The sequence below is a fragment of the Fusibacter bizertensis genome, assembly GCF_029914245.1.
GTDB lineage: Bacteria > Bacillota > Clostridia > Peptostreptococcales > Acidaminobacteraceae > Fusibacter_C > Fusibacter_C bizertensis.
The window spans coordinates 1-57,671 of sequence record NZ_JARYZI010000008.1 but is presented as its reverse complement, the minus strand read 5'-3'; the positions used below and the strand labels follow the sequence as shown (position 1 = coordinate 57,671).

Annotated in this window: 56 protein-coding genes (1 of these 56 running past the window's edge); 49 read left to right on the top strand and 7 right to left on the bottom strand. The window is 34.4% G+C overall.

Annotated elements, in window-relative coordinates:
* Positions 1-2,321, top strand: the 3' portion of a protein-coding gene (gene lon, locus QE109_RS12230) for an endopeptidase La (protein WP_281094819.1). Its footprint begins 7 nt before the window's first position; the window shows 2,321 of its 2,328 coding nt (coding positions 8-2,328); its start codon lies off the left edge, out of view; it ends in the stop codon at positions 2,319-2,321.
* Positions 2,322-2,975, top strand: a complete 654-nt coding sequence (gene yihA / locus QE109_RS12225) for a ribosome biogenesis GTP-binding protein YihA/YsxC (RefSeq protein ID WP_281094818.1) — start codon at positions 2,322-2,324, stop codon at positions 2,973-2,975. It abuts the gene before it with no gap.
* A gap of 92 nt (positions 2,976-3,067) precedes the next feature.
* Here yihA and QE109_RS12220 read toward each other — a convergent pair whose 3' ends face one another.
* The 4 genes from QE109_RS12220 to QE109_RS12205 all read right to left on the bottom strand — a co-directional run bounded on the left by QE109_RS12220 (position 3,068) and on the right by QE109_RS12205 (position 6,493).
* Positions 3,068-3,583, bottom strand: a complete 516-nt coding sequence (locus QE109_RS12220; protein ID WP_281094817.1) for a peptidylprolyl isomerase — start codon at positions 3,581-3,583, stop codon at positions 3,068-3,070.
* Positions 3,584-3,744: 161 nt separating this feature from the next.
* Positions 3,745-4,047, bottom strand: a complete 303-nt coding sequence (locus QE109_RS12215) for a hypothetical protein (protein WP_281094816.1) — start codon at positions 4,045-4,047, stop codon at positions 3,745-3,747.
* Positions 4,048-4,191: 144 nt separating this feature from the next.
* A complete protein-coding gene (gene lysA, locus QE109_RS12210) occupies positions 4,192-5,469 on the bottom strand; it encodes a diaminopimelate decarboxylase (protein WP_281094815.1) in 1,278 nt (425 codons plus the stop codon).
* 58 nt (positions 5,470-5,527) lie between these two features.
* On the bottom strand, positions 5,528-6,493 hold the full coding sequence (locus QE109_RS12205; protein WP_281094814.1) for a S66 peptidase family protein: 966 nt from the start codon (positions 6,491-6,493) through the stop codon (positions 5,528-5,530).
* A 138-nt stretch (positions 6,494-6,631) separates the two neighbouring features.
* Here QE109_RS12205 and QE109_RS12200 point away from each other — a divergent pair, with 138 nt between their 5' ends.
* The 4 genes from QE109_RS12200 to QE109_RS12185 all read left to right on the top strand — a co-directional run bounded on the left by QE109_RS12200 (position 6,632) and on the right by QE109_RS12185 (position 12,300).
* The gene (locus QE109_RS12200; RefSeq protein WP_281094813.1) at positions 6,632-8,536 is read left to right on the top strand and encodes a sigma 54-interacting transcriptional regulator; all 1,905 of its coding nucleotides are present in this window, start codon (positions 6,632-6,634) and stop codon (positions 8,534-8,536) included.
* A 212-nt stretch (positions 8,537-8,748) separates the two neighbouring features.
* A complete protein-coding gene (locus QE109_RS12195) occupies positions 8,749-9,669 on the top strand; it encodes a PstS family phosphate ABC transporter substrate-binding protein (RefSeq protein WP_281094812.1) in 921 nt (306 codons plus the stop codon).
* Positions 9,650-11,134, top strand: coding sequence for a hypothetical protein (locus QE109_RS12190; protein WP_281094811.1), 1,485 nt, complete (start codon positions 9,650-9,652; stop codon positions 11,132-11,134). The genes QE109_RS12195 and QE109_RS12190 overlap by 20 nt, the downstream gene beginning before the upstream one ends.
* Before the next feature lie 26 nt (positions 11,135-11,160).
* Positions 11,161-12,300 carry a hypothetical protein gene (locus tag QE109_RS12185; RefSeq protein WP_281094810.1) on the top strand — a complete coding sequence of 380 codons (1,140 nt, stop codon included), beginning with the start codon at positions 11,161-11,163 and terminating at the stop codon, positions 12,298-12,300.
* Between the two features lie 309 nt (positions 12,301-12,609).
* Here QE109_RS12185 and fba read toward each other — a convergent pair whose 3' ends face one another.
* A complete protein-coding gene (gene fba, locus QE109_RS12180; protein ID WP_281094809.1) occupies positions 12,610-13,545 on the bottom strand; it encodes a class II fructose-1,6-bisphosphate aldolase in 936 nt (311 codons plus the stop codon).
* A 160-nt stretch (positions 13,546-13,705) separates the two neighbouring features.
* On the opposite strand from fba, the gene QE109_RS12175 reads away from it, so the two are divergent.
* Together QE109_RS12175 and QE109_RS12170 are read left to right on the top strand one after the other, a co-directional pair.
* Positions 13,706-15,034 (top strand): RsmF rRNA methyltransferase first C-terminal domain-containing protein, encoded by a 1,329-nt coding sequence (locus tag QE109_RS12175; protein ID WP_281094808.1) that lies wholly within the window; start codon positions 13,706-13,708, stop codon positions 15,032-15,034.
* Positions 15,035-15,059: 25 nt separating this feature from the next.
* Complete coding sequence (locus tag QE109_RS12170) at positions 15,060-15,800, top strand: pseudouridine synthase (protein ID WP_281094807.1); 741 nt, start codon at positions 15,060-15,062, stop codon at positions 15,798-15,800.
* A gap of 65 nt (positions 15,801-15,865) precedes the next feature.
* Here the strand turns inward: QE109_RS12170 and QE109_RS12165 are convergent, their stop codons facing one another.
* The gene (locus tag QE109_RS12165; protein ID WP_281094806.1) at positions 15,866-16,387 is read right to left on the bottom strand and encodes a hypothetical protein; all 522 of its coding nucleotides are present in this window, start codon (positions 16,385-16,387) and stop codon (positions 15,866-15,868) included.
* A gap of 121 nt (positions 16,388-16,508) precedes the next feature.
* On the opposite strand from QE109_RS12165, the gene QE109_RS12160 reads away from it, so the two are divergent.
* The 20 genes from QE109_RS12160 to QE109_RS12065 all read left to right on the top strand — a co-directional run bounded on the left by QE109_RS12160 (position 16,509) and on the right by QE109_RS12065 (position 37,201).
* On the top strand, positions 16,509-17,339 hold the full coding sequence (locus QE109_RS12160; RefSeq protein WP_281094805.1) for a GNAT family N-acetyltransferase: 831 nt from the start codon (positions 16,509-16,511) through the stop codon (positions 17,337-17,339).
* 75 nt (positions 17,340-17,414) lie between these two features.
* Positions 17,415-18,326, top strand: a complete 912-nt coding sequence (locus QE109_RS12155) for an RluA family pseudouridine synthase (protein ID WP_281094804.1) — start codon at positions 17,415-17,417, stop codon at positions 18,324-18,326.
* A gap of 8 nt (positions 18,327-18,334) precedes the next feature.
* Positions 18,335-19,159, top strand: a complete 825-nt coding sequence (locus QE109_RS12150; protein ID WP_281094803.1) for a hypothetical protein — start codon at positions 18,335-18,337, stop codon at positions 19,157-19,159.
* A 9-nt stretch (positions 19,160-19,168) separates the two neighbouring features.
* A complete protein-coding gene (locus QE109_RS12145; RefSeq protein ID WP_281094802.1) occupies positions 19,169-20,815 on the top strand; it encodes a nucleoside kinase in 1,647 nt (548 codons plus the stop codon).
* A gap of 25 nt (positions 20,816-20,840) precedes the next feature.
* Positions 20,841-22,433 (top strand): PP2C family protein-serine/threonine phosphatase, encoded by a 1,593-nt coding sequence (locus tag QE109_RS12140; protein WP_281094801.1) that lies wholly within the window; start codon positions 20,841-20,843, stop codon positions 22,431-22,433.
* 72 nt (positions 22,434-22,505) lie between these two features.
* Positions 22,506-23,066 (top strand): ArsR/SmtB family transcription factor, encoded by a 561-nt coding sequence (locus QE109_RS12135; RefSeq protein WP_281094800.1) that lies wholly within the window; start codon positions 22,506-22,508, stop codon positions 23,064-23,066.
* An 11-nt stretch (positions 23,067-23,077) separates the two neighbouring features.
* The gene (locus QE109_RS12130) at positions 23,078-24,733 is read left to right on the top strand and encodes an ABC transporter substrate-binding protein (protein ID WP_281094799.1); all 1,656 of its coding nucleotides are present in this window, start codon (positions 23,078-23,080) and stop codon (positions 24,731-24,733) included.
* A 25-nt stretch (positions 24,734-24,758) separates the two neighbouring features.
* Positions 24,759-25,796: an epoxyqueuosine reductase gene (locus tag QE109_RS12125; protein WP_281094798.1), complete on the top strand. Its 1,038-nt coding sequence runs from the start codon at positions 24,759-24,761 to the stop codon at positions 25,794-25,796.
* 44 nt (positions 25,797-25,840) lie between these two features.
* Positions 25,841-27,028 carry a glycine C-acetyltransferase gene (locus tag QE109_RS12120; RefSeq protein ID WP_281094797.1) on the top strand — a complete coding sequence of 396 codons (1,188 nt, stop codon included), beginning with the start codon at positions 25,841-25,843 and terminating at the stop codon, positions 27,026-27,028.
* Between the two features lie 210 nt (positions 27,029-27,238).
* Positions 27,239-28,165, top strand: a complete 927-nt coding sequence (locus tag QE109_RS12115) for a chemotaxis protein (RefSeq protein ID WP_281094796.1) — start codon at positions 27,239-27,241, stop codon at positions 28,163-28,165.
* Positions 28,166-28,339: 174 nt separating this feature from the next.
* Complete coding sequence (locus QE109_RS12110) at positions 28,340-28,879, top strand: helix-turn-helix domain-containing protein (RefSeq protein ID WP_281094795.1); 540 nt, start codon at positions 28,340-28,342, stop codon at positions 28,877-28,879.
* Between the two features lie 15 nt (positions 28,880-28,894).
* Complete coding sequence (gene potA, locus QE109_RS12105; protein ID WP_281094794.1) at positions 28,895-29,935, top strand: spermidine/putrescine ABC transporter ATP-binding protein; 1,041 nt, start codon at positions 28,895-28,897, stop codon at positions 29,933-29,935.
* A 1-nt stretch (position 29,936) separates the two neighbouring features.
* Entirely contained in the window at positions 29,937-30,773 is an 837-nt protein-coding gene (locus QE109_RS12100; protein WP_281094793.1) for an ABC transporter permease, read from the top strand.
* Positions 30,767-31,540 carry an ABC transporter permease gene (locus QE109_RS12095; protein WP_281094792.1) on the top strand — a complete coding sequence of 258 codons (774 nt, stop codon included), beginning with the start codon at positions 30,767-30,769 and terminating at the stop codon, positions 31,538-31,540. Before QE109_RS12100 ends, QE109_RS12095 begins: the two co-directional genes overlap by 7 nt.
* Positions 31,541-31,566: 26 nt before the next feature.
* Positions 31,567-32,604: an ABC transporter substrate-binding protein gene (locus tag QE109_RS12090; RefSeq protein WP_281094791.1), complete on the top strand. Its 1,038-nt coding sequence runs from the start codon at positions 31,567-31,569 to the stop codon at positions 32,602-32,604.
* 106 nt (positions 32,605-32,710) lie between these two features.
* Positions 32,711-33,541: a bifunctional 5,10-methylenetetrahydrofolate dehydrogenase/5,10-methenyltetrahydrofolate cyclohydrolase gene (locus QE109_RS12085; RefSeq protein WP_281094790.1), complete on the top strand. Its 831-nt coding sequence runs from the start codon at positions 32,711-32,713 to the stop codon at positions 33,539-33,541.
* Positions 33,538-35,187: an RCC1 domain-containing protein gene (locus tag QE109_RS12080; RefSeq protein ID WP_281094789.1), complete on the top strand. Its 1,650-nt coding sequence runs from the start codon at positions 33,538-33,540 to the stop codon at positions 35,185-35,187. Before QE109_RS12085 ends, QE109_RS12080 begins: the two co-directional genes overlap by 4 nt.
* Positions 35,188-35,238: 51 nt before the next feature.
* A complete protein-coding gene (locus QE109_RS12075) occupies positions 35,239-35,583 on the top strand; it encodes a PilZ domain-containing protein (RefSeq protein ID WP_281094788.1) in 345 nt (114 codons plus the stop codon).
* 82 nt (positions 35,584-35,665) lie between these two features.
* Positions 35,666-36,715, top strand: a complete 1,050-nt coding sequence (rlmN, locus tag QE109_RS12070; RefSeq protein ID WP_281094787.1) for a dual-specificity RNA methyltransferase RlmN — start codon at positions 35,666-35,668, stop codon at positions 36,713-36,715.
* Positions 36,716-36,793: 78 nt separating this feature from the next.
* The gene (locus QE109_RS12065; protein ID WP_281094786.1) at positions 36,794-37,201 is read left to right on the top strand and encodes a hypothetical protein; all 408 of its coding nucleotides are present in this window, start codon (positions 36,794-36,796) and stop codon (positions 37,199-37,201) included.
* 111 nt (positions 37,202-37,312) lie between these two features.
* Here QE109_RS12065 and QE109_RS12060 read toward each other — a convergent pair whose 3' ends face one another.
* Complete coding sequence (locus tag QE109_RS12060; protein ID WP_281094785.1) at positions 37,313-37,552, bottom strand: hypothetical protein; 240 nt, start codon at positions 37,550-37,552, stop codon at positions 37,313-37,315.
* Between the two features lie 185 nt (positions 37,553-37,737).
* On the opposite strand from QE109_RS12060, the gene QE109_RS12055 reads away from it, so the two are divergent.
* The 21 genes from QE109_RS12055 (at position 37,738) to QE109_RS11955 (ending at position 57,285) form a co-directional block, all read left to right on the top strand.
* Positions 37,738-38,157, top strand: coding sequence for a universal stress protein (locus QE109_RS12055; RefSeq protein WP_281094784.1), 420 nt, complete (start codon positions 37,738-37,740; stop codon positions 38,155-38,157).
* A 173-nt stretch (positions 38,158-38,330) separates the two neighbouring features.
* Positions 38,331-40,049, top strand: a complete 1,719-nt coding sequence (locus QE109_RS12050) for a 5'-nucleotidase C-terminal domain-containing protein (protein WP_281094783.1) — start codon at positions 38,331-38,333, stop codon at positions 40,047-40,049.
* A gap of 170 nt (positions 40,050-40,219) precedes the next feature.
* Positions 40,220-41,158 (top strand): TIGR01212 family radical SAM protein, encoded by a 939-nt coding sequence (locus QE109_RS12045; RefSeq protein ID WP_281094782.1) that lies wholly within the window; start codon positions 40,220-40,222, stop codon positions 41,156-41,158.
* Positions 41,155-41,976 carry a GTP pyrophosphokinase gene (locus QE109_RS12040; RefSeq protein WP_281094781.1) on the top strand — a complete coding sequence of 274 codons (822 nt, stop codon included), beginning with the start codon at positions 41,155-41,157 and terminating at the stop codon, positions 41,974-41,976. The genes QE109_RS12045 and QE109_RS12040 overlap by 4 nt, the downstream gene beginning before the upstream one ends.
* Complete coding sequence (locus QE109_RS12035) at positions 41,973-42,686, top strand: tRNA 2-thiocytidine biosynthesis TtcA family protein (protein ID WP_281094780.1); 714 nt, start codon at positions 41,973-41,975, stop codon at positions 42,684-42,686. Before QE109_RS12040 ends, QE109_RS12035 begins: the two co-directional genes overlap by 4 nt.
* 54 nt (positions 42,687-42,740) lie before the next feature.
* Positions 42,741-43,430 (top strand): metallophosphoesterase, encoded by a 690-nt coding sequence (locus QE109_RS12030; protein WP_281094779.1) that lies wholly within the window; start codon positions 42,741-42,743, stop codon positions 43,428-43,430.
* 23 nt (positions 43,431-43,453) lie between these two features.
* Positions 43,454-43,996: a DUF6648 family protein gene (locus tag QE109_RS12025; RefSeq protein ID WP_281094778.1), complete on the top strand. Its 543-nt coding sequence runs from the start codon at positions 43,454-43,456 to the stop codon at positions 43,994-43,996.
* Between the two features lie 14 nt (positions 43,997-44,010).
* Positions 44,011-44,433, top strand: a complete 423-nt coding sequence (locus QE109_RS12020; RefSeq protein WP_281094777.1) for a thioesterase family protein — start codon at positions 44,011-44,013, stop codon at positions 44,431-44,433.
* Between the two features lies 1 nt (position 44,434).
* A complete protein-coding gene (locus QE109_RS12015) occupies positions 44,435-45,094 on the top strand; it encodes an HAD family hydrolase (protein WP_281094776.1) in 660 nt (219 codons plus the stop codon).
* Between the two features lie 109 nt (positions 45,095-45,203).
* Positions 45,204-46,586 carry a 23S rRNA (uracil(1939)-C(5))-methyltransferase RlmD gene (gene rlmD / locus QE109_RS12010; RefSeq protein WP_281094775.1) on the top strand — a complete coding sequence of 461 codons (1,383 nt, stop codon included), beginning with the start codon at positions 45,204-45,206 and terminating at the stop codon, positions 46,584-46,586.
* A 707-nt stretch (positions 46,587-47,293) separates the two neighbouring features.
* The gene (locus QE109_RS12005) at positions 47,294-47,908 is read left to right on the top strand and encodes a glycosyltransferase (RefSeq protein ID WP_281094774.1); all 615 of its coding nucleotides are present in this window, start codon (positions 47,294-47,296) and stop codon (positions 47,906-47,908) included.
* 519 nt (positions 47,909-48,427) lie between these two features.
* Positions 48,428-49,384: a hypothetical protein gene (locus QE109_RS12000; RefSeq protein WP_281094773.1), complete on the top strand. Its 957-nt coding sequence runs from the start codon at positions 48,428-48,430 to the stop codon at positions 49,382-49,384.
* Position 49,385: 1 nt separating this feature from the next.
* Positions 49,386-49,577 (top strand): hypothetical protein, encoded by a 192-nt coding sequence (locus QE109_RS11995; protein WP_281094772.1) that lies wholly within the window; start codon positions 49,386-49,388, stop codon positions 49,575-49,577.
* A 234-nt stretch (positions 49,578-49,811) separates the two neighbouring features.
* Positions 49,812-50,021, top strand: coding sequence for a hypothetical protein (locus QE109_RS11990; RefSeq protein ID WP_281094771.1), 210 nt, complete (start codon positions 49,812-49,814; stop codon positions 50,019-50,021).
* Between the two features lie 40 nt (positions 50,022-50,061).
* Positions 50,062-50,727: an ATP-binding protein gene (locus QE109_RS11985; protein ID WP_281094770.1), complete on the top strand. Its 666-nt coding sequence runs from the start codon at positions 50,062-50,064 to the stop codon at positions 50,725-50,727.
* 178 nt (positions 50,728-50,905) lie between these two features.
* Positions 50,906-51,364 carry an ATP-binding protein gene (locus tag QE109_RS11980; protein ID WP_281094769.1) on the top strand — a complete coding sequence of 153 codons (459 nt, stop codon included), beginning with the start codon at positions 50,906-50,908 and terminating at the stop codon, positions 51,362-51,364.
* A 95-nt stretch (positions 51,365-51,459) separates the two neighbouring features.
* The gene (locus QE109_RS11975) at positions 51,460-53,151 is read left to right on the top strand and encodes a hypothetical protein (protein WP_281094768.1); all 1,692 of its coding nucleotides are present in this window, start codon (positions 51,460-51,462) and stop codon (positions 53,149-53,151) included.
* Positions 53,148-54,236 (top strand): hypothetical protein, encoded by a 1,089-nt coding sequence (locus QE109_RS11970; protein ID WP_281094767.1) that lies wholly within the window; start codon positions 53,148-53,150, stop codon positions 54,234-54,236. Before QE109_RS11975 ends, QE109_RS11970 begins: the two co-directional genes overlap by 4 nt.
* A 342-nt stretch (positions 54,237-54,578) precedes the next feature.
* Positions 54,579-55,889, top strand: a complete 1,311-nt coding sequence (locus QE109_RS11965; protein WP_281094766.1) for a S1 domain-containing protein — start codon at positions 54,579-54,581, stop codon at positions 55,887-55,889.
* Between the two features lie 2 nt (positions 55,890-55,891).
* Positions 55,892-56,929: a type II toxin-antitoxin system RnlA family toxin gene (locus tag QE109_RS11960; RefSeq protein ID WP_281094765.1), complete on the top strand. Its 1,038-nt coding sequence runs from the start codon at positions 55,892-55,894 to the stop codon at positions 56,927-56,929.
* 2 nt (positions 56,930-56,931) lie between these two features.
* On the top strand, positions 56,932-57,285 hold the full coding sequence (locus tag QE109_RS11955) for a type II toxin-antitoxin system RnlB family antitoxin (RefSeq protein WP_281094764.1): 354 nt from the start codon (positions 56,932-56,934) through the stop codon (positions 57,283-57,285).
* Positions 57,286-57,671: the final 386 nt, after the last annotated feature.

The following is a 57,671-nucleotide window of genomic DNA, read 5'->3' as shown; positions in this document are numbered from 1 at the left end:
ATAACGGTCATGTAATTAACATACCATTGATACCACTCAGGGGCTTATCAATATTTCCATATATGGTATTGCATTTTGATGTTGGTAGAAAAAAATCAATTAAAGCACTTGAAGCAGCAATGGCAAAAGATCAACGTATCTTTTTGACAACTCAGTTTGACATAGACAATGATTCGCCAGAATCGACTGATTTCTACAAAGTGGGAACAATATGCAAAATTAAACAGATGCTTAAACTGCCGGGGGATGCCATCAGAGTTTTAGTTGAAGGGATTCAAAGAGCAGAAGTGTTAACCATATCAGAAGAAACGCCATATTTTAGAGTTGATGTCACAACTTATGTAGATACTGTAGAAATTGATAAAGAGACTAAGGCGTTGATGAGAAGTTGTACCGCAGCTTTTGAAAAATACATCGCAACAACAAATAGGGTGAGTGCTGATGTGATCTTATCGGTTACTTCTATTGATGAACCAGGTCGTTTGGCAGATACAATTGCAGCTCAACTTACGCTTAAAACTGAACAAAAACAAGAGCTTATCAATGCTGTTGATGTCAAAGTAAGACTTGAAAATCTTTATAAAATTTTACTAACAGAAGTAGAAATTTTAGAAGTGGAAAAGAACATTAACGATAAAGTGAAAAGTCAAATCAATAAATCTCAAAAAGAGTATTACTTAAGAGAGCAAATCAAAGCGATCAGAGATGAACTTGGTGAAGAAGATGCACAAGAAGATGAAATTGAAGAAATGAGACACAAGCTCAAAAAGCTTAAATTGTCTAAAAAAATAGATAAGAAAATTGTAGCTGAAATTGATCGTTATTCTAGGCTGTCACCTTCTTCTGCAGAAAGTGGCGTGATTAGAAGCTATGTTAACTGGATTCTTGATTTACCATGGAAAAAAGAAACTAAAGATCAAATCGATCTAGTTAAAGCGCAAACGATACTTGATGAAGACCATTTTGGACTTGAGACAGTTAAAGAACGTGTGGTTGAATACCTTGCTGTAAGAGATTTAACTCAGAGTATGAAAGGCCCTATCATATGTCTAGTTGGTCCTCCGGGAGTAGGTAAAACTTCTATTGCCAAATCAATTGCAAGGTCGCTTAACCGTGAATTTGTCAGGATGTCACTCGGTGGTGTAAGAGATGAAGCAGAGATTAGAGGTCATAGAAGAACTTATATTGGCGCTATTCCTGGACGCATCATCAATGGCATCAAAGAAGCTGGAACAAAAAATCCTGTATTCTTGTTTGATGAAATTGATAAACTTTCTAGTGACTTTAGAGGTGATCCAGCATCAGCTTTATTGGAAGTGCTTGATCCTGAACAAAATAAAGAGTTTACAGATCATTATTTAGAAGTGCCATTTGACCTTTCTAAAGTAATGTTTGTGACAACAGCCAATTCTCTTAATACGATTCCAAGACCACTTCTCGATCGTATGGAAGTGATTCAAGTTTCGGGTTATACAGAATACGAGAAGTTAAATATTGCTAAAAAATATCTTGTGCCTAAAAAGATGGAGGAGCATGGTCTTCAAAAGAGTGGTTTATCAGTTTCAGATGAAGGTCTTTTGGAGATTATCAGAAAATATACTCGTGAATCAGGCGTGCGTGAACTTGAACGTAAAATTGCTGATCTGTGTAGAAAAGCTGCAGTTCGCATCGTTAAAGGTGAAGTGAAATCTGTAAGAATAACAGAAAAAAATATCGATAAATACCTTGGAAAATCAAGATATCATTATGATTTGATTTCAGATGAGAATCAAATTGGTATCGTCACTGGTTTGGCATGGACGGCTGTAGGCGGGGAAACGCTTTCTATAGAAGTTAATACCATGAAAGGTAAAGGCAAGCTTCAACTCACAGGACAACTTGGCGATGTGATGAAAGAATCAGCTCAAGCAGCTCTTTCGTATATTAGAACCATAGCGAAAGACTATGGTATTGCAGATGATTTTTATGAGACGATAGATTTACATGTGCATATCCCAGAAGGTGCAATACCTAAAGATGGTCCATCGGCTGGTATTACCATGGCGACTACGATGATTTCTGCTTTGTCTCAGATTCCTGTAAACCGCTATGTTGCAATGACTGGAGAAATTACGCTTCGTGGTCGTGTGTTAGCAATAGGTGGGTTTAAAGAAAAAGCCTTGGCTGCAAAAAGAGCTGGTATCAAAAAAATCTTATTTCCTTTTGACAATGTCAAAGATTTAGAAGATATTCCTGAGTCAGTGAAAAAAGAAATTGAATTTGTACCGGTTAAGTCGATGGATGACGTTCTTGAACATGCCCTCGCGAGAGAGGAAAAATAGATGAAGATAAAAAACAGCACTTTTGTAATAAGTGCAGTTGCAAAGTCGCAATATCCAGAGAATCATTTACCAGAGTTTGCTTTTGCAGGTCGATCAAATGTTGGAAAATCATCCCTAATCAATATGTTGCTTGGTAGACGTGGTCTCGCTAAAACGAGTTCAACGCCTGGTAAAACACAACTTGTAAACTTTTATGATATGGATGGATTGTTTCGCTTTGTTGATTTACCTGGGTATGGGTTTGCCAAAGTCTCAAAAGTAAAAAAAGAAGGTTGGGGAAAAATTATCGACACGTACCTAAATGAACGTGAAGATTTAATAGAAGTTTTCCAATTGGTAGATATAAGACATAAACCATCAGGCGAAGATAAAAACATGTATGAATGGATCCGTAATTGTGGCTTTAATGGTATCGTGCTTGCAACTAAGTCTGATAAGTTGAGTAAGAACCAAGTTGCTCAACAAATTGCAATGATTAGAAAAGAACTGAAAATGGAAAAGGATGCTGTAATTTTACCGGTTTCTTCCACATCTAGAGATGGCAAATATGAAGTTTGGGATGTTATAAATGCGCTTTTCGAAGCAAATGAAATTGATGTACATCTAGAACGTCAAGATGGTAGCGATAAAAAACAAGTAGCATCTGTAGAATAGTCAAAAAAATAGAGCTGATAAAGCAACTATGATAGTTGTATTTATCAGCTCTTTTTATTTATTATGTTTGAAAAAAAGACAAATCTATAAAACTAGTATTTTTGAAACTCACCAATTTCATAGCCATTAAGCTCAACTTCGATAGATTCTATAACAACATCTTTCAATGGTTTATCGCCATGTGAAGTTTTTACGTTTGCTATTTGATCTATGATTTCTAAGCCTTCAATTACTTTTCCAAAACCAGCATAGCTACCATCAAGATGTGGCGACGTTTTATGCATCACAAAGATTTGGCTACCAGCGCTGTTTGGCATTTGAGATCTAGCCATAGATAGTACACCTTCAGTATGCTTCAAATTGTTGTTAACGCCATTGTTGATGAATTCGCCTTTGATGCCGTATCCTGGACCACCCATGCCGTTACCGTCTGGACAACCGCCTTGGATCATAAAGCCTTTGATAACTCTATGAAAAATTAGACCATTGTAAAAGCCATCACTTGCTAAAGTAAGGAAGTTATTTACGCTATTTGGTGCTATTTCAGGGTATAATTCAGCCGTCATCGTGCCATAATCTTTTACTGTTATTTTAACTTGTGGATTCATTTGGTTCCTCCTAAAAAATAATATACTAGAATTATACCAGTTTGTGTGGCAAGTATAAATCATAATGTGTTAAAATTTCTATTTATTAATTTCTTTGCAAATAAAAACCTGATTCTAATTACGAAATAAGTTACATTCGCAATGAAAAATCAGGTATTTCTTTATACATATGTGTCTAAATTGATTCCCTTTCCCATAAATTGCTTGAGGTCGGAGAGATTAGATTGAAAAGCCTTTGACTGTTGGTTCTTAGCAGCTTCTAGTTTTTGAATATTTCCGCCAGTAATTTTTTTGGCATTAATTGCTTTGCTGTTAGTGGCTTGTTTTATGGCGTCATCAATATAAGCCTTTTCAGCGCCTTTCTCTATTTCAACAATTCGATCTAGAGCGGTTGTCTTGCTAGGCATGTTGTTATATGTTTTCCATAAATTTGAAGTTGCAGAAACTTGGCTGATTTTATCCATATAAGCCTCCGAGCACTAATCAAATGATTACATATCTACTTAATATTTATTCCCAATATTTAGTTTTTTAATCAACAAACTTGTACACATATCCACTGTTTTTGTAATGGGTACAAGTTTACTTAATGTTATCTACAGCAGGAACTAAACTTCTCTTTCAATCATCTCATCATAAGACTGACGTCTAACGATGAGTTCATGCTCATCTGCTTTGACAACTACTACTGCAGGAATCTGTAGCTTGTTGTAATTGTTAGCCATGGAATAACCATAAGCCCCTGTAGAAAAGACGGTTAAGATATCGCCACGCTCGGGGCTTGGAACTGATAAGCCTTTTATTAAGATATCTGTCGATTCACAGCACTTACCGCTTATGTCCAATAGTGTATCTTTTTCAAGATCAGCTTTATTTGCAATCAGTGCATGGTATTTAGCACCGTATAGACCTGGGCGGACATTATCAGTCATGCCCCCATCGATAGAGGCGTATGTCTTCACTTCTGGAATCACTTTGATATTGCCTATAGTATAGAGTTGTATACCTGCTTCACCAACGATATATCTACCTGGTTCCATGGACACGTGGGGTCTTTTAATCTCATGTGAAGCGCAAAAAGTATCGAGTCTATGCATTAGAGGCTTGATAAATTCCGTGAGAGCAATTGGATGATCTGCATCGGTATATTTGATACCGAAACCGCCACCGAGGTTAAAATCAGAGATAGTATAGTTAAAGCGCTCTTTTGTATTTAAAATCAATTTTAAAATAACTTCAAGTGCACTTAGATGTGTGTTTGATTCGTGAAGCTGTGAGCCTACGTGAAAATGGAAGCCTAAGAAATGGACAACATCCGATTTAATGGCAGCTTCTATAAGCGGATAAAGAATAGCGTCATCAAGTGGTATGCCAAATTTAGAGTCTTTTTTACCAGTTGAGATAAAATCATGCGTATTGGCAGAAACTTCAGGTGTAATCCTAAAAAGTACATTTGCTTTTACGGATTTATCGATACAAAGCTTTTCAAGGTGGTAAAGTTCAGAGGCATTATCTACGACAAATCTATTAATCCCATAATCAAGTGCCATGATGAGTTCTTCATCGCTTTTGTTGTTGCCGTTAAATTCAATTCTATCAGCTGGGAAATCACTTTTAATAGCAGTATATAGTTCTCCACCACTGACAACATCAAGCCAGAAACCTTCTTTTTCAAGGAGTCTGCACATGTACTTGGTACAAAAGGCTTTGCAAGCAAAGGCAGCATGTGTATCTGGATATTTGTCTAAAAATGCGCTCTTGATGGTGTCAAGTTGCTCTATGATTTTGTTTTCAGAGTAGACATAAAGGGGTGTTCCATATTTTTTTGCAAGTGATGTGACAGCTACTTGGTCGATATATAATTCGTGATTTTTAATGTTAAACATAAGGGCTCCTTTTATTGATACTTCATAATCAAGATAATTATAATTGTGTATTTTATAGTTAATTTGTATCGAAGTGTGACTCATTATAATAAAGTGTGCCATTTTTGGCATCAAGTGTAACATTTACCCCAAGTGGCAGAGAAATCTGCGGGAAATTGTGACCTGCGTAGAGTCCATTGATCATGGGCTTACCGTATGGGGTGATGACTTCATCGATGATCATATCAAGTGATAAGTCTTTTCCCTTGTAACTCTTCTTTTCTTCAGCGCGACAGCCAGTCCAAGTGCCTAGCACGATCCCATTACAGTCTTTAAACTTTCCAGCAAGTGCAAGCGCTGTCAAAAGTCGATCTATGACATAGAAAGGTTCATGTGTTTCTTCAAGAAATAATATTTTACCACGTGTATCAATTTCGTATGGCGTGCCTAAAGTTGCAGCAATTAGCGATAAATTTCCTCCGATGATTGGTCCGGAAGTCGTTCCGCCAACGAGTGACTGGACTTCAAAGCCTTCAGGATTTTCAATTTTTCCCATCGGTGCACTTTCGAATATTGCCTTTTGAAACGATGCTAAGGTGAACTGATCAAGTTTCACTTCGCCATCCTCATACTGAAACATCTCAGATAGTGCCATAGGTCCGTGAACCGTTGTTAGGTTACACTTTGCAGCAAAGGCTAGATGTAAGGCAGTGACATCACTAAAACCTACAAACAGTTTTGGATGATTTCTCACAAGATCATAATTGATTTTATCTAGCAGCCGCATTGCGCCAGCACCGCCTTTTAAACAGATAATCCCTTTATGGTCGGTGTTTTGAAAGGCATCATGTAGATCTTTTAGCCTGATCTCATCAGTTCCCGATAGATGACCGTGACTTGCATAACATGATGGATAAAATACTGGATTTAATCCAAGTGCTTTTAGCCCTTTTTCCGCCATTGATACCCGCTTGGGATCAGCGGGCGATGATGTTGCGATCACTGCAACGGTGTCACCAATTTTAAGTTTTTTAGGTTTAATCATATGCGTACCTCAATTTAGTATATTTTATCATAGATGAAGGGTTTGTATGTACTATACCTTATGATATTATTTGCAATAACCGTGCCAATGCGTTTTTTTCTATGTTATAATCTACACAAATCATACAAGGAGCTTAAGATGAATTCAACCCAATTTATAAAAATTATAGATGCTGTTGACGAAGGTGTGTTAATTATCGATGAAAACGGTATCATAAAAATGTTTAACGAAAAAGCGCGACTATTGACGGGTGTGGATATAAAGCCTGTAGTCCCTCATGAGAGCGGAAAACTTAGAAGTGGAGATCTAGTCGTCATCGTAGACAATAGGCTTGGGTACGACGACGGCGGACTTGATGTGGCACACTTAGAAAGAATAGGGATCAATACAGATGAACTTGCGTACGATGATGCTTTTGTAGCAGTGGGGATCTATGACGATCCAAAGTCAAAAGGTGAACTTAAAGTTTGGAAAAACAAAACGCATAGTGATCACTTAATCTTTGAAACGATGGTGAAAAAGCACAAGATCTCTACCTCAATTAACCTAAAGGAAAAAGAAGTACTTATTAAAATAGATGAAACGTCTTATCTGATGAATTATGCAATCGCAATAGGGCATATGGTTATTTTTGATCTCCATCTAGACCGTTTAAAGTTTTATCAAGATAGGGGCTATAGTGTAAGAAATGAGACCGTCTCGGAGCTATTAAGGGGTATGCCATTTAGAGCGAAAGGTATAATTTCAGATGTAACCAAGCACGATATGCACCAAGGGCCAGTGTCAAGTGATGTAAAGGCTCAAGATTGCAGTGTAATTGATAAGCCAATGGCGCATGTGCTCAAAAGTGAATTGCTTTTTAAGATGGTAGAGCAGTGTCAATTAGATGAAGTAGACAAAATCGATTACACATATGTAGAAATTAATCAAAGACCGACCCTTTGTGGGGCCGAGAAGTTAGAGGACTCGAAACTTATAATGGTTAAAATGATAGACTTATCTGATGCCAATGAATTGATAAGACAGAGAAATCAACTGATTGCAATGCTTGAAAAAACAACGCAGCAACTTTTTGTTTCCAAAATTCACAAAAATTCTGTGGGTGCTACTGGAATTACAGGTAATTCAAATGCAATTCAACGCATCAATTTTCTTATAGAAAAAGCAGCTAAAACTAAAAGTACTGTTTTAATTACAGGGGAAAGTGGCACAGGGAAAACTTTAATTGCCTATAAAATCCATAAATTAGGACAAAAATCCGAAAAAACACCATTTGTAAGTGTGAATTGTACCGCCATCCCTCACCAGCTCTTTGAAAGTGAACTCTTTGGTTATGTCAAAGGCGCTTTTACAGGTGCAGAAAAAAGTGGAAAAATAGGACTCTTTGAAATGGCAGATGGTGGCACACTCTTTTTAGATGAAATTGGAGAGTTGCCACAAAACATGCAAGTGAAGCTACTTCAAGTCTTACAAAGTAAATCCTTTTATAAAGTTGGTGCAACGAAGCCGACTAAGGTTGACGTCAGAATCATAGCAGCAACCAACAAAGATTTGCACTCGGAAATTGAAAATAGAATTTTTAGAGAAGACCTATATTATAGAATCAGTGCTTTTCCTATACATGTAGCACCTCTAAGAGAGCGAAAAGCTGATCTTTATTCACTGATTGATTCCATATCCATGAAGATTACAGAATCAATGGAGATGACATCAAAGGATATCAGCGGCGAAGCGATGGCGATGTTACTAGGTTATCATTGGCCTGGAAATGTCAGAGAGCTTGAGAATGTACTTGAACTTGCATATAATCTGTCTGAAAGTAAGATGATAGAGGCAGAAGATATCATTTTATCTTCGCCTGTAAGGATCAATACACAGCATCAAACTTTAAAAAGTACTATTGAAGAGGCGGAGCGCAAGCAAATCACAAAGATCCTTGATGAAACGGGCTATGATATCAAAAAAACCATCGAAACCCTTGAAATTTCAAGATCTGTTTTCTATGAAAAAGCAAAGAAATATGAGATTGGACTTAAGAAATAAGAGAAATAAGTTAAAGTGATGATATTCTTCGTAGATTCGAAATGTATTATCACTTTTTACTTTAAGGATTCTCTAATCAAATTTCAATCTTCTTGTGATATTTTAAGTATATAAGTCGAGTATTTTAAAGGGATAATAAGATGGCTATTTTGATTAAATCAGACAAGAGTAAAAAGAGGTTTGTATAGAATTACTTAAAGGGGAGGTAACAGATGATTTTTAGTAATCAAAAGAATGAAGAACGGCTATGGAAATGGAGCAGTCAGAAAGTATTAATGTTTTTAATGTTTATTTTCATTTTGTTTCAAGCGACGGGTTGCGGGAAAAGTACGCCAGTCTTCGAGATTGAGTCGTATCCCAAAGTAGATGGTTCAACTGTAACCATACCACTATCTGAAGCAGTCGCTGCAACACTTACTAACCAAACATTAGAGAACATAAGGCCCTATATTTTACATAACAAAACGCACCAAGCCTATGTAAATCTCATCGAGGGAAAAGCAGATTTGATTTTTGTAACTGCTCCATCAGAAGAAGAGCTTCGACTAGCTGAGGAAAAGGGTGTAGTTCTAGAAATAGTCCCTATAGTTAGTGAAGCATTTGTATTTTTAACACATAAAGAGAATACTGTCAGTGGCTTAACTCAAGATCAGATTCAAAAAATCTATGCTGGAGAGATCACTAACTGGTCAGAAGTGGGGGGAGATAATATAGAAATCATACCTTATCAAAGACCAGTTAATTCAGGGAGTCAGACGGGATTCCTAAATATGGTAATGAAAGATGTTGAGCCGATGTCACCCCCTATGGAACAAGTAGTCGCTGAGATGGGGATGCTCATTGATGCTGTAGCGAGTTATGAAAACGGTCAGGGTGCACTGGGGTATTCTTATTATTATTTCGTTACGGATATGTGGGGAAATGATGCAGTTAAGCTATTAGAAGTAGATGGTGTTTATCCGGAAGCATCAAGTATAAGTAGTGGTGATTATCCTTACACCACAGCTTACTATGCAGTGATACGGAATGATTCTCCTAAAGACAGCGACGTAAGGAAAATCATCGACTGGATTTTGTCGGAAGATGGTCAAAAGTTGATGGAGGAGAGTGGCTATGTCAAAGTTCAAAAGTAAGAAACTTAGGTATAGCATCCTAATCGTATTTCTTTGTGCTGTAATTGTTGGGTTAGGACTTAGCGGATGTGCCAAGCCAAAAATTGATCAGATCGACATAAACATGGAAACGCCAGAAACTAGCTTTCAATATTCTGATTATGGAAAGTCAGTGACATCTTCAGATAATTTTTTCTATTATGTTCCCAATAACTTAACGATAGAAAATATAGAACAAAACGAAGATGGTTTTACGAAACACTTAGCATCGCTTTCAGGATTGAAGGACAAAGTGATAGAAAATAAAGTGAAAAGTATAATTGAAGATAGCATTTTAGAAGTTCAGTCATTACTTAAGCCGGAAACGATAGCCCCTTACAGAGGAATTCGTACACTGCTTGAAGATTCTACTTCAATCTGGAATAAAGAAATCTCTACGTATGTTGCTTTTAATAACAACAATATTTTAAGCGTTAGTATCAGGGGCTCTGGAAACTTCAACTATTCGGAAATGTCGTGGATGAGTGTTCTAAGAACTGTAAACATAGATTTAAATACTGGTAAGCATATACCACTAAGTGCATTGTTTGTTGATGGGTTTGACTATAAAAAGGCAATTAATGATGCCATATTAGACGAATTGGGAAAACAAAATGCGATAGATGAAGTGCATGAAGATTATTTTTATAATCCACTAACCCTAGTTAAACCCTTTGATACAATTTCTGAAAACCAACCTTTTTTACTAAATGATTATACGCTTACCATTTTATTTGACGAAAGAGATGATCACTTTGCATCTAATTTTAGCCCGGTAGAAATCAGCATCAACCTATCAGAATTTGAGGGTCAATTAGCAATTGGGGACCGATACATGGATAAAAATTCGTCTCTTTACCTTGACGAGAAAGAAAAAAGAATGTTAGTAAGCTGGAGCCGTCAAGGCGAGGTTGATCACGGGGTCATAAATGGAACGATAACCAATGGCGATTACACGATTACGACTTATTTTGGTACAAGTAAAATGAAGGTGAGGGCACAAGCTCTAGCCGATGATTTGCTGGGTTGGGTCAAAAGTGAAAGTTTAGCAAGTGAGGGGAGTTTTATCGAAATCTATATTTCAACTAGAGAAATTGGTCCTTACACCCAGTTATCTAGTCAAATCTACAAAGAAAGCACAGGTGAGTATGAAATCGTTCAATCTAATGAACTCTATAATGATATGGGTGAACTTATAAATTTAGAGGATCTATTTGTAGATGCTTCAATGGTGAATGATATTATACGTGATAATATCAAAGAACAGTGTGACTTATACGATCAATACGAATTTTCTGAAGTTAATAAAAATTATGAGGAGATGACTTTTTTTCTTTATAACTCAGCTCTAGAGGTTGTCATTCCAACGAAAGATAACAATGATTTTTACTTAATGATACCCTATGACGCCTTTGATGTTTATAACTGGGTGATGTTTCAAGAATAATTAATTCAAATTTGAGGAGGTCAAAAATGAAACGCAATAGATATACTTTATTAGCAGTACTGGCTATACTACTTATGGTTTTGACAGCGTGTGATGGTGAATCTCAGGCTAATTTGGATAAGACACTACCTGATGCGCAAACAAATCAATCTACTCAAGCAACGACTGAAGATGCAGAAAATATCGACGATTTAGAGTCGTTTAAATTCGATGGTCAAGTCTATCTTTATGGCGAATCACACAGTGTGGAGAAAATACTAGATAGAGAGCTAGAACTATGGAAGGGGTATTACGAAGATAAAGGGATGAGACATCTTTTTATTGAAATGCCATATTATACAGGAGAATTGTTAAACCTATGGATGAAGTCTGATAACGACGAAATTCTTGATGGTATCTATCAAGACTGGTCGGGCACTCTATCTCAAACCCCTGAAGTTTTAAGCTATTTTAAGACGTTTAAGGCAAAATATCCTGAGACGTTCTTTCATGGTACAGATGTGGGACATCAGTATGACACCACTGGCAAACGTTATCTCAAGTATCTTGAAGACAATAGTTTACAAGAAACAGATCAATATGAGTTAACACTAGAAGCGATTGAACAAGGTAAAGAGTATTACGGCGGAGACGATGACAAATACCGTGAAAATACAATGACAAAAAATTTCATTAGAGAATTAGAAAAGCTAGAAGGTACTGATATCATGGGCATCTATGGCTCTGCGCATACAGGTCTTGATGCAATGGATTTTACCCATTCAGTGCCATGTATGGCTAAACAGCTTGTTGATGTTTATGGTGAATTGATCCATTCTGAGGACCTAAGTGGCCTTGCAAAAGACATTGAACCGATTCGAGTAGATCACATCACAGTAGGTGATGCTGAATTTGAAGCTTTGTATTTTGGTAAGCAGGACTTAACCGGATTCAAAGACTATGCATCACGTGAGTTCTGGCGATTAGAAAATGCTTATGACGTCTTCAAGGATAAACCTAGAAATGGTGATTCACTACCATATGATAATTACCCCATGCTGATAGAAATTGGCCAAGTTTTTGTGATTGACTACACAAAAACAGATGGCTCAGTAACGAGGATGTACTACCGCTCTCCCGGCAATTTATTTGAGGGCACTCCTACAACGGATGGGTTTGTGGAGTAAGCGGAGCACCCCCACCTACAAAGCGTCATCTGTATTTATGACATGCTAGGGCAAGCGCACTAAAAAGAAGTTGAGAGCGAATCCGCAGCCTGAAAGGCGAGGACCTAGCGGAACAACCCCACCAACAAAGCGTCATCTGTATTTATGGCATACTAGGGCAAGTGCACTAAAAAGAAGTTGAGAGCGAATCCGCAGCCTGAAAGGCGAGGACCTAGCGGAACAACTTCTTTTTAGTGCGCTTGCCCCTTTCTATGGCAAAAAAACAGAAAGACCTTTGTCACCAAAGGTCTTCCTATCAGCATTTTTTATTTATTTTTGATCACTACCTAATACGTTGATAATTTTGTGTTTAACCATTCCGTAGATAGCTTCTCTAGCAGGAGCTAAATATTTTCTTGGATCGAAATTACCTGGGTCAAGCGCAAATTGCTTACGGATTGTACCAGTTAAAGCTAATCTTAAATCTGAATCGATGTTGATTTTGCAGATACCGTATCTAGCAGATTCTCTAAGTTGATCTTCTGGACATCCTTTAGCATCTACTAATTGACCGCCGTACTCGTTACACATTTCAACATACTCAGGGATAACTGAAGATGCGCCATGTAATACAAGTGGGAAGCCAGGTAATAATGTAGAAATCTTTTTAAGACGTTCAATGTCAAGTTTAGGATCTGAATCAGCAGCAAACTTGTAAGCGCCATGGCTTGTACCAATAGCGATAGCAAGTGAGTCACAACCAGTTCTAGTTACGAAATCAACTGCTTGATCAGGGTCTGTGTAAGTAGCATCTTCAGCAGATACATTAACAGCATCTTCGATACCAGCTAATCTACCTAACTCAGCTTCTACAACAACACCTTTAGAGTGTGCATATTCAACCACTTTTTTAGTAAGCGCAACGTTTTCTTCATATGAGTGATGTGAACCATCGATCATAACTGAAGTAAAACCGTCATCGATACATTGCTTACAAATTTCGAAATCGTCACCATGATCAAGGTGTAAAGCGATTTCAACTTCTGGATGCTCAATAAGAGCTGCTTCTACAAGTTTAGTAAGGTAAGCTGGGCTAGCATATTTTCTAGCGCCTGAAGATACTTGAAGAATAAGTGGAGATTTTGTTTCAGCTGCAGCTTTAACGATTCCTTGGATAATTTCCATGTTGTTTACGTTAAATGCACCTACAGCGTATCCGCCTTCATAGGCTTTTTTAAACATTTCTTTGGTATTTACTAATGGCACTGTAATCACTCCTTTTAATATATGGATTAAGTGCAAATCTTGAAAACAAACCTATTAACAATATCCTGCTATATATGATATTATAAAACATGTCCTATGAATTTGCTAGTCATAAAATTTAAATAGATTGTAAATATCCCGTAGGGATGAGGAGTAACCCGTGAATTTACCTGAGATTTTTACCATGCGCATGAAAGAAAAGTTAGGAAAATCGTATCTCGATTTTATCCAGACGTATAATGAAGATTACCATGTAAGCCTAAGCGTTAATACACTTAAAATAAGTGTCGACCATTTTCTTGAGATTTTTCCTTATAAATTAGAACCCGTTCCATGGACAAGTGATGGTTTTTACTACCAGCCAGATAATCCGGTGACAAAACATCCGTACTATAGTGCGGGACTCTACTATATTCAAGAACCATCTGCAATGTCACCAGTGAATGCTTTAAATCCAACCCCTGATGATTTTTGTCTTGATCTTTGCGCTGCACCTGGCGGAAAATCTATGCAAATTTCTAATTTGATTGGTGACCGAGGTTTACTTGTTACCAATGATATCAACGAAACACGTGTTAAAGCAATCCTAAGAAATGTTGAAAAATTTGGACTGCGAAATGTACTTGTGCTCAACGAATCTCCAGACAAAATCGCTAAAGTGATCGGCAATTGTTTTAATAGCATACTAGTTGACGCACCATGTTCTGGAGAAGGGATGTTTAGAAAAGATCCGAGAGCAGTGAAATCATGGGAAACTTATGGGCCTGCCGAATGTCATAACATCCAACGTGAAATTATTGATCAGTTAGAAAATCTTATGAGTGATGATTCGAAAATTGTCTATTCAACTTGTACATTTGCCGAAACCGAAAACGAAGATCAAATTGCTTATCTGCTTAATCAAACAGAGTTGTTTTCACAAAGAGAAATTCAACTATCGGGTATCGCATATGATGATGAAAACACTAAATATATGACACATATATGGCCACATTTACAGCGTGGTGAAGGTCATTTTATAGGGAGTTTATCTGGTAGTACGTCTCATGTAAAATCAAGAGAAAAATATGTTGATAATGAACCGCCCGAGATTTTCAAGCTTTTTATGGACAAGCATATGAAAGAACCTTTAGTAGGTCATTTTGTACTCGAAGGAGAAAGACTTATTTTGAAACCGGAGTATAAAGTGCCAACTAAAGGACTTAGAGTCGTGCGTGAAGGGCTACTGCTTGGTGAAATCAAGAAAGGGCGATTTACACCTAGTCAAGCACTTGCACTATACCTCAAATCAGAAAACTTTACACCAATTTTGGATCTTGAATCCCAAAATTTTGATACTGTAAAGTATCTAAAGGGTGAAACAATTTTTGTAGACGTAAAAACGGAAGGGTTACATCTTGTTTGTACAGATGGATTTCCGCTTGGTTTTGCAAAACTTTCAAGTGGAACTGTAAAAAACATGTATCCACCTTCTTGGAGAATGTTATAAAAATTAGAAATGGAGACGAGTTAATATGGGCGAGAAAATAAGACTTGATAAAATGCTTTCAAATATGGGAAAAGGTACAAGAAGTGAAGTGAAAGATGCTCTTCGCTTTGGACAAGTTAAAGTCAACGGGATGACAGTTAGAGTAGGAAAAGAGAAAATAGATTCAGACGAAGATGAAGTTACTTATAGAGGGGAAATCGTAACTTATAAAAAATATCTCTATTTGATGCTCAACAAGCCCCAAGGTGTGATATCTGCAACAGAAGATAACCATCATGAAACTGTAATTGATCTCATTGATGAATCATATAAACACTATGAACTTTTTCCTGTAGGTAGGCTTGATATAGACACTGAGGGGTTGCTTATAATTACAAATGATGGAGAACTTACACATAATCTTCTGTCCCCTAAAAAGCATGTTCCTAAGACCTATATTGCTAAAGTTGAAGGAGTAGTTGGAGATGCAGATATAGATGCTTTTGCTAAAGGCATAGTGCTTGATGACGGATATGCATGTAAACCAGCTGAACTTATCATAGATAGTGTAAAAGATGGTTTTTCAAACGTGACGTTGACGATTCATGAAGGAAAGTTTCATCAGGTTAAGCGTATGTTTGAAGCGCAAGGCGGGCTAGTAGTATATCTAAAGAGAACGATGATGAATGCACTTACACTCGATCCAGAACTTGAACTTGGTAGTTACAAAGAATTGTCTGAAGATGAGCTTAAGTTATTGGTTCAAGGAGTAGAGATCAATCAATAAAAAAAGCTGTCTCAATATGATTAATGCATCATTTGAGGCAGCTTATTCGTTTGTTTTAAGAAATATTATCTTCCTTGTCCAGCCAATACTTTAATGATGGTATCGAGTGAATCTGTTTTGCTAAGTTTAAATGTGCCCGCTCTTAACTTACTATCGTAGCCCATCTCAATTAAGCGTTTGACGAAGTCGTCAGAATCGTAAACAAAACCTTGTTCTTCAAGATGTTTACCGATAGTATATCCTAGTTCTCCATCTGCAACGACGAAGTTTTCGAGGACACCCGCTTGTGTTGCTGGTTGTGTTGGGGCTTCTGTGGTCACTTCGGTTGTGTTTTCAGTTGGTTCTCCCTCTGATGTTTCACCTTCAGAGGTTTCTATAGTTGCCTCAGTTGGTTCAACTGGTGTTACTACGATTGAACTACCTTCTGTAGTCGCTTCAGTTTCTACTGTTGTACCAGGAGCATCTATATCAATACTAAGAGTATCTGAAATTTTCCAGGAAACTGCGAAGAATATGAGTCCTATTATCAGCAGAGACAAAAAAATGTCACTGATGTCATATAAAAAGTCTTTAATTTTTTCAAACATTTGAACGCTCCTTTGATAAAACTGCTCTACTACCTATAGAATAGCATAATTCCATTGATTCTAAAAGTATTGTTCTTCCCAAATAGATTACTTTCGTGTTACAATTTTTTTGAGGTGTTTTATGTTTATCAAATTAGAAGAGATGCATATACCACAGCTTGCTGCTTATGTATCAAGCTGTGGTGATGAAACAATATATTTATTAAAACCATTAGAACTTTTAAAAAACCAAGAAGCACAGGGCGTTTTTTATGGGTATATGGAAGAAGACACATTAATAGGCGTCTTTTATTTTTCTGCGAAAAGAGTAATGAGTCTTCACTGCAAGAATCCTAGAATTTTAGGGAATTTAGACTTATTAAAAGCCATTAAATTTCACAAACCTAAATTTGTGAAGGGGACATCTCCCATGGTTGATGGGATCTACAAATTAATTTGTAGAACTGTTTCGTCTACATCAGAGTCTATGGCGACGCTTATGGGGTTTGAAAGTGATCATTTATCAATAAAGGCTAGCAATGAAATTGATCTTGTTACAGGTTCAAATAAACTGGTGGATGAACTTTTAAATGATTTGAAATTTTTCATAGATGTTGAAACACATTTTGGAAGACAAGTCAAAGCCATCAATGACATTGTAAAAGAATTCAAAGAGCTAATTGCTCAGGATAATTACCTTTTGGGAGTAATTGGTCATGAAATTGTTGCACAAGGTATGATTGAAGATGAAACTGAACATATGGGGATACTCTCTGGGATCTATGTATCTCCTAAGTATAGAAAAAGAGGTTTTGGAGAAGTGATTTCTAGTGAATTGACCAAGATTTTACTTGAAAGACATAAAAAACCGTATCTTTTTGTGAAGGATAACAACCCAAATGCAAGAGCACTTTATGATAGAATAGGGTATAAGGTAATTAAATCATACAAACTATTGACCATTGAATACTAACAGAGTTAAAACTGTGAAACATAACAATAGAACACTTTTGAATAAGGAGAGGGTATAGAGAATACCCGTACGAATATGAGGAAAATTGAAATTACAAAAAACGAATCTGAACAACGCTTGGATAGATATTTGCTCAAATACTTTAACAATACAACGAGAAGCAATATCTATAAATTAATCCGAAAAAAAGTATTTAAAATTAATGGTAAACGAATGACTCAAGAAGATTATTTTTTAATGGAAAATGATATTCTCGAAATTTACTTGACTGAAGAGAGCATCGATGCAATGGTAAAACCATTTGTACCTGTTAAACCAGAAAAGATAGGTCTTGATATTGTATTCGAAGACGAAGAAATTTTGGTCCTCAATAAACCAAAGGGTGTCTTGACACATCCTGATAAATCGGAATATAAAAACACATTGGCGACAATGGTTCATTATTACCTGAGAGATTTGTGCACAAACACTTTTAGACCAGCTCCAGTTCATCGCCTTGATAAAAACACAAGTGGTGTAGTTATATTTGCTAAGACATATGAAGCGTTAAAAAAATACAATACACTTATGCGTGAGCGCGATGTTGAAAAGTTCTATATTTGCGTCGTACATGGTAAACTTTCAAAACCTGGTGAAGTTAAAGGCTATTTAATTAAAGACGAAATTCAAAATAAAGTTAGAATTGTAGCGAGAGATTCAGATGAAGCAAAATACTGCCACTCAAAATACAAACCCCTTCAGCAGTTTGGAGAGTATATAGGTGAGTACACTTTGGTTGAAGTTGAACTCCTTACAGGTCGTAGTCACCAGATTAGAGCATCAATGCAACTTTTGGGTCATTCTATAGTAGGCGACCTTAAATATGGTGGAAGACGTGTTGATGGTTTAAGTAACCAGTTACTTCATAGTAACCGTATGATTATCGAAGGACGTACTTTTGAAGCTAAGTCCACAGAGATAGAAGATTTTGTGAAATTACACTCTTAGGAGGCTTTATGGTAGAATCCATGCAAGTTATGAAAAAACTTATCGAGCGTTATGATTACTGCGGTGCTTATGAGGTGCTAAAGGATAAGGGTATGGAAAACATGGATTCCGCAGTAATTATAAACTCTTGTCGTTATGCAGTTAACTTTGACTTTTATACTGCTAGAAAGCATCTAAGGAGACTCTCGGAAAGTGCACAGAAATACCCCGTGTGTGTTGATTTAATGGCGAATTTGGAGTCACTCAATGACGGTCAACCAGATGTGCTGATGTCGGAACTCTTAGAAAACTTAAAGTTTCAGATCGTCAATGAAGAATATATTGATTTTTTAGGTAGAGTTTACCGTTTCAAAGAAGCTATTTATAAGTTTATGTTTATTAAAAGTCAACTTCCAGATCGCAATTTTACTTTTCAGATGCGTTTTCTACAGAAAAAAGAAATTCTCAAAATTCTTAGAAATCACTATAAAATCTTTAATAACAATTTGATCTTTGCCTTGAATTCTTATTTTAGAAAGTATGACAAAAACACTGCTGTCGTTGATCCGATTATCAAGTTAATGAATTCAGAAAAGATGAATCAACTTATAGAGCTAAGGCACAATTCTCTAATCGGTCATGGTTTCAAAGGTGTTAGTGCTGAAGAAATTCAGCGTGTATATGGCAACCCTTATAATGTACTCGACGACTTCAGAGCTTGTTTGATGTCTTTAGGAATTGAAGTACAACGATACAAGTATTCGATTGTAAACGAATTGATATTGGAGTTGCTTGCTCAAGATTATAAAACCTTTTTTAAGATAAATAATAGCTCAAATGCAAACTTTGAATAGGGGGAGAACATGGAAGTTTCAGTGAAAAAACATGGTAAGTTCGAGTTTAAATTAGGTGATACTTATGAAATGATTTCAAAACAAATACAAACACCAGATATGCCTTTGATAGTCGCAGCTAAGTGTGGCAATATGTTGAGAGAGCTTACCCATGAAATTGTCGAAGGGTGTGAAGTTGAGTTTATTGATTTACAACATTCAGACGGTGAGAAAATTTATCAGCGCAGTTTGGCTTTTTTGATGACAAGAGCAGCGCTTGCTTGTTTTGATGGTATCCGAGTACGTATTGAACACTCACTGAGCAAGGGATTATACTGTGAGTTTGATTATGAACGTCGATTAACACATGATGATTATTTACTAATTTTAGATAAAATGAGAGCTTATTCGGAACTGGATCTCCCTTTCAATACGGCACATTACTCTGTAGAAGATGCGACTAAGACTTTTGAAAAATTTCATATGACTTCAAAAGTCGAACTCATGAAATTCAGACCCAGAAATGACATTAGATTATATGAGTGCGATGGTGTACTTAATTATTTTTATGGCTATATGGTACCGAGTACAGGCTATATTAAGATATTTGATTTCATCAAATATGACGAGGGTGCAATCTTGATGCATCCAACTAAATATAGCCCTTTCAAAGTTCCTGAGTTTATTGAATCACCTAAAGTAGCTGAAGTATTTAAAGAATCTGAGCAGTGGTCGAAAATCATGAATATTGCTTATGTCAGCAATTTAAACATGTTGATTTTAAATGATCAACATAAAGAGTTGATACAAATTGCTGAAGCTTTACATGAGAAAAAGATTGCATCAATTGCAGACGAAATTACAAGAAAGAAAAAGCGTGTGATTTTAATTGCTGGTCCTTCTTCTTCTGGAAAGACTACTTTTGCCAATAGACTAAGAATTCAACTTCGCGTAAATGGTCTCAACCCTATTACTATGTCTACTGACAACTATTTTGTCAACCGAGATAAAACGCCACTTGATGAAAATGGGGATTATGACTTTGAATCACTAAAAGCAGTTGATGTTGAACAGTTCAACATTGATCTTAACGGTTTGCTTGATGGAGAACCAGTTGATTTGCCCGTATTCAATTTTCAAATTGGGCAAAGAGAATATAAGAATAATCCAATTCAAATCAAGGAAGAACAACCTATTATAATTGAGGGTATACATGGACTTAATGAAGCGCTAACAAGTCATATTTTTAAACGTGATAAATTTAAAATTTATGTAAGTGCTTTAACACAACTTAACATTGATGAACATAATCGCATTCCAACGACACAGACAAGACTTCTTCGTAGAATTGTCAGAGATAATCAATTTAGAGGTCATTCAGCAAAGCGAACTATAGGGATGTGGGCTTCGGTTCGTAGAGGCGAAGAGATCAATATTTTTCCTTTTCAAGAGCAAGCAGATGAAGTTTTTAATACAGCTTTACCATATGAACTTGCGGTACTAAAAAAGCATGCTTTACCCTTACTAGAGGCAATTACTCAAGAAGAACCTGAATATAGTGAAGCGCTTTTGCTCAGAAAATTTCTAGGCTATTTCAAATCAATAGATGAAGATGAACTTGTACCAAAAGTATCGATCCTTAAAGAGTTTATCGGTGGTAGTGGATTTGATTTATAAGTAGTAGTTGTTGGTTGGAGGCGTTATGGGAGAAGCCAAAGAACGTTCGATGGAAAGAAAATCCTATATTATATCGATTGCGATAGCATTGGCAATCATGGTGATCAATAATGTCTTTGTATTTGAAAAGTTAATTGATTATACAAGAAGTTACTTTGTCGTGGTACTACTATTTAATTTAGTAGTTCTGGTATTGTTGGCCAATGCAACCTATTATACAAGCCGAGTCAAAATTGATGAAATCTATGTCGCAATTTCTTTTTATTCATTTATTATGATTGCAAATATCATTTTAGCGATTGTAGTGATTTTTGCAGCGCCTATTAATACACTAGAAATTGTGACTTTGCTTCTTGGCTTTGGAAAATTGATCTTTGTCACCGGGGTACTGACCTTGAATTTTCAAAGGAAATTAACCTGGCTTTATTCGCATGCAATTCACATGTTAATAGTAGGCGTGCTAATTGTCGTTTTAGAGCTTATAGTCGTTTATGGTTCTCTTAGAACTCAAGCTAACCAAGAAATGATTACTTTTTTTATACATGGTCTTTCTGTAATGCTGTTGGTTGTTCTCAATTATGAACTAATACTAAGAGAGAAAGGTAGTAATACGTATGCCTCTTTATTTGCTTTTAGTACGATGTTAGTAGCGCAACTCTTTTTAACACTAACGATTAGTAGCTTTTATATGCAAATTCAAAGTTATATTTTGCAGACATTAGGTTTTATCTTTTTCTTTTATCAAGTTAATCGTAATAATTTTGTTATTCCTGAAGGTGAACAAAGGGTTTTGCAAAGACAGTTTAATCTATATGCGATGAATTTGAAAAAAATAATTGATAAAAAAACGTATCAAGTGAGAGAAGTAAATCAAAAATTTATAGATGAACTTGAGTATGCCAAGAAAATACAACAATCCCTATTGCCTAGTCCTAAAGCCTACTATAGAGATGTAAAAATATTTTCAGAATATATGCCATGTGAACGTTTAAGTGGTGACTTTTTCGATCACTATAGATTGGATGATGATAACGTAGCGCTTTACTTGATGGATGTTTCGGGACATGGAATTTCCGCAGCTCTTTTAACGATGTTTAGTAGTAACTACCTTAAATTTGGTGAAAAAAACCAACAATTATTTAGAGGATTAAAGCCAGAACGCATGTTATCTCACTTTTATGATCAATTTAATGAGATGAATTTTCCAGATGAAATGCACATGGTTGTTTTTTATGCGACTATGAATTTAAGTACAAAAATGTTAACATATTGTTCAGCAGGGCTAAATTGTAGTCCTATACGTATAAAAAAGAACGGAAAAGTTGATTTTTTAGATAAAAGTGAAGGTTTTCCAATTTGCAAACTCAGTGAGTTCATAACACCTGAGTTTAAAAGTGAACGAATTAAACTCGAAAAAGGGGATCGACTTTTGTTTTTTACTGATGGATTAATTGATGATGAAAAGAACAATACCTTTAATAACGAGGAGTTAATTAAATTTTTAACAGACCATAGATTTGTATCAATTGAAGAATTAAATGATCTAATTGTAAATATGATTAATCCTGTGAAAGATGTTTTAAATGATGACATCACTTATATTTTGATGGAAATCTAGCTCTATTGACGGGGGTTAACATAAGAATTATAATAAAATTAGAACTAAAACAATTAATTGGGTAGGGTGAATATGAAAGATATCATTGTCTTAAAAGACTTAGAACAGATTAAGGCTATATCACAGCAGTACAGACTCGACATAATCGAAGCATTTGATGCTAAGCCTAAAACGGCTAAACAGATAGCTGAGATGTTGGATGAACCTCATGGTAGAGTGAATTATCATATCAAGATTCTTGAAAAAGTAGGCATCATTGAGTTGGTGCAAGAAGTTACTAAATATGGCGTAGTAGAAAAATACTATTGTCCTGTTGCTTATAAGATTATCATAGACAGTAGCGCAGTCACTTTAGATGATGAGATGTCTGATTCTATAAGTAATGTAGCTGTTGCTTTTTTTGAAGGGATTTCTAGAGATTTTTATGAGTCTGTTCAATATTATGCGGGTCCAATATCTAGAAAAGTTTCACACTTTGCAGATTATTTTTTAACTGACTCTGAAGCAAAAGAATTAAATGAAAATATTTCTAAGCTAATAGATTCATATTTATCTGATAAAGAAGAGCCAAGAGAAGGGGCGCAGAGACATTCGCTTGCAACTATGGTATTTGCAATGCCAGATAAAGAGTAGGAGAAAGGGCGATGAATTTCAGACGATTCGTCAAAATTATAGTCCCAATGATGATCATCGTGATTTTGTCTACATCATGTGAGATTCAAAATGACTCTGAAAAGACAACCAAACCAACGAAACTAGATCCTGTAGAGCAAGAGTTGATCGCTAACCCTGCTTTATCAAGGTCGGGTGCTCTAGTTGTAGCAGCACCTGATATTGATAGTACATTCAATCCGCTTTTTGCATCGAAAGATGTAGAAGATTGGATATCGGACCTTGTCTTTGATGGTTTATTTGTGTTTAGCGGTAATGACTCTCTTCAAGGAGTACTTGCTAAATCCTATGTTGTGGCAGAGGACGGGATTAAATATACTGTAGATTTGAAGGAAGGCATAACATTTCAAAGTGGTAGTCTTGTTAAGTCAGAAGATGTATTGTTTACTTATGGGATTTTACTTGACCCTCTTTATGATGGTAAATACGCATCTGTTAAAACGCATTTAGTTTCGGTGGATAAAATAGGTGAGCATCAAATCGAGTTTACTTTCAATAGTAATAGTCGCGATAATTTAAGCTCGTTTGTGGTTCCAATTCTCTCTAAAGATTATTACGATTTTATCGAGTTGGAAGATTTCAAGAAAAATTATAAGGCACCAATGGGAACAGGCCCGTTTAGTTTCAATGACTATAGTCTTGGTGAGAGTATAGTTCTTGTGAAAAATACAAATTATTTAGCAGATAATGCAAAAATATCTGGAATTGTCATTAAAAAATACAATGAAGCAGATGCTTTTAAAGCATTTGGTGAGGGTAAAATAGACATTTTTGAGATATCGCCTTCAAAGTTTAAAGTTGAAGATGTTAAGCAGTTAAGTTTTGGAAACGTGATGACCCAAGGAACAAATATTACGACTTTTATCGGCTTAGATTTAACGAATCAGATTTTAAATGAAGTGAAAGTGAGACAAGCGTTACTTTATGGTTTAGACCGAGAAGCATTTATCCAAAGTGAATGGGCAGGTTATTCTGATGCAGTTAACTTTATCGCAACGGATAATGCTGAGTATAATATAAACACGCAGCCACTGGATCAATATGTTTATAATTTAGAAAAAGCAAATGAACTATTAGATTCATCAGGATGGAAAGACAAAGATGATGACGGGTTTAGAGAAAAAAATGGGGAGCGTATGAAGCTCGAATATACGGTGTTTCCAGAAGCAGATTGGTCTTATAATTTGGGTCAATTTGCAAAATTGCAATGGCGTAAATTAGGAATTGAAGTGACATTGATTTATCTGGATTACAATACCATGATTGACAAAATGTCAGGTGAAGAAAAGAGTAGTATGTGGAATTTAGCTTGGGAGATTACGTCAAATCAAAACCCTGAAATGTTATTCTCAAGTAATATAGAAAAAGGCATCTATAATTTTGGAGCTTTTGAAGATCAAACTTCAAACGAAATGTTTGATGAACTTCACGAAGTAAATTCTAGATTTGAAAGAGAAACGATTTTAAAACAGTGGCACATGATTCAAAATGAAATGTTACCAGTTTTACCCATTGCAAGGCTAAAATCTATATGGGCATATAACAGCAGAGTGAAAAATTTAAAGATTGATGCATTTGCATCATGGACACAGCAAATTGAAAACTTAGAAATCGAGGTTTTACAATAGATTAAGTGAATTTTGAGGCGAAGCGATGAAAAATCCAGATTATAATATACTTGAAAATACAATGAATGCCCTAATGCTTAAGCATTGGGGTATTGTATTAATTAAAGAGGGGGAACCCCTTTTTACGGAAAAAGTCCATACTTTTAATAGTGAAAATAGTATATTTGATACTGTACATTCAAAAGAAGCAACAGTAATTGCGATAGCAGTCCCTTATCGTTTGACTTCTGATTATAAGTGCCCAGGTGTGTCTTATGGGAAAGTAGAAGCTTTTGCTTGGGATTACGATTATCACGTTGAAATTAAGGGAATTCTTGTGAAAGTATTGAATCAATTGGAAAATCAATTTGACCAAAAATTTGAACAAGTTGATTTCTGCGTGGATAATTCACCTTATAATGACCGTGAAGTAGCTTTTTATGCAGGGTTAGGCAGTGTCGGAAAAAACCATTTATTGATTCATCCTGTTTTAGGGACGCGTTTTTTTATAGGCTATATTGTTATTAAGAATCATTTACTATATTCTGAGTTGCCAATAAATCAAAGCATTCAATCGGATAGGTTTGAGGGATGTGAGAGCTGTGGACGTTGTGTTAGTGCTTGTCCAACTAAGGTTTGTGGTTATGAGGTTACACAGATGAATTTGTGCTTATCAGAAATGACACAGACAAAAGAATTAATTGAAGAAGTAAACCGAATTAATTTTAAGAGGCAACTATATGGTTGCAGTATATGTCAGGAAGTTTGTCCAGCCAATAGTAATACCAGCATTTCTACCTGCAACTCTTTTCTACTTACAAGTCATACCTCAAACTGGATAGAACTTTTTGACCTATTAAAGATGACTTCAAGTGCGTTTAAAACCAAGTTTGGAAAGATGGGATTTGCATGGCGACCACTATGGGTTTACAAAAGAAATGCATTAATTATCTTGAGTGGTTCCAAGAGTATGATGGTTTTAGAACGGTTAAAAGAAGAAAAATATCTTGAAAAAGATGAACGTCTGGGTGAATATTACAAATGGGCAATAAATAGACTTTGTATTTCCACTACGGACGGATAGTGATATACTAAATGCGTAGAATTACTTTTTATGGAGGAATGACAATGTCAAACGTACATGAGTTAAAGTATTTGCAAGATCAAGTTAGGGAACTTAAAGAGCAAGGCGTTTATCGTGTGTTGCCTGTACTTGAAGGGGCCAACGAAGCTGAAGTTATGCTAAACGGTAAAGCCGTAATCAATCTATCTTCTAACAATTATTTAGGATTTGCAAACCATCCTAAATTGAAGAAAGCTGCTATAGAAGCAGTTGAAAAATATGGTGTGGGCTCTGGTGCTGTAAGAACAATTATAGGCAACATGGATATCCATGAACAATTAGAGGTAGAGCTTGCTAAATTCAAACGTGAAGAAGCTGTTATGGTGTTTCAATCAGGATTTAATTGTAATGCAGGTGCAATACAAGCGATCACAAATAAAGGTGATTTGATCATCTCAGATGAATTAAACCATGCGAGTATTATTGATGGCGTAAAGCTTTCAAAAGCTGATAAAGCTGTATTTAAACATAGCGATATGGCTGACTTAGAGCGTGTACTTAAAGAAAAACGTAGCAATTATGAAAATTGTTTGATTATTACTGACGGTGTTTTCAGTATGGACGGTGACATCGCTAAGTTACCAGAAATAGTAGAACTTGCAGAGAAATACAATTGTATGACTTATGTTGATGATGCACATGGTTCTGGCGTACTTGGTGAAAGTGGCCGTGGTACTGTAGATCATTTCCATTTACACGGAAGAATTGATTTTACAATTGGTACCCTTTCTAAAGCAATTGGTGTAATTGGTGGCTATGTAGCAGGACGTAAAGTGATGAAAGAATGGTTGCTACATAGAGGTAGACCACTTTTGTTTAGCACTTCCTTACCACCTGCTGCAGTTGGTGCGATTACTGAAGCTGTAGCTTTACTCAGCAGTACAACAGAATATACAGATAGATTGTGGCACAATGCTAACTTTTTCAAAGAAGAACTAGGAAAACTTGGATTTAATACCGGCTCAAGCGAAACGCCAATTACACCAGTAATTATTGGTGATGAAGCGCAAACCGTTGCATTTTCTAAACGTATGCTTGAACTTGGTGTATTTGTATCGCCGATCATCTTCCCAACGGTTCCTAAAGGTACCGGAAGAGTGAGATGTATGGTTACAGCTGCACATACAGAAGAACAACTTTTAAAAGCCGTTTCAGTATTTGAAGCTGTTGGCAAAGAAATGAAGCTTATATAAAATCTTACTTTTATTAAATCAAGCATCTCGAAAGAGATGCTTTTTTGATTTTTAATATTTTCATTGGGTATAATGCCATATATCATATACTGACGTCTAAGAATAAAGTTATTTATTAATAACGAAGAGAAAGGTATAATAGTACATATATGACTTTTGGATTTTGACGAGGTAATTACGTGATTTAGGTTCACGTGGGAAAATTAGATTATGGAGGATATTTCAGTTATGGAAAATAAACCAGGTATTTTACTTGAAAGCGGAACTGGTGAAGTTGAAATACTACACTTTACAGTTGCAGGTGTTCACTATGCTATTAATGTCGTTAAGGTTAAAGAATTGTTACAAATTGAGAACATAGCGAAAATCCCAAATTCACATCCAGCTGTTTCGGGTATTTCTTTGATTCGTGGCGAGATGATTTCTATTGTTGATTTACTCTATGTTCTTGAAAATCAAAAAAATCCAAATGTGAAAACAAGTATGACTTTGGTATGTGAGTTTAACAAGATTAAGGTTGGTTTTGCAATTGAGACAGTGCTGGGAATCAATCGAATTGGTTGGAATGCAATTATGAAACCTGATGATATTACTTCAAATTCACTAATTATTGGTAATATCAACTTAAACGATCAGATCATCATGTTATTGGACTTTGAAAAAATAGTAATGGATATCAATCCAAACACTGGAATCAATATGGATCGAATTAAAGAAATCGAAGTTAAAGATAGGTCTAAAATCAAAGTTGCCTTAGCAGATGATTCTCCGATGATTCGTAAAGTACTGCTAGATACGTTGACAAAAGCTGGGTTTACAAATCTTAAGTTTTTTGATGATGGCATGCAAGCATACGAATACTTGATGATGGTAGCGGATAAAAGGGGTGAAAATTTCACTTCTGATATAGACTTGTTGATTACAGATATTGAGATGCCTCAACTAGATGGTCACGCATTGACGCGACGCATCAAGGAACATAAGATTTTAAAAAAATTACCGATTATTATATTCTCATCACTTATAACAAATGATTTAATGCACAAAGGTGATGCTGTTGGAGCGGATGCTCAAATGAGTAAACCGGAGATCGAAAACCTTGTAAAACTCATCGATAAAATATTAAAAATAAAATAATAACAATAAACTCTGAAACGTAGTGCTATGAAGTGCTACGTTTTTTGTTTTTTTTTGTATTGACGCGCAAATTTCAATAAAGTATAATAAATCGAGTGAAAAGTTTAATAAAAGTAAACAAGCTGATAGGATTGCAACTTACTAAATGAAAGTTATTTAAAAGGAGAGATGGTTGTGCAGATAGGAGAGAAAATCAAACGTCTTCGACTGGAGAACAACCTCACACAAGAAGAACTTGCAGATCGTTGCGAGTTATCAAAAGGATTTATATCGCAGCTTGAGCGTGACATGACGTCACCTTCTATTGCGAGCTTAGTCGATATATTGGAGAGCCTAGGGACCAATCTCCAGGCCTTTTTCAGTGAGACAGTGGAAGAAAAAATCGTATTTAAAACAGAAGATTTCTTTGAGAAAGAAAATGAAGAAGTTGGATACAAATTAGAATGGATTATCCCGAATGCTCAAAAGAACATGATGGAGCCCATTCTTTTAACTTTAGCGCCAAATGGTGCATATGATGAGCACGAACCACATGTAGGCGAAGAATTTGGATATGTTTTATCTGGTTCAATTGTTATCAATTTGGGTAGCAAAAAGTATGTGGCAAAGGCGGGAGATTCATTTTATTATAAAGCAAATAAGGGGCATGAAATCGTCAATAAAGGCCGTAGAGAAGCGGTACTTCTGCTGGTGGGTACTCCCCCTAATTTCTAGCAACTGGAGGAAATTATGAGCGATAAAATCGTTAAGGGACTTAATATTACAAAAGAATTTGGTGGTGTACCAGTAGTCAAGAACATTGATTTTTGGGTAAAGAAAAACCAATTCTTAACTATACTTGGGCCGAGTGGCTGTGGTAAAACAACGACACTTAGGATGATCGCTGGTTTTGAAACACCAACTTCAGGTCAACTTTTTTTTGAAGGCAATGAAATTACCAATACGCCTCCATATATGAGACAAATCAATACAGTTTTTCAAAAGTATGCTTTATTTCCTCACATGAATATATATGAGAATATTGCATTTGGTTTGAAAATTAAGAAAGCAAGTGATAAAGAAATTGCTATAAAAGTAGCAAAGATGCTTGAACTTGTTAATTTAAAAGGATTTGAAAAACGTAGTGTCAACTCTTTATCTGGTGGCCAACAGCAACGAATTGCAATTGCACGTGCACTTGTAAACGAACCAAAGGTATTGCTGTTAGATGAGCCATTAGGGGCATTAGATCTTAAGCTTAGAAAAGAGATGCAGATTGAGCTTAAGAATATGCAAAAAGAATTAGGGATTACGTTTGTTTACGTAACGCATGACCAAGAAGAAGCACTTACAATGTCAGATAAAATTATTATTATGAATCAAGGAGAAATTCAACAAATTGGTTCTCCAATTGATATTTATAACGAACCAGAGAATGCATTTGTTGCAGATTTCATCGGAGAGAGCAATATTTTTCATGGCACTATGATTAAAGATTTTGAAGTTGCGTTTTGTGACAAAACATTTGTATGCGTTGATAAAGGCTTTGGAGAAAATACACCAATAGAAGTTGTCGTTAGACCAGAAGACGTGAGACTTGTTCCAGCAACAGAAGGTTTATTAACAGGTATAGTAAAATCTGTTGTGTTTAAAGGTGTTCATTATGAGATGCTTGTAGCTGAGGCAGATAGAGAGTGGATGGTTCATAGTACAACTATGGAGCAAGAAGGCACGCTCGTTGGTCTTTTTATAACGCCAGACGATATCCATATCATGGATAAGGAGGCATAGTATGATTAAAAAACTTTCTTCGGGTCCATATCTATTTTGGATCGCGATGTTTGTTGTCATCCCGATTTTGATGGTTTTTGGTTTTAGTATGATTACGACAAATTCCGACGGTTCTTGGCAGATTACGTTTTCTAACTTTACAAGAGCGTTTGATCCCATCTATATAGCGGTTCTTGCCAGGTCTTTGAAAATAGCTGTTGAAGCAACATTAATTTGTTTTTTCATAGGCTATCCTATGGCTATGATCCTTGCAAAGATGAATGTAAGGTTTAGAACTTTTGCGGTTATGATGTTTGTTGTTCCCATGTGGATGAACTTTCTTTTAAGAACATACGCATGGATGACGATCTTAGGTAAAAATGGTGTACTCAATGGCATCTTGTCGTTTTTGGGGTTGCCACAAGTACAGTTTTTATATTCAGAAGGCGCAGTATTATTGGGAATGGTGTATAACTTTTTACCATTTATGGTACTTCCGATTTATACGGTTTTAACTAAGATGGATCAGAGCTTAATAGAAGCTGCTGAAGACTTGGGTGGTAATAAGAAAATCGTTTTTTTAAAAGTGATTTTTCCACTATCAGTTCCTGGAATTTTATCAGGTGTTTCCATGGTATTTATGCCAGCTGTAAGTACTTTTGTTATTTCAAATTTACTTTATGGTGGCCAGTACATGCTTATTGGTAACTTAATTGAACAACAATTCTTGGTGATCAATGATTGGAACTTCGGATCTGCAGTAGCGATGATACTGATGTTGCTAATTTTAGTATCGATGGCAATCATGAACCGCGTAGGTGGAGATAACCCTGAAGAAAGGGGTGTCAATCTATGGTAGGTAAATGGATTAAAAGGTTGTATACTTTGATAATCTTCGGCTTTTTATACGCACCAATTGCAGTTTTAGCGGTCTTTTCATTCAATGATTCTAAGTCAACTGCAAAATGGGAAGGATTTACATTGGATTGGTATCAGAGTTTATTTCAAAATGACTACATTATGAAATCGCTATATTATACCGTTCTTGTGGCAGTAGTTGCTTCTGCTGTTGCGACAGTTATAGGAACATTTGCTGCTTTTGGTATATTTTATATGAAAACATGGAAGCAAAAAGCTATTTTAAATGTGAATTCACTTCCTATTTTAAATCCAGATATTGTTACGGGTATTTCTCTGATGACATTATTTGTAGCACTTAATATGGAGCTTGGACTCATGACAATGATTATAGCCCATGTTACATTTTGTATTCCTTATGTGGTGTTATCTGTACTTCCAAAATTTAAACAGATGCCAAGTGAGATGCTTGAAGCTGCACTTGACCTTGGTGCAACACCTTTTTATGCTTTCAGAAAAGTTATTTATCCAGAAATCAAACCTGGTATTATTACAGGTGCACTGATTGCTTTTACGCTCTCTATTGATGATTTTGTTATCAGTTTTTTCAACACAGGGAATGGCGTAAGCAATTTGTCAATTGCTATTTATTCAATGGCAAGAAGAGGGATTAAGCCAGAAATCAATGCGCTTTCAACATTGATGTTTATTACGGTTCTTATCTTGCTGTTGGTACTTAATAAACGTACAAAAATAGAAGAGATATAAGCATATGCTTTAGAAGGGAGATTTTAATGAAAAAAGTTTTATCTTTGGTTTTACTTGTAGCACTTATGGGGACCTTATTTACAGGATGTAAGAAAGATGATCAAGTTGTACTAAACGTATACAACTGGGGTGACTATATTGATGAAGACATCTTCGATATATTTGAGGAAGAAACTGGCATCAAGGTAAATTACGAAACATACGCTACAAACGAAGAGATGTATACTAAAATTAAAAAAGGTGGTACGCAGTATGATATAGCGATCCCATCTGACTATATGATAGAAAAAATGATCAAAGAAGATTTAGTTGAGCCTATTGACTTAACTAAAATTCCGAATTATGCTAATATTGACACTAGGTTTAAGAACCTAGCTTTTGATCCTAATAATGCGTATTCGGTCCCATACTTTTGGGGAACTGTTGGTATCATATATAATACAAACATAATTACTGAACCAGTAGATTCATGGAATGTACTTTGGGATGAGAAATATGCAGGTCAGTTTACAATGGTTGATTCACAAAGAGATTCTATTATGGTTGCACTTAAAAAACTTGGGTATTCAATGAATACCAAAAGTGTGGCAGAACTTGAGGCAGCTAGAGATGTTTTAATAGAACAAAAGCCAAACGTTTTAGCCTATGTAGGCGATAACGTTAAAGATATGTTGATCAGCGAAGAGACCGCAATGGCGGTTGTGTGGTCAGGTGAAGCAAGCACGGTTATTCAAGAATATGATAACTTTGAATATGCATTACCTAAAGAAGGCTCAAATATTTGGTTTGATAACGTTGTGATTCCTAAAGGTGCTAAAAATATCGATGCTGCGCATCAGTTTGTTGACTTTTTATGTCGTGGTGATATAGGTTTTAAAAATGCTGATTATGTCGGTTATGCAACTTGTAACACTGAGACGATGAAATTATTAGATCCAGCACTTATGGGTACGACATATGCTTATCCAGATGATGCATTGTTAGAGAACTTTGAAATTTTCAGTGATCCAGGTGATTTTATCACTGAGTACGATCGCGTTTGGACAGAACTTAAAGCAAAATAAACACATAGTGATTTGAAAATAAAACAGCCCATTTTTTAATGGGCTGTTTAGACTATTCAGTGGACATACTAAATATGAGTGTGTTTTGTTGACGAAGGAGGAAGAGATGATCATCGATGGTAATGCAATTGCAAAAAAGATAAAGGATAAAGCTAGAAATTGTTGCTCTGATTGCTATAGAAAACCCAATGTAGTTGCGTTTATGCTAGGTGAGAATCCGTCTTCTGAATCTTATTTACGGATGATAGAGAGAACGTGTAATAGCGTTGGTTTTGGTTATACACTTGTGAGATTGACGACTGAGATTTCCGAAGCTGAATTGTTAAAATTGATTGTTGAGAAAAATGAAGATGAAAATGTGGATGGTATTTTAGTTCAGATGCCACTACCTAAGCATATTAGCGAAGAAAAAGTTATTATGACTATTGCACCTGAAAAGGATATAGATGGCTTTCACCCTATGAATGCTGGAAGGCTATTTAAAGGGGAAAAGGCAACAAGGCCATGTACGCCTTTAGCTGTTATCACGATGTTTAAAGAACTAGAGATAGATCTGGAGGGCAAGTACATTGTTGTCATTGGTAGAAGTAACATCGTTGGAAAACCATTAGCAGTTATGCTTATGGAAAACAACGCAACCGTTACGATATGTCATTCGAGAACTGTAGATCTCGAAGAACATACGCAAAAAGCAGACATTATCATAGTGGCAGTGGGCATTCCACAGTTTCTTAAAAAAGAAATGGTAAGTGAGAAGGCAATTGTTATAGATGTTGGTATGAACGAAGTTGATGGAAAATTAGTAGGTGACGTGGATTTTGAAGCAATGAAGGATTACGTCCAAATGATTACACCAGTACCTGGTGGTGTAGGTCCTGTTACAAATGCGGTTTTATTGCTCAATGTCATAGAACACTTTAAAGGGGTAAAAGGGTGAATTTCTTAGGAGTAGTAGTAACAATTGGATCGTTAATTGGCGCTGTTGCATATTTTCTAAAAGACAAAGAGGAAATACCTATAGACGTTTACAAAGACTATGAGGTTTTTCTAAATGCAATGACTGATTATAAAAATGAGCATTCGGATTATGCAAAAGATATTAGAAAATTACTTCCTTTTATAGAGAATCCGGATCATCTTAATCTGAAAAGATACGGTTTATCTTTGGATGGGAAATTTTTAACAGTCAGTCATTTGGATGAGGCTGAGGCGCAACAAATTATCAACGAAATTGGTGGGGACTCATATATAAATGGTGTATACACATATCTGACGTTGAGAAGAATGAATGATCTTAGTAAAATTAAGCCAATCGCTCATTTTTCCATGAAACCAGACAATAAGTTTTCTACCACAACATACATCACTTATGACACCAATAATTGTGTTGCAGAAGACGGTGAGATTATGGAACGCAAGTGGGAAAATAAGTTTGCGACATTTAAAGACCCGGGGATGTATACAATACGACTAAAAATTAGGGATAAACACAATAACTGGTCAGATACTTTTGAAAGAGAGATTAAAGTAGTTGAAGAAAAGGGTATAAAAGCAATTGAAGCATATGATGGTTCGTTTTTTTTGTTATATAAGAATGGACGTTGTCTTTCGAGAGGAAAAAATGATTTCGGACAATTGGGCATCGGCACCCTGAATTCAGTAAATGAACTCAAGTACAATTCCATGTATGATTCTGTTCTTCAAGTCTCATGCGGTGAGGGTTTTAACGTTTTCCGTTTTCACGACGGTTCAGTGGGGACAGCGGGTAGTAATCGTTTTGGTGAACTCGCCACAGGTGATAAAAATGCACAGAAGACCATAACTAGTGTATGGGGGCTTGAGAATATTAAACAAGTATCTGCAGGTAGAAAATTCGCAGCTGCACTTGATTATGAAGGCAATGTTTTTGTTTGGGGTGATAATTCTGATCATCAACTTATGCAGGATGATATTCAAGATTCAATGCTGCCAATTAAACTAGATGGTGTCAGCGGTATCAAACAAATCGCCTGTGGTTCCAATTTTGGTTTGGCACTTAAATACGATGGGACAGTAATGGCTTGGGGAGATAATTCTCATGGTCAGCTCGCAGTTGGCTATAAAGGAAGTATATCAGAACCAGTTGTGACTTTATTCTCAAATGTGAAGAGTGTACATGCAGGTGACAAATATACGTTAGTAGTTACGGACTCTGGAAAAGTATTTGGCTGTGGTAATAATGCTTATGGTCAATTGGGGACAAAAGGCAAGTCAGAAATATTCTTTCCAGCTGAAATATTGCGCCTAAAAGATGTAGAAACTTTAAAGGTAAGAGAATCTTTAACTTTAGCGGTTTTAAAAACTGGTAAAGTGAACGTCTGGGGAAACTTTGGCGGACCAGGGACTAAACCTATGTATGATCCTGTGGAGCTTACCGGCATCAATTATGCAAAAGCCTATGCAAACAATGGAAAGAAGATTTTTGTCATTGATGGTAACAATGACTTCTATGTGATCTCAGATTTAAGTGGAAAGTATGATAAAAAGAAAATGTATGAAAATTTTTACGAATTTATGGAAAATGAGAGTTCAAAATCAAAATAATCATGTATAATGACAGTATAAGACGAATTCGTATAGATAGGAGGACTAAATATGCGTGAAAGAAGACGTTCCCATAGAGTCACTTACAATGCGGTAATCAATATTGATCAAGTGTATAATCAAGAACAGATTATCAAGGGTACTAGAGAGTTTCCCGTTGAAATACTAGATATTTCTAAGGGGGGTATAGGTTTTATTGCTAAGGAAGAGCTGCCAATAAACTTTTATTTCAATGCAAAAATTGATTTAGGCAATGGCAAACAGTTTTATAGTGTTTTAAAGATCATGAGGGTTGAAGAAATAGAAGAAGGCTATAACTATGGTTGTGAGTTTACTGGACTCGCTGATATTTTGTCGCTGTACATCGATGAGTTCGAACAAGAAAAATCAATCTAAAATGAAATGGGAACTGGTTATTTAGCGAGTTGTTTTACGCGAGTAACCAGTTTTTTAAATGATAAATAAAGTGAGTGAGAAAATGAAAGATATAAGAAATCAAACAAAAGAAGAATTAGTAGCAGCACTTCAAAAAAAAGGTGAGAAAGCCTTTAGAGGAAAACAGGTCTATGAGTGGGTTGCTCAAAAAGGTGTGATGGGATTTGAAGAAATGAAAAATATACCACAAACTTTGCGAGATCAACTATCAAAGGATTTTAGAATTGATAATTATAAAATAATTGAGCAGCATAAAGCCGCAGATGGAACCATAAAGGTACTAGGTGCTTTAGCAGATGGCAATGTGGTAGAATCTGTTTTTATGACCTATAAACATGGTCACAGTGCATGTATTTCTACTCAAGTAGGGTGTAAAATGAAATGCTCGTTTTGTGCCTCAACCATTGGTGGTGTTGTTAGAAGTTTAACTGCTGGAGAATACCTAGGACAAATTTATGCACTGCAAAGATTGACTGGTGAAAGAATAGATAATGTGGTACTCATGGGAAGCGGCGAACCACTTGACAACTATGAACAAACAGTCAAATTTATCAAAATGGCAACTTTTACAGAAGGACTTAATCTGTCAATTAGAAGTATCACTGTGTCCACTTGTGGCTTGGTACCAGAAATCTATAAACTAGCAGATGAGAAATTTGGATTAACATTGGCTATTTCACTTCATAACCCTTTTCAAGAAGAACGTGAAGAAATCATGCCAATTACTAAGAGATATAATATTAAAGACTTGATAAAAGCAGTAGATTACTATATAGAACAAACTGGAAGACGAGTTACATTTGAGTACGCATTGATTGAAGGTGTTAATGATACACTTTTGCATGCGGATCAACTGGGAGTATTGCTTAGAGGCAAGTTAGTACATGTAAATTTGATTCCTGTAAATGCTGTTAAAGAGAAATCATATAAACCTACAAAGATAGATCGAATTAATGGATTTAAGTCGCAATTAATGGATAAATATAATATAAACACCACCGTACGTAGAGAACTTGGATCTGACATCAATGCTGCTTGTGGACAACTTAGAAACAGTAGACTTGAAAAAGACGAATCTTCTGAGCAAAAATAATTTTATTGTTTTGAAGGAGAAACACGATTGTACAGAGAATAATACAATAAGTGTTATATTACGAAGGAGGAGATCAAAATGGTTACTTTAATTGCAGGAAAAAAAGGTTCTGGTAAAACAAAAGACATTGTAAAAAAGGCAAATGAAGCGTTAAGTTCTTCAAAGGGCAATATGATTTTTATCGATGAGGACAATCGCGCAATGTATGATTTACATCATGATATCCGTTTTATCAATCTTGGTGAGTTCCCAATTACAAGCTCATGTGAATTTTTAGGATTCATTTGTGGTTTAATCTCCAATAATTATGATATAGAAAAGATTTATATTGATGGCATTATGAGCACCGTTAAAATATCGGAAACAGAAATAAGTGAATGGTTTAATAAAATCAATGATATTTCTGATGCGTTTAGCATCGACTTTGTAATCACACTAAATTATGAAACAGAGATTCCGGAAAGTTTACACAGATTCTTGAACTGAATATAGATCGTATTATTATAAAAAAATTAGATCCCGTTTCTATCAAATTATTATAAATAAGATGATGGTCATGGGATCTGTTAGTTTAAACTGTGACAAATGAATATCTAATTATAGAAAAGTTTTTCCTAGATATTTTTTTATGGTTTCTTGATCAGAAAAAGCATCAACGAGAATTTCATTGTCTGTTTCTTCAAAATAAACTACGATTTCAGCATTACCTTCTTTGAAAACTTTAGCAACAGTGTCTTCACGTAATGCTCTTAGTTTATTCTTATGATGTTTTATCTTTTCAAACTCTTTGACGTAAACTGTGCCAGTTAGTCCGATAATCTTGGTATAACGGTTCATAAAGCCTCCTAAAACGAGATGTGTTGCAAAGATATATACCATTATACATGAGAAGCCTTTTTTCGTCATATAAAAATCAATATTTGAACAAAAGTTTACGAATTGTATCGAATTATTTAACCTTTTTTGTGTCCAGTTTTGCTATAATTGATATGAGCGCAGAGCAATCTGGAAGGAGAACTAATATGAAGCACAATAAGAGAATTATGGTCTGTGTCACTCAGCAGAAATCTTGTGAGAGATTGATTGACTATGGTGTAAAGCTAGTAACCAATGATGCAGATGAGCTCCATGTAATCCATGTTGTTAAAGAAAATTGGAAATATTTTGGACAACTTGAGGAAAAAGACGCATTAGATTACCTTTTTGAAGTATCAAAAACGAACAATGCTATGCTAACTGTAACAAAAGCGAAAGATATAGAGCTTGCTTTAGCACAGTTTGCAGAGAAAAACAAAATAACGGATATTATTATGGGTGAGTCACTCGAAAGAAGTGAGCAACAAAATATGATTAACAGATTGCAAGATCAAACTACCAAGTCTGTAAGGTTCTGTGTAGTTCCACTTGATTTTGAAGATGAGCCTGAAGTTCTAGCAATATGATGTGAAAAATTAAACCTCGATGTCAAGGCATCGAGGTTGTTTTTATATTTTTTACTGTTTATATATAAAAAAGTTACAAAAACGTTAAAATAGTTTGAACTTATGCGTAATGGGTTATAAAATTGTAGTGAGACAGATAAAAAAATCTGTACATCTAAAAAGGGAGGATTCACATGAAAAAGATACTCAGTATTTTTTTGATGTTGGTAATGGTACTTTCATTATCGACCGTGTCAATGGCTGCAGATGATACAACAGTCAATTTGACAATCGTTCATACGAATGATACACATGCGAGGATTCAATCGGCAAATGGTATCATTGGATTTGCCAAAATTTCAACAAAAGTTAATGAACTTAGAGCAGCTAATCCAAACTTGCTCTTAGTAGACGTGGGAGACACGTTCCACGGTCAAACGATTGCAACTTTAGTAAAAGGTGAGTCAATTGCTAAAGTATTAAATGCAATGGGCTATGATGTTATGGTTCCTGGAAATCATGATTTCAACTATGGTCAAGATCGTTTGCTTGAACTTAAAGGAATGTTAAATTTCCCAATGATTTCTGCTAATATTGAAAATGAAGATGGTACACATTACTTACCAGGATTTACAATTAAGACAATTGGTGGGTTAAAAGTTGGTATTTTTGGATTAACAACTCCAGAGACAGCTTATAAAACACATCCAGACAACGTTACTGGTCTTACTTTCCAAAACCCAATTGAAAGAGCTAAGGATATGGTTGATCTTTTAAAAGATAACGTAGATGTTCTCGTTTGTGTGGGTCATATTGGTGAGGATGCCGGTTCTGAATTTACATCTAAAAAAATCATCGAAGCGGTTGATGGTATCGATGTATTCGTAGATGGTCATTCACATACTACAAAACCTGATGGCGAGATGGTTAATAATACTTTGCTTGTCCAAACAGGATCTTATGATGCTAATTTAGGTATAGTAAACCTTACAGTTACTAACGGACAAATTACTGCTAAGACTGCTGAACTTTTTACTATTGAAGAAGCTGCCGATCTTGCAGATGATCCTGCAGTTATCGACGTAATTGCTGATGTAGCTGCTGCAAATGCACTTATCACTGAAGTTAAAGTGGGTGAAACTAGTGTCCTTTTAGAAGGTACTAGAGAACTTGTAAGAACTGGTGAAACTAATTTAGGTAATCTAATAACAAATGCTATGTTATATGAAACTGGCGCTCAAATAGCGATCACTAATGGTGGTGGTATTAGAGATTCAATTCAAGCTGGAGATATCACTAAAGGTGATGTAATTACAGTTTTACCTTTTGGTAACTATATCATTACACTTGATGTAAAGGGATCTGATATTATTACAGCTTTAGAAAATGGATTAACCGATTATCCAGCTGCTAAAGGTGCATTCCCTCATGTAGCAGGTATAACTTTTACTTTTGATCCAGAAAAACCTGCGATGGAAAGAGTAACTAGCGTTATGTTTAATGGCATGGAACTTGATCCAGATAAATACTACTCAGTAGCAACAAATGATTTTATGGCTGCTGGTGGTGATGGCTTTACTTCACTTGGTGCATCTAAACAAACAGGTGAATTTGCAGCTTTAGATGAAGCTTTAATTGAATATCTAGATGTTGTTGATCCTGCTTCAGTAAAAGTTGAAGGCAGAGTGAATTTATATGATCCAAATGCACCAGTAACAGAACCTGAAGTTACACAGCCAGAAGTTACACAGCCAGAAGAAATGACGATGACATACACAATCGTGAGCGGTGATGTACTATGGAAAATTGCTCAAATGTATGATACAACTTGGGAAGAGTTAGCAAAACTCAATAATCTTGAAGATCCAAATATGATCTTCCCAGGTAATACACTTGTCGTTCCAGCGAAATGATTTTTACTGATTAAAAGAAATATTTAAATAAAGACCATTTCAACACGGGTGTCCACACATCTCATTGTGTGATGCCCGTTTTGGAGTGGTTCTTTTTATGAGTACACATATCGCTTGGGGTATGATAAAATAAAGTGTCTAAGTGATTTTGAATTTAAAGAGGACATAAGATGAACTATAGAAAATACAGTGAAGCATTAAAAGATAAATATGGCGAGAAAGTATACAAAATACCTATCAATTTACCTATAAGCTGTCCCAATAGAGATGGAAGAATAGGAACCGGTGGGTGTATTTTCTGTGGAGAAATAGGCACTGGATTTGAGGCTCAATCTTCAATACTTTCAGTTAAAGAACAACTACATAATAATATTGAAATTATATCTCCAAAGTACAATGCTCATAAATTTATAGCATATTTTCAAAATTATACGAACACTTATATGGCGCTTGATGCGTTTGAAAAAGTGCTTAATGAGGCATGTATTGAAAATATCATAGGAATTAGCGTTTCTACACGGCCCGATTGTATAAGCAAACCATACCTAGAAGTATTAAAGGCTATAAGCATGGCTAAAAAAGTTGATATTGAGATAGAACTTGGACTTCAATCTGTTAATGTAAATACACTTGAAATTATCAATAGAGGTCATGGACTCGCTGAATTTATAGAAGCCGTTTTATTAATCAAATCGTATGGTTTTACAATCTGTACGCATCTTATAGGAAACTTACCTTGGGATACTGAAAGAGATTTTTATGAAGGTGCTAAACTGATTAATGTACTTGGTGTTGATTCGGTTAAGGTACATTCACTCTATATTTTAAAAGACACCATTCTTGGAACTTGGTACGAGAACGATGCGTTTGATATGATTTCACCTGAGACGTATATTGATCGTGTCATTCATTTTCTAAGACTTTTAAAACCAACAGTAGTGGTTCAGAGACTTTTTGGACGTGCCCCCGAAGAAGATACTTTATTTTGCAATTGGGAAATGAGTTGGAGAAAGCTTCAAAATCAGTTGGATTCAAAGATGACAAAATGTAATTATATGCAAGGTGATTTATACACCACTGAAAAAATCGTTTCAGGAGGACAAATATGAACGTCATAAAAGAGTGGAAAACACTTTTGATTCCATATGAGCAGGCTGTAGAGGAGTTAAAGGTAAAATTTAAAGCTATTAGAAATCAATATAGAGAGTTAAATGAATATTCACCTATTGAGTTTGCAATGGGTCGTGTAAAGAAAATATCTAGTATAATAGAAAAAGCAGAACGACGCAGTATTCCTATGGAACAACTTGAGGAACAAATGGAAGATATCGCGGGTATCAGGATCATGTGCCAGTTCGTAGATGATATATATGAAGTTGTTAATCTGATCCGAGAGCGAAGTGGAAAGGATTTTACAGTATTATATGAAAAGGATTATATTAAGAACCCAAAAGATAGTGGTTATAAGAGCTACCACATCATCATTAAATACCCAGTACAAACAGCACTAGGGACTAAAGAAATCCTAGCAGAACTTCAAATAAGGACGCTAGCGATGAATTTCTGGGCGACAATCGAACACTCTCTTAACTACAAGTACAAATCACATATACCAGATGGTATAATAGAGCGGCTAAAGAATTCAGCAATAGCTGCAACACGCCTAGATGAAGAGATGATGGAGATTAGTAGAGAAGTTGTAAATGCTCAACTTATGTTTGAAGAAAAATCAAATACAATTAGAGATATTATCACAAATATTCAGCTTCTGTTTACGCAAGGGAAAGAGCTTGAAGCACTTGACTTTCAACAGCGGTTTGACAACATAAAAAACAATGACAACATGTTTGAGTTTGAACTACTATTAACAGAGATTAAGAAGAGTTTACCAAGATACAATCATTTTGAGAAAGGTAAGCTTATATGAAGCGATGGATGGAAAATCTTTATTTAAAGTCAATAAGAAAAGCAATTGAGACTTATGCGATGATAGATGAAGGTGATCGGATTTTAATTGGCGTTTCTGGAGGTAAAGATAGTTCTTTGTTATTTTATGCGCTTAACCAGCTCAGTCAGTTTGGACCTAAGTCGTTTAAGGTGACTGGATTAACCGTGGATCATGGCTTAATTGGCAATCTACCTGAATACAAAGTGTTTTGTAAGGAAAATGGATTAGATCTCATGGTATATGAAGAACATTATGCCGTTAACTTGTCACATGGAAAAACCTACGCGCCATGTTATACCTGTTCAAGGCTTAGAAAGGGAATTATCAAACGCTATGCTATAGAAAATGGCTATAACAAAATTGCAATGGGACATACCAAAGACGATCTTGTAGAAACCTTTATGATGAATATACTTCAACATGGTAAAATGGCGACGATGCGGCCAATTTCTGAGACTGAAGAAGGGTTGGTTATGATAAGACCACTTATGTTTCTTGAAGAAACTGCTATCATTAAATCAATAGAGATTCTTAAGTTTCCTTTAATGATGGATACTTGTGAATTTGCGGATGACAGATTGAGGAGTAAAGCTGAAGACCTTATCAACCAGATAGAATTGACAATCCCAGAGTTTTCAGATAAAGTGATACAGGCACTTTCAAATGTTGACTTAGAAAGGCTATTATAAAATTTTCTCTTGTTAGATAGTGGTGGAGATTATAGTGTAGATATAGGGTGAATTATGGCATTGTATGTTATTGGCGATTTACATCTGAGTTTTGGATCAGATAAGCCAATGGAAGTGTTCGGAGAACATTGGGATAAACATTACGACAAAATAAAAGAAGATTGGCTTAATCGTGTAAAGCCTGAAGATACAATTATATTGCCTGGAGATATTTCATGGGCGATAAGTTTTGAAGGGGCGCATAGCGATCTTACTTGGCTGGATCAGTTACCAGGCAAAAAAATAATTTTCAAAGGAAATCACGATTTCTGGTGGGTATCACTTACCAAAATGGAAGGTAAGTATGAGACCATAGATTTCATCCATAATACGTTTGGGACATATAAAACTTATGGAATATGTGGCACAAGAGGTTGGGTGTGTCCTGGAGAAGTATTTACTGCGGAAGATGAAAAAATATATAAACGCGAAGTGTTAAGATTAGAACTTTCCATCAAGCAAGCAAAAGCTGCAGGCTATGATGAAATAATAGGTGTACTACATTTTTCACCAACTAATGAAAAAAAACAATCTTCTGGATTTACGGAGATTTTTGAAAAATACGACATTAAACAAGTTGTCTACGGACATGTCCACGGGAAAAGCAATTTCAAGAATGCATTAAAAGGAAACTATCATGGTGTGAATTATCAACTTACATCATGTGATTATCTCAATTTTAAGTTGCATTTGCTAATGGAATAACGTGGTTTAGAAAGGTTAAGGAATTGAAGGAATTTAACAGCAAAGAAATTGAGGCATTTTGTCAAAAAAGAATTGAGTTGATCACTTTACTTGAACAAGGTCAATTAACGAAAGAAAATTTTATTATTGAAAACTATGAATTGATGTCAGGTTTTAAACGTGTTAATTATCAAATTGAGAGTATTGAAGAAGGTATACTAAAGTATCATTATTTTAATACAATGGCTAAAAAATTAATGCTGGAAGCGGATGCAATTGAGTTTAAAGATTACACGAATTGTGTAAAATTGAAAGACCGTGCTTACGATTTTTATTCTAAAAAAGACAAAATCACTTTAAGTATGCTTGAAAAGGTTGAGTTTAAAGAGGTTGAAGCCTATTTCATTCATATGAATTCTAGAACTTTAGAAGGACAGATTTACGAAATAAGGTTTAATAACTATGAAAAAGTGGTATTACATTCAAAAGACCGAAAAATTCTGTACAAACTGAGAGAGACTGGATGTTTTTCAGATGAACCGATTGCTTCGGTCATTGCTGACTACGTGAACACTAAGATCTACTAAAGGAGGCGGAATGTATGACTGTAAAAAATCAACTACAAGAAGGCATGACACTTACAATTCAAAAAAAGGTAACCATTGATGACACTGCACTGCACTATGGTAGTGGCAAAATCGAAAATCTCTTTGCAACACCGAGATTGGTCGCTTTAATGATTGAGGCAAGTACCCAGTTAATGGATCCTGTATTGCCAGAGGGCTATATCTCTGTTGGACATCATGTGGAAGTTGATCATTTTAAACCATCTTTAATCGGATCAACAATTACAATCGAAATTACTATTCAAAAAATAGAAAACGAAAAATATCTCCTTCATATGAAAGCATATGACGAATATGGTCAAGTGGGTAAAGGCAAACATACGCGTAGTGTAGTAAACTACAGTAGTTTAATTGATCGTGCTCAGACTAGGGAAAGGGAGTCACAGTTAGAGAGGTAATATGCAAATTTTAAAAGACATCGATGCAATCATCTTCGACCTTGATGGTACTTTAATAGACTCAATGTGGATTTGGAAACAAATTGATATTGATTTTTTAGAAAAAAGGGGTATTAAGTTGCCTCATGATCTTCAAAAGGACATTGAGGGGATGAGTTTCACAGAAACTGCTCAGTATTTTATTGAGAGATTTGATTTGAAAGAGCCACTTAAGGAAATTCAAGATGAATGGAATGAAATGGCAAAACTCTTTTACAGGCAAAAGATTAAGTTGAAAGAAGAAGCGAAAGCGTTAATTGAATATGCAGTTTCGAAGAATATAAAAGTGGGAATTGGTACAAGCAACTCAAGAGAACTGTTAACAGAAGTGGTTGTTGCACACGGTATCCATCAATATTTTGGTTCTATGAGAACATCTTGCGAAGTTGAAAAAGGCAAGCCACATCCAGATATTTTTCTAAAAGTAGCTGAAGATCTAGAGGTTACGCCTAAAAGATGCCTTGTTTTTGAAGATACACATGCAGGTGTGTTAGCTGCAAAACGCGCTGGTATGAAAGTCGTTGCGGTCTATGATGCGTTATCAGAAGACTATCAAAATGAAATCAAAGCTGATGCAGATGGTTTCATTATGAGTTTCAAAGATTTGTTCGTAAAGCAGTAAAGATTAAATTTATAAGTATTCTCAATATTATCCATCTCTTTAGATGGATAATATTTTTTAAGTACAACTAAACTTTATATGAGTCAACTTTATGTTGAAAGGAGTCAAGGTGAAAAAGGGTCAAGAAATAGAACTTAAAATTACGCGTATGAAATACCCCAATGTAGGCATCGGTATCTTTGAAGATCAAGAAATAAGGGTGAAAAACGCACTAACAGGGCAGGTCTTAGCATGTCGAATTAGCAAAAAAAGATCTACTAAAATAGAAGCAAGGGCACTTGAAGTGATTGAGCGTGCACCAAATGAAAAAGATTCTTTTTGTGAGCATTTCAATATGTGCGGTGGCTGTATGCTACAAACACTTGATTATGAATCACAGTTAAACCTTAAAACAGAGATGGTGAAGAACTTGTTTGACGAAGCAGGTCTTATGCTTAAGTTTAATCCAATTGTTCCAAGCCCAGAGGCTTTTGAATACCGTAATAAAATGGAGTTTTCTTTCGGCGATGAGTTCAAAGATGGTCCTTTAACACTTGGAATGCATAAAAAAGGACACCATCATGATGTCGTAGATGTACCAAATTGTCATTTGGCTGATGTGGATTTTAGAACGATCCAAAAGGCAGTTTTAGCATATGCGAAAGAAAACGGCTTGATCAAATACAATAAACGGAGTCATATTGGATTTTTAAGACATCTTGTGGTAAGAAAAGCTAAGGGAACAGGCGAAATCATGGTAGCGCTTTCAGCATCCACTCAACCTGCTGATACTGCGGGGAACGTATTTGATGGTAAGTCCTTTGCGAAATATCTAAATGAACTGCCTTTAGTGGGTAAATTAAGTAGCGTTTTATATGTGAAAAATGATGGACTGGGTGATGTAGTATCAGGTGAAATTGATTGTCTATTAGGTGGACTTTATATCACTGAGAAGTTATTTGATTTGACATTTAAAATCACACTTTATTCATTCTTCCAAACCAATACCAAAGGTGCTGAAAGACTTTATCAAACTGCTCTTGATCAGATAGAATCAATGGAAGATAAGGTTTGCTTTGACCTCTTTAGTGGTACAGGCACAATCGGTCAAATCATGGCGCAAAAAGCTAAAAAAGTAATCGGCATAGAGTGGGTTGAAGATGCAGTTGTTGCAGCGAGAGAAAACGCCCATATGAACGGGCTTGATAACTGTGAATTCATCTGCGGTGATGTATTTGAACAGCTTAAAAAGGTGAAAGAAAAACCAGATGTTATCGTCGTAGATCCACCTCGAAGTGGTATGGGCGAGAAGACGACAGTTGCAGTGGCGAGCTATGGCATCCCAAGTATCGTCTATGTTTCATGTAACCCATCGACACTCCTTGATGATCTCATCGTCTTTCAAAAGCAAGGGTACAAGGCGGATGATATTACACTTGTGGATATGTTCCCCTGGACGGGAGGCGTTGAATGCGTGACGAGACTTACGAAGACTGTTAATGAAACAAATTAAATAAAACAAATTAATAAAAACAGATAACATACGATTATAATATAATAGGACTTCTATGGTATTCGCTCTCACGCTGGAAAACAATCAAATTTCTAGTAGAGCGCAATAACATAGAAGTCTTTTTTTGAAGATTAAAGTCCATATATTTTGCAGTTTCAATAAAGCGATAATAGAAAAAGCAAATAAAAGTTATAGAAATGAATCTACGATTTGACCACTAAGAATTATGTGTGACTATACTGATAGGTTCTCTGTATACAAGTTGTAATAATTATAATAAAATATAATTAGTTATATAGCTTTGCTTTAGAAATTGGAGTGTGCAATATCATGTGTTATGGCAAAGGGTTATAGTAGTTTATGAGAGTAATTAAGTGAAACATGTTTGATGATAAATTGGTTATATTTGTGGTTGGTTCACTGTTATATATGAGAAGGTGAACCGTACCATAAGTAGGGACATACGGAATATTCTTCTTGAAATTAAATGATTATAAGTGTGATGTTATATTGTTTTAAAAGATATATATAAATAGCAATTGCGAGTTATAGCGGTGAACATTTATTAGAAAAATAGATATATTGGAGGGTGTTTATGAAAATTTCGTTGATAATTCCTGCTTACAACGAAGAACGGTTGATTGAAAAAATGCTTAAATCAGTGATGATAGCCAAAAAGAGAATTTGAGAAGAGCAATTGTAATTATTTGGAAATCGTTCTTGTAGATAATAATTCGGAAGATAGAACTATCGAGATTGCGAAGAGATTTGAGGTAACAATTGTAAATGAAAGAGTGCACAATATCGCTAAAGTTAGAAATACAGGTGCTCAATATGCTACTGGTGAGATACTTTGTTTTTTAGATGCCGATTCAGAAATTAGTTCTAATATGTTCAATCTTATTTGCACATACATGCAATCAAATAAATATGTTGGAGGTGGGACAAAGTTTAAACTTGATAGACGGAATCTCACTTTTAGCCTTATATTTGTTGCAAGTGTTCTAGCTACTCATATAGTTGGATTGAGTGGTGTAATGCTCTATACTAGGAAAAATTATTTTGATGAGATTGGTGGATTTAATGAAAAATATTATGCTGCTGAGGATATAGATTTTGTGTTGCGCTTAAGAGATTTTGGAAAGGAGAAAAGTTTAAAGTATTGCAATATATACCGAGGTTATATAATAACGTCATCTCGTAAATTTAAGATGTTAAAGTTCAAAGACTTATTTATGCAAGGAGGGTTATTATTGCATAAATCGCTTCGGGAAAATCCACAAAAATGCGAACAATGGTATAATTTGCATGATTACCGGTAATCTCAAAATTGACATTTTGATTACAAATAGTTGCTTTAATTGTTGTATATTCGGTTGTTAAAGCGCATTGAATTATAGTACCTCGAACCGTACACTTGGACAACCAAGTACATTCGAATATAATTGGTTATCATATCAAGTAAATCCTTTTGTCAGAAGTATTAATTAGCCATACAAATTGTGAGTACTTTATATTATAATTATATAAACATACTTATTAACAAACAGTGTTGGAGTATAGAGTATTATACTTATCCAATTCGCTTAAGATAACCACCAAGTCTGAGAAAGTCGCAAAAACTATAGCTTTAATAGAAAATAGGCCTAGAATCCTCATGAAACCGTTGTAAGTACTTTTTCGGAGACTTCTTTGACACCAATGCAGATTAATGTGTTAAAAGATTAGGGATTTTCAATACGGGATATTAATTGCATAATTATTTATACACGGTTTTGATGATAGCATGAAGAATTTGAAAGAGATCAAATAGATTACAAAAAATAGGATGGAGAATCAAAATGCACGAAATAATAACCGCCTCTATTGAACTAATGGATGCAATAAAATTATGGGCTCAAACTAATTTTGATGGGATAATGGTTAGCATAATTGCTGCAGTTATTTTAGCATTAATTACAAGAGTTATAAATTATATAAAAAATAAACCCAAAGAACTAAATGAACTTTTGAAATATGAAAATTTTAATGATATACATTGGATAGAAGAGTTAGACAAATCTTTAGAGATCAAAGATACAATGACAAGAAATTTTCCCGAGTATTCTGATTATCTTTTGATTCAATACGGATCTTCTGTTGAAGCAAACAATAAATTACCGCAAGATTACGACTTCATTGTTTTGATGTTAGGTATTCCAAAAGAAGGAAGAAGATATTTACACAATAAAGGAACAACTGGTATGGATGATGTATCGTCAAAAGAAAACATAAATCAAGTAGATATTGTTTATAGAGATTACTTATCGTTCTTATATGCTGCAAGTGCTGGAATGCCTTATGAAAATAGTGTAATTGTAACTGGAAAACTCTTAAAAGGACAAAAAGGCTATTTTCAGTGGCTAAAAAACATTACACAAAATCATCTATATGATAGAGATTTTTTGATAAGAAGATTTGAAGATAAAATTTCAGCAGAAAAACAGGAATTCCAGAAATGTCTGTTTGAAAAACAAAAGTTTAAGCATGAAAAATATTATGTTATAAGAGCTGGATATTATTACATAACGTCTTTATTACAACTAAACCATATAAAAAAATTTGATAAAGTTATCTTCCAAAATGACGTAGTTGCTTTGTCAAAGGTCAGAATGTTTTATGAGGATTTTAAGAATGAAAATATTAAAAAGAAATATATACAACTAGTTGAATGCTTAAAAAGGAATAACTCGATTGAAGATATTTCCATTCAAGATATTACGGATACATTACATGAATTAGAAAATATGGAGAATTAAAATGTTAAGAAAACTAAAAAAAATTTTAAAAATGGAGAAGAAACCCAATCCTGGTATTTTTTCAGAAAGTCCTTTAAAAACAAGCTTTTATGAAGAGTTACAAAAAAATGGTTGGTGCGAAATTATAGACGATAAACCAGATAATTTAACTGAACTAATTCAAATTAAAATCAGAAAAACTAAACATGTATAATTTTAGTAATATTTCAACCTATTAGAAGTTTATTGATTTTATGCGTGGCATGGTTCCATTGAATATCCATGCTAATCATTTCAAGACTATAGCAATTTGGTTAGTTATAGAAATTTAATGTAGTGCGATAAGTTTGAATTTGGTGTACAAATTAATATATAATGAATGATTTTAGTATCCGATGGTGAACCGTACCACAAGTGAGGGCGGTTTTTTTAGTATGAAATTTCATTTTTGGATCAGGGGGGGATATATATTCCTAAAGAATTAGGTGGAAGGGCTGATAAGAGTAGAAATAGATTTGAAATAAGAGCAGTGATCTACTATCTATTGAAAGTTTTCGAAGAAAAAATTGACTATGTCATTTTGGAAGCATTGGGCGATGATGAACGTGGAATTGACCTTCCAAACAGCTCCTTCAAAAAACTGTTCATGTTAGTGTAGCCTATCCAAATCTATGATGACATTCAAGGATAGGATATGCTTGAAGTCAGTTTCAGTTATAGAAGAATTTGAAACCGCTATGTTATTCTACAAAAAGCATATTAATCAGGGTGATCGTATAAAGGGCGCATTCAGAGAGTCTTTTGAAGAAGTGCCAGAAGAAGCTTATAAAGAGGCGGTCGCAAACGCAATCATCCATAGGGATTATAGTAGAAGAGGAAATAATAGAGTCGAGATTTTCGAAGATCGGGTGGAGATAACTTCTATTGGTGGACTACCAGTAGGAATTTCTAAAGAGGAATACTTAAATGGCAATTTTTCAAATGCTAGAAATAGAATAATTGCAGATATATTTTTAAGATGCAAAATTATAGAGAAAATGGGAACTGGTGTTAGAAGAATAAAATATGTATATCGTTCATTTGGACAAAGTCCTGAGTTCAAAGTTTTTGAAAACTCAATTCAGGTCATCCTGCCAAAATTAAGTATGGCAGCAGAAATCAATACAAAACAAGCCGATTTGACAATGGAAGAAGAAAAATTGCTTAATTATATTAAGTCAACAAAGGGAATAAGTCGCGTAGATACTGAAAAATACATGGGTATCGGCAAAACTAAAGCGACTAACTTGATAAATGGATTACTGGATAAAGATGTAGTTATCAAAATAGGTATTGGGAAAAATACAAAATATAAATGTAAATAGAGCATATTTTGACACTCACTGGGGTGAGATACCCAGAACCGTATCATAAGTGACGAAATGTGAGAAAGATAAATGGCTATTTTTTAACGTTTGATAAAAAGTAAAACGTTGGTTTTATGTTGATACGGTGCTAAGTAAAAAATAGAACCAAAGTAATAAGTACAGTTTTGGAGGGATTATGAAGTTTCAAATTGATATTGATAAAATCACCTTGTCACCAAATGGTGTTCAACATGTAGTTACTAATGAAGACATGAAATCTTCACTTTCACAATTAAAAAGCCAATTGGCGAATGGGAATAATTCTAGTATTTTAGTCTCTGGGTATAGAGGGGCTGGAAAAACTACGTTAGTTAAAAACCTTATTAATGAGTTCAATGATGAAAGAAGTGTATTTATTGAACTTAATTTTACAAAACGTGATAGCCTTTCTATAATACAGCGAAAGCTAATTAGAGAGTTATACTTGTCACTTGAGGCAAATAAGAAATTTAAATTAATTAAAGATAAGAAGTTGATAAATCAAATAAAGTTACTTTATGACCATACTTTTTTTGAAATATCAAATATTTCAAATCTGACCGAACTAAAGGAACATAGTTACGAAGCAACGACAAAGTTCAACTTAAAGATTTAATAAAGGATATTTCACCAGCGGCAGCATTTCTATTCGCAGCAATTAACTTAAAAATAAATATAATCCCTTTTATTACCAAGCATAAAGAGTGGACATTGTTATTGATTAGCTGTATCTGGTTTGTAGTTAGTAATACAGAAATAAAAAAAGTTTTAAAGAAGAATAAGTCTGAAATTGAGGAACATACAAGAAAATCTCTATATGATGATGAAATTGCAGAGTATCACTTAAGTACAGTTTTAAGTAGTTTGAACAAAGAAAATTTTAAAGTTATATTTGTTCTGGATGAACTTGATAAAATCGAGAGTGATTCAGAAATGGAAGGATTGGTTTCTGATATGAAGCCATTGCTATTATCAAATCTAGCATCTTTTATAGTAATATCCGGTCAAAAGATGTACTATAAACTTTTATTATCTGATTTATTAGATGATTCTTTATTATCTAGTATTTTCTCAAAGAGTATACATGTTCCATTGGTCAGTGAATCTGATTTAACAAAAGCTTTTGAATCGTTCGTAATTGATAAAAGCATCTTGAAGAAAGATTTCGTAGACCTATATATGAAGTCGCTGATTCTTAACTCAAATGGAACTTTAAGAAGGTTTACTAATAGATTGCTTCAAGATATTGTTTGGGAAGATAATAAAGCTTATGTAAGAATAGAAGACAATGATATTTCTAAGTATGAAACTGATTCTAAAATTCTATCAATCATAAATGACATTATAGATAGGCAAATTGATAATAATGAGTATGACATTGGTATAAGAGATTTTTTAATTTATCAAATATATCTTTGGGTTAGAAAAATGAAAGTTAGAGGTAATACATACTTTGTTATTGCTGATGTATTTGATTTTGAAAAGGACTATTCTGATAATTATCATGAATGGTATGAAATAGAACTAAACGATATATGTAATGTTTTATTAACTGAGTTAGTTAATAGTGAGTTACTTGAGGTTAAGGTAGTGAATGATGAAAGGCATTTTAGATGGACATCAACAGCCGATGTATACATGTCTAAGTTTATTAACTATACTACAAACTCTAAGTATAGATATCTTCAGGAAATAATAGAACTAGAAGAGTTTTCTCGTGAAATGCTAAGTGAACTAAACATTGAAAATGGATTTAAGGCTAAATCACTTAGAAATATTATTGATTTACTAGTGAAAAATAGAATTGTAAGTAACCGTTGGTTAGATGAGAAGCATTTATCACTAATTAGACTTAGTAATAGGATTAAGCATGGTGAAAAAATTGATAGCGATGAAATAGAGAGGTTATCATTATCAAGCAATAATTTGAATATAATGAAAGCAGAGTTGTTTGAAGGATATAGTAATTATATTATATCGAGATATTTAACTAATCTTGAATATGAAGTGTATTTAAACCGAAGTGAGAGTATAAATGGTCGAAGAATGAGTTTGGATGTTGTTGCGAAGCACAAGGAAAATCCGGATATAATTTTTGAGATAAAATATCGAAGAAAATTGCAGCCGAATGATTTACTTAGAACAGTAGACAATATGGTTAGTACCTTGAATTCTTACAATCAATTGAGTGATAAAAAAAGTAATTTAATTATTTTATTTTTCAGTTCAGAAGACGATGAGTTAATCATAAACAATGCTATGGATAAGTTAAATAACATACGTAATGATGAATTCTATAAGGGTATATATCCTCTAATTGTATCGGGTACAGGAAAAATGTTCGATAGTAAAAAAATTGAAGAATTTATTGAACGTGTGATTAATATGGAGTATGAAATATGAATAAGGCAATATTAATTGGAAATGGATTTACTTCATACATGAATTCAAATTATTATAACGCACCTATGATGACAAAGTTCTTTGGGAAAGAAACTGAGTTAGTAGGTAAAATCGAAAGCTTATTTGACAAAATAAGAAACTTAGATTTGAATAATACAGAACTATTAGATGTCTCTGAAGCTTTATTTCCAAGTGAAGGATTATATCCAAGTGATACATTGATACCTAGTTCTGATTCAATTGCTATTAGTAATAAATTGAAAGACCATGTAGTATCAAAACTTTCTCAAATAGGTTTCGAGAATCCTAATGAGATATTTGAATCGTATTTTGCTGAATATGGGCTGTGGTCATCAGTTAATTGTGAAAAACTGAATGGAATAGAAACCTATCTAAAAGTTCTTGCATTATTTGGGGAGATAAATAAGTTCTCAAAAGAAGAGTATATCCACGTAAAAAAAGTCGCAACTGATATTTATTTTAATAATGCAAACCATGGAATTAAATCTATTAACAATGAAGAGATTTGTCAGGATAAACTAGTTGAGACTATTAAAGATTTTAAGTACATTTTTACCACAAATTATGATACCATCGTGGATGATATTCTTGATGGCGAAGATAGATTTCCATATCATCTGCATGGTGGTTTTAGTATAAATCATAGAAATAAGGACCCTGATGGAAGGTATACACCGAGTGAAGCAAGGCTTATATGGGGAATAAATGCTGAAGAAAAGTATGATGATTTGAAAGCTGGATTTAGATGGGATGATTTCAATTATGGTGCATTTAGATATGGTCAAAGTAGATTAGCAGATTATTATGATATCTTACAAGAATATAAGATTGATGAGATTCACATTTTAGGTTACAGCGGAGAAAATGATGACCATATTAATAAAAGAATTATTGAGAATCAATTTATTAAAAAAGTTGTCGTTTATGTGAATCCATGTAAGATTAAAGATAGGGAAACTAAAGTTAGAAATCGCCTATTGTTTGGTAGAGGAAAGAAGCTTGTTGAATTAAGACCATGGTCTGAGTTTTGGAATAAAGTAGTTAATGAGATAGACAAAGATTAATCTTTGCCTATCTCATTAATTTCTTCTATGGTAAATGGAATAACTATATCTAAGCTATCTCCTAACTGACACTTCGACACTAAATAAATATATAGTTTTAGTTCATTAATAGCAATCTCTAAGCTGTTTTCAAAAAGTGTTGGTTCTAGGTTGATACGGTGAACCGTATCATAAGTGAAAAAGTGTTAAAAAGTATAGGATTATTGTCTTAATGGAAGCGAAGAAATGTTAGTAAAATATAATGATGAATCTATAAAGTAGTTTTAAATTATTAAGCTTAATTAAAATTGATGAAATTAATAGTGGTAGATATATTTAGACTCTATGATAGGTAAGGTATATATGAAAAGTATAGAAGAAATTATAAGTGAAGGAAAAGAAAAATATAATAATCAAAAATATGAAGACGCATTAGTAATTTTCGAACAATTATGGTCTGAGAGTGAATCTATCAATTCAACAATTTTGGGCTATTTAGGTTTATGTTTAAGAAAAAGTAATAGATCTGAAGAGTTTGTGGATATTTGTAGAGATTTGAATGCTGATACAAAACTATTTAGAAATCGATTTATTTCATCAACATTGTGTTGGTGCATCTACGATGCCCATATTAAAACATATGATGCCTCAGATACAGAAAATTTTAAAGAATTTTTAAAAAGATCTACATATATAACTAATGAACTTAAACAATTAAGCAGAGATAAATTTTATTTGAACCCTTATGGGTTGACAATTATTAAAGTTGTGAAAGTATACAGAGACAAACCATCAACTAATTGGGATGCAATAATAAATTGGTTGGATAAACTAAATCAACATGAATTACCTAATGAAGTATTTGAATTCGATGATAACGGTAAGAAAAGAGAACTCGCATCTTATAAGGAATTTTTTTACCAGTATTACACGAAAGGCTTAGAGAAAAGAGAACGATTTAAAGAATGTATTACTTATTGTGAGGAAGCGCTTGAAAATATTGATAAGTTCCATTATAGAAATCAGCTATGGTTTAAAGCAAGAATGCACTATTGCTTATGCATGATTTCAAAGGATATCGATGATGATATTGTTGAGTACAAGAAGATAGCGGCAACAGAAAATTACTGGTATATGTATCATAAATTAGCACAGATTTATCTTAGATACAATGATATTAAAAACTCGTTGTTATATGCTTCTAAGGCGATTGAAACAAAATTTGAGTATGAGAAAATGGTAAATTTATTATTTGATATAGCTCAATTATGGGATGCTAAAGGAGAAAGAAAAAAATCAATAGTTTATTATCAAGCCAGTGCATATTACCGAGAAAGACAAGGATGGTATCATCCTGAAGAGTTAAGATTTGCTATTGAAAATTTTGAAATAAATATTGATGAAAAACCAAATATTCGTATGATTCAGGATATTTCCAAGCAATACATTCAAGAAATTGAGGGAATTGATAAAATATCTGGATCAGTTCTCAAAATACTAGAAAATGGTAAAGTAGGGTTCTTAACACAAAATGGGTCAAAGAATAATGTTTATTTTAGATTAGCAGATGTAGATTTATCAGAAGGATTAAAGAAAGGTGATAAAGTAAAATTTGATGTTATTCTTGAAAAGGATGGTAGAACGAGAGCAATAAATATTGAAAAGGAGATTTAAGAATGGCTAAAATACATATAAACCCAAATGATATTGAAAAAATAATAAGAGAATACTCGTGCATGGATAGTACTTTTTTATTAAAAAGCTATCTTGGAAATCAGAAGAAATATGTATGTAAGTTTAATCTCAAAGGTAAAGAGTGTGCATTGGATATCTTTGTAACTGAGAAATATGTAAATATCTTGCCAAAGGGTAAAAACATTGGTGAGTGTAATACTCTTATTAAACATATCGAGCAAAGTGGATATAGCGCTACGGTAAAACCTAAGCAATTTACGATGTTTTGTTCAAAAGATATATTAGATTTACTTGAGAAACATATATATGAAGACCTAAAAGGGTCTGTATCAATTTCAAAATCAAGTAATGTTTATACAATTTCTGGGTACAATGGAGATACAGTTATGTTACATTACTATCCAACAAAAAATAATATTTTGATTCAAGGACGCCCACACCAAGCTTATAGTGTAATAATGTCTTTTTTTGCATCTTTACCAGAATATAAAATTGAAGATATTATACTAATGGGTTCTCAAGGGAGGATTAATGAGGTACATTCGTCTGATGTACGTAAACAGATGAAAGATAAGTTAGGTGAAGCTTATGATTATTTGGATGAGGCATTATTAAAATCAATATCTGGATCAATCAGCATGATAAATCAAATAAATCAATCAGAAGATTATACTGGTTGTTTAACAGGTGCATTCAAGGCATTAGAGGGATATTTGAAGAAAATTTTAAGCACCGGATTTGACTATAAGTTGAAAAAATCAAACACATTTAGTATGTTTCATGAAGTTAATGGATTTTGTGATATAGATGCAAACAGCTTGATTGGTTTGGAACAGAAAAACGCATTGAAGAGTTTATATAAAATGTACTCGAATAAAAGAAATGTATATTTGCATTCTACGATTGACCCTTCATACACTAGAATAATACAAGAGAAAAAAGAGGCGTATGATTTGCTCTTTGAGGTGCTTGATTTAATAAGAATGACTTCAGTTAAGTTAACCGGAAAGGATGATTGATAATGAATGAGTATAAGATTTTTTCATTAGAAGAAGAGAATCTTGATGTAGTATTACTTACATCTATTGATGATCCATACTTTATTCTTGATGATATTTATAATGAGCTTAAAAGTTTAAGAGGTTCAAGTTTTTCAATCGTTCTTGATTTATTGTTAAGAAATGGATATTCATTCAATAGATTTGCTTTAATAAATTATGATTCACAAGGAAAACATGATAGCAAGATAATTAATACAAGGGACGTATCAGAGATGGCTAAAAGTCAAGTCAGAAAATATCTGATAAGAAATAGAAGATACTTAGATGAAAGTTCACTATCCGATAGAATAAAAAACTTTATTTTGTCTGCTTAAATGTGAATTTTAGTTTCACAATGCTCATATTGCTTTCTTTAAATACATTAGTAATGGTTTTTTCTAAGAATCAGAAGAAATTGAAGGCGAGTTCCCGACTAAAGGAGGCTCGTCTTATTTTTATGAGTTCAGGGCGGTAATCTAGGAGTCAAAATCAGAATCAGAGTTAGAGTCACCAAGTAAATATTAGTGCTTCTGATTTTGAAAATGAAATTTTCAAATAATTTTCTTTAAACTTTGATATGATATATATAACTTTAATCAAATAAACGTTTTAAAGGAGTAGCATTATGTATGAAGATTATTTACTGAGTATTCCATACCAAAATGACCACTCATTCCGATGCGATAGACCATTGAGTATGATTTTTTAGATCACTTGTTCC

What these genes read in the sequence shown, in the direction of transcription:
- yihA (WP_281094818.1), top strand. Translation starts at nt 2,322, where the DNA reads ATGAAGATAAAAAACAGCACTTTTGTAATAAGTGCAGTTGCAAAGTCG.
- QE109_RS12220 (WP_281094817.1), bottom strand. Translation starts at nt 3,583, where the DNA reads ATGAATCCACAAGTTAAAATAACAGTAAAAGATTATGGCACGATGACG.
- QE109_RS12215 (WP_281094816.1), bottom strand. Translation starts at nt 4,047, where the DNA reads ATGGATAAAATCAGCCAAGTTTCTGCAACTTCAAATTTATGGAAAACA.
- lysA (WP_281094815.1), bottom strand. Translation starts at nt 5,469, where the DNA reads ATGTTTAACATTAAAAATCACGAATTATATATCGACCAAGTAGCTGTC.
- QE109_RS12205 (WP_281094814.1), bottom strand. Translation starts at nt 6,493, where the DNA reads ATGATTAAACCTAAAAAACTTAAAATTGGTGACACCGTTGCAGTGATC.
- QE109_RS12200 (WP_281094813.1), top strand. Translation starts at nt 6,632, where the DNA reads ATGAATTCAACCCAATTTATAAAAATTATAGATGCTGTTGACGAAGGT.
- QE109_RS12195 (WP_281094812.1), top strand. Translation starts at nt 8,749, where the DNA reads ATGATTTTTAGTAATCAAAAGAATGAAGAACGGCTATGGAAATGGAGC.
- QE109_RS12190 (WP_281094811.1), top strand. Translation starts at nt 9,650, where the DNA reads ATGTCAAAGTTCAAAAGTAAGAAACTTAGGTATAGCATCCTAATCGTA.
- QE109_RS12185 (WP_281094810.1), top strand. Translation starts at nt 11,161, where the DNA reads ATGAAACGCAATAGATATACTTTATTAGCAGTACTGGCTATACTACTT.
- QE109_RS12170 (WP_281094807.1), top strand. Translation starts at nt 15,060, where the DNA reads ATGGGCGAGAAAATAAGACTTGATAAAATGCTTTCAAATATGGGAAAA.
- QE109_RS12165 (WP_281094806.1), bottom strand. Translation starts at nt 16,387, where the DNA reads ATGTTTGAAAAAATTAAAGACTTTTTATATGACATCAGTGACATTTTT.
- QE109_RS12160 (WP_281094805.1), top strand. Translation starts at nt 16,509, where the DNA reads ATGTTTATCAAATTAGAAGAGATGCATATACCACAGCTTGCTGCTTAT.
- QE109_RS12155 (WP_281094804.1), top strand. Translation starts at nt 17,415, where the DNA reads ATGAGGAAAATTGAAATTACAAAAAACGAATCTGAACAACGCTTGGAT.
- QE109_RS12150 (WP_281094803.1), top strand. Translation starts at nt 18,335, where the DNA reads ATGGTAGAATCCATGCAAGTTATGAAAAAACTTATCGAGCGTTATGAT.
- QE109_RS12145 (WP_281094802.1), top strand. Translation starts at nt 19,169, where the DNA reads ATGGAAGTTTCAGTGAAAAAACATGGTAAGTTCGAGTTTAAATTAGGT.
- QE109_RS12140 (WP_281094801.1), top strand. Translation starts at nt 20,841, where the DNA reads ATGGGAGAAGCCAAAGAACGTTCGATGGAAAGAAAATCCTATATTATA.
- QE109_RS12135 (WP_281094800.1), top strand. Translation starts at nt 22,506, where the DNA reads ATGAAAGATATCATTGTCTTAAAAGACTTAGAACAGATTAAGGCTATA.
- QE109_RS12130 (WP_281094799.1), top strand. Translation starts at nt 23,078, where the DNA reads ATGAATTTCAGACGATTCGTCAAAATTATAGTCCCAATGATGATCATC.
- QE109_RS12125 (WP_281094798.1), top strand. Translation starts at nt 24,759, where the DNA reads ATGAAAAATCCAGATTATAATATACTTGAAAATACAATGAATGCCCTA.
- QE109_RS12120 (WP_281094797.1), top strand. Translation starts at nt 25,841, where the DNA reads ATGTCAAACGTACATGAGTTAAAGTATTTGCAAGATCAAGTTAGGGAA.
- QE109_RS12115 (WP_281094796.1), top strand. Translation starts at nt 27,239, where the DNA reads ATGGAGGATATTTCAGTTATGGAAAATAAACCAGGTATTTTACTTGAA.
- potA (WP_281094794.1), top strand. Translation starts at nt 28,895, where the DNA reads ATGAGCGATAAAATCGTTAAGGGACTTAATATTACAAAAGAATTTGGT.
- QE109_RS12100 (WP_281094793.1), top strand. Translation starts at nt 29,937, where the DNA reads ATGATTAAAAAACTTTCTTCGGGTCCATATCTATTTTGGATCGCGATG.
- QE109_RS12095 (WP_281094792.1), top strand. Translation starts at nt 30,767, where the DNA reads ATGGTAGGTAAATGGATTAAAAGGTTGTATACTTTGATAATCTTCGGC.
- QE109_RS12090 (WP_281094791.1), top strand. Translation starts at nt 31,567, where the DNA reads ATGAAAAAAGTTTTATCTTTGGTTTTACTTGTAGCACTTATGGGGACC.
- QE109_RS12085 (WP_281094790.1), top strand. Translation starts at nt 32,711, where the DNA reads ATGATCATCGATGGTAATGCAATTGCAAAAAAGATAAAGGATAAAGCT.
- QE109_RS12075 (WP_281094788.1), top strand. Translation starts at nt 35,239, where the DNA reads ATGCGTGAAAGAAGACGTTCCCATAGAGTCACTTACAATGCGGTAATC.
- rlmN (WP_281094787.1), top strand. Translation starts at nt 35,666, where the DNA reads ATGAAAGATATAAGAAATCAAACAAAAGAAGAATTAGTAGCAGCACTT.
- QE109_RS12065 (WP_281094786.1), top strand. Translation starts at nt 36,794, where the DNA reads ATGGTTACTTTAATTGCAGGAAAAAAAGGTTCTGGTAAAACAAAAGAC.
- QE109_RS12060 (WP_281094785.1), bottom strand. Translation starts at nt 37,552, where the DNA reads ATGAACCGTTATACCAAGATTATCGGACTAACTGGCACAGTTTACGTC.
- QE109_RS12055 (WP_281094784.1), top strand. Translation starts at nt 37,738, where the DNA reads ATGAAGCACAATAAGAGAATTATGGTCTGTGTCACTCAGCAGAAATCT.
- QE109_RS12050 (WP_281094783.1), top strand. Translation starts at nt 38,331, where the DNA reads ATGAAAAAGATACTCAGTATTTTTTTGATGTTGGTAATGGTACTTTCA.
- QE109_RS12045 (WP_281094782.1), top strand. Translation starts at nt 40,220, where the DNA reads ATGAACTATAGAAAATACAGTGAAGCATTAAAAGATAAATATGGCGAG.
- QE109_RS12040 (WP_281094781.1), top strand. Translation starts at nt 41,155, where the DNA reads ATGAACGTCATAAAAGAGTGGAAAACACTTTTGATTCCATATGAGCAG.
- QE109_RS12035 (WP_281094780.1), top strand. Translation starts at nt 41,973, where the DNA reads ATGAAGCGATGGATGGAAAATCTTTATTTAAAGTCAATAAGAAAAGCA.
- QE109_RS12030 (WP_281094779.1), top strand. Translation starts at nt 42,741, where the DNA reads ATGGCATTGTATGTTATTGGCGATTTACATCTGAGTTTTGGATCAGAT.
- QE109_RS12020 (WP_281094777.1), top strand. Translation starts at nt 44,011, where the DNA reads ATGACTGTAAAAAATCAACTACAAGAAGGCATGACACTTACAATTCAA.
- QE109_RS12015 (WP_281094776.1), top strand. Translation starts at nt 44,435, where the DNA reads ATGCAAATTTTAAAAGACATCGATGCAATCATCTTCGACCTTGATGGT.
- QE109_RS12000 (WP_281094773.1), top strand. Translation starts at nt 48,428, where the DNA reads ATGCACGAAATAATAACCGCCTCTATTGAACTAATGGATGCAATAAAA.
- QE109_RS11995 (WP_281094772.1), top strand. Translation starts at nt 49,386, where the DNA reads ATGTTAAGAAAACTAAAAAAAATTTTAAAAATGGAGAAGAAACCCAAT.
- QE109_RS11980 (WP_281094769.1), top strand. Translation starts at nt 50,906, where the DNA reads ATGAAGTTTCAAATTGATATTGATAAAATCACCTTGTCACCAAATGGT.
- QE109_RS11970 (WP_281094767.1), top strand. Translation starts at nt 53,148, where the DNA reads ATGAATAAGGCAATATTAATTGGAAATGGATTTACTTCATACATGAAT.
- QE109_RS11965 (WP_281094766.1), top strand. Translation starts at nt 54,579, where the DNA reads ATGAAAAGTATAGAAGAAATTATAAGTGAAGGAAAAGAAAAATATAAT.
- QE109_RS11960 (WP_281094765.1), top strand. Translation starts at nt 55,892, where the DNA reads ATGGCTAAAATACATATAAACCCAAATGATATTGAAAAAATAATAAGA.
- QE109_RS11955 (WP_281094764.1), top strand. Translation starts at nt 56,932, where the DNA reads ATGAATGAGTATAAGATTTTTTCATTAGAAGAAGAGAATCTTGATGTA.